The 57671-nt window shown below is 32.2% G+C and carries 67 protein-coding genes and 1 tRNA gene (2 of these 68 running past the window's edge); 53 read left to right on the top strand and 15 right to left on the bottom strand.

Features of this window, described 5'->3' with window-relative positions:
• From radC to ES045_RS13945, 3 genes are all read left to right on the top strand, one after another.
• On the top strand, positions 1-223 hold the final stretch of the coding sequence (gene radC / locus ES045_RS13955) for a RadC family protein (RefSeq protein ID WP_147116893.1). 464 nt of this gene lie to the left of the window's left edge; only the last 223 of its 687 coding nucleotides appear in the window; its start codon lies beyond the left edge, outside the window; it ends in the stop codon at positions 221-223.
• Between the two features lie 77 nt (positions 224-300).
• A complete protein-coding gene (locus ES045_RS13950; RefSeq protein WP_147116892.1) occupies positions 301-1605 on the top strand; it encodes a polysaccharide deacetylase family protein in 1305 nt (434 codons plus the stop codon).
• Position 1606: 1 nt separating this feature from the next.
• Positions 1607-2461 (top strand): hypothetical protein, encoded by an 855-nt coding sequence (locus ES045_RS13945; protein ID WP_147116891.1) that lies wholly within the window; start codon positions 1607-1609, stop codon positions 2459-2461.
• Here the strand turns inward: ES045_RS13945 and ES045_RS13940 are convergent.
• Entirely contained in the window at positions 2431-3696 is a 1266-nt protein-coding gene (locus ES045_RS13940; RefSeq protein ID WP_147116890.1) for a polysaccharide biosynthesis C-terminal domain-containing protein, read from the bottom strand. The genes ES045_RS13945 and ES045_RS13940 overlap by 31 nt on opposite strands.
• A 1-nt stretch (position 3697) precedes the next feature.
• On the bottom strand, positions 3698-4831 hold the full coding sequence (locus ES045_RS13935; protein ID WP_147116889.1) for a glycosyltransferase family 4 protein: 1134 nt from the start codon (positions 4829-4831) through the stop codon (positions 3698-3700).
• Positions 4832-4905: 74 nt separating this feature from the next.
• Between ES045_RS13935 and ES045_RS13930 the strand changes: the two genes are divergently transcribed.
• The 4 genes from ES045_RS13930 to ES045_RS13915 are packed head-to-tail and all read left to right on the top strand — an operon-like array spanning position 4906 to position 8318.
• Positions 4906-5589: a YjjG family noncanonical pyrimidine nucleotidase gene (locus tag ES045_RS13930; RefSeq protein WP_147116888.1), complete on the top strand. Its 684-nt coding sequence runs from the start codon at positions 4906-4908 to the stop codon at positions 5587-5589.
• A gap of 36 nt (positions 5590-5625) precedes the next feature.
• Positions 5626-6165 carry a hypothetical protein gene (locus ES045_RS13925; RefSeq protein ID WP_147116887.1) on the top strand — a complete coding sequence of 180 codons (540 nt, stop codon included), beginning with the start codon at positions 5626-5628 and terminating at the stop codon, positions 6163-6165.
• A 1-nt stretch (position 6166) separates the two neighbouring features.
• A complete protein-coding gene (locus tag ES045_RS13920) occupies positions 6167-7534 on the top strand; it encodes a DUF5723 family protein (protein ID WP_147116886.1) in 1368 nt (455 codons plus the stop codon).
• Between the two features lies 1 nt (position 7535).
• The gene (locus ES045_RS13915) at positions 7536-8318 is read left to right on the top strand and encodes a hypothetical protein (protein ID WP_147116885.1); all 783 of its coding nucleotides are present in this window, start codon (positions 7536-7538) and stop codon (positions 8316-8318) included.
• On the opposite strand, the gene ES045_RS13910 is transcribed toward ES045_RS13915, so the two are convergent.
• A complete protein-coding gene (locus ES045_RS13910; protein ID WP_147116934.1) occupies positions 8315-9586 on the bottom strand; it encodes a replication-associated recombination protein A in 1272 nt (423 codons plus the stop codon). The two genes, ES045_RS13915 and ES045_RS13910, sit on opposite strands and share 4 nt — an antisense overlap.
• Before the next feature lie 76 nt (positions 9587-9662).
• Here ES045_RS13910 and ES045_RS13905 point away from each other — a divergent pair, with 76 nt between their 5' ends.
• Complete coding sequence (locus ES045_RS13905) at positions 9663-10337, top strand: rhomboid family intramembrane serine protease (RefSeq protein ID WP_147116884.1); 675 nt, start codon at positions 9663-9665, stop codon at positions 10335-10337.
• 7 nt (positions 10338-10344) lie between these two features.
• Here the strand turns inward: ES045_RS13905 and rlmB are convergent, their stop codons facing one another.
• From rlmB to ES045_RS16455, 7 genes are all read right to left on the bottom strand, one after another.
• Positions 10345-11109 carry a 23S rRNA (guanosine(2251)-2'-O)-methyltransferase RlmB gene (rlmB, locus tag ES045_RS13900; RefSeq protein ID WP_147116883.1) on the bottom strand — a complete coding sequence of 255 codons (765 nt, stop codon included), beginning with the start codon at positions 11107-11109 and terminating at the stop codon, positions 10345-10347.
• 79 nt (positions 11110-11188) lie between these two features.
• A complete protein-coding gene (locus tag ES045_RS13895) occupies positions 11189-11992 on the bottom strand; it encodes a RagB/SusD family nutrient uptake outer membrane protein (RefSeq protein WP_147116882.1) in 804 nt (267 codons plus the stop codon).
• A 204-nt stretch (positions 11993-12196) separates the two neighbouring features.
• Positions 12197-12718, bottom strand: a complete 522-nt coding sequence (locus tag ES045_RS13890; RefSeq protein ID WP_147116881.1) for a RagB/SusD family nutrient uptake outer membrane protein — start codon at positions 12716-12718, stop codon at positions 12197-12199.
• A 10-nt stretch (positions 12719-12728) separates the two neighbouring features.
• A complete protein-coding gene (locus ES045_RS13885; RefSeq protein ID WP_189663111.1) occupies positions 12729-15890 on the bottom strand; it encodes a SusC/RagA family TonB-linked outer membrane protein in 3162 nt (1053 codons plus the stop codon).
• Positions 15891-16059: 169 nt separating this feature from the next.
• Positions 16060-17475 (bottom strand): SusD/RagB family nutrient-binding outer membrane lipoprotein, encoded by a 1416-nt coding sequence (locus tag ES045_RS13880; protein WP_147116879.1) that lies wholly within the window; start codon positions 17473-17475, stop codon positions 16060-16062.
• Positions 17476-17494: 19 nt separating this feature from the next.
• The gene (locus ES045_RS13875; protein WP_147116878.1) at positions 17495-20704 is read right to left on the bottom strand and encodes a SusC/RagA family TonB-linked outer membrane protein; all 3210 of its coding nucleotides are present in this window, start codon (positions 20702-20704) and stop codon (positions 17495-17497) included.
• 107 nt (positions 20705-20811) lie between these two features.
• Positions 20812-22476, bottom strand: coding sequence for a hypothetical protein (locus ES045_RS16455; protein ID WP_189663110.1), 1665 nt, complete (start codon positions 22474-22476; stop codon positions 20812-20814).
• A 177-nt stretch (positions 22477-22653) separates the two neighbouring features.
• Between ES045_RS16455 and rpsL the strand changes: the two genes are divergently transcribed.
• From rpsL to ES045_RS13685, 37 genes are all read left to right on the top strand, one after another.
• Entirely contained in the window at positions 22654-23028 is a 375-nt protein-coding gene (rpsL, locus tag ES045_RS13865) for a 30S ribosomal protein S12 (RefSeq protein ID WP_018943587.1), read from the top strand.
• A gap of 26 nt (positions 23029-23054) precedes the next feature.
• A complete protein-coding gene (gene rpsG / locus ES045_RS13860) occupies positions 23055-23531 on the top strand; it encodes a 30S ribosomal protein S7 (protein ID WP_100947448.1) in 477 nt (158 codons plus the stop codon).
• Positions 23532-23536: 5 nt separating this feature from the next.
• The gene (fusA, locus tag ES045_RS13855) at positions 23537-25654 is read left to right on the top strand and encodes an elongation factor G (RefSeq protein WP_147116877.1); all 2118 of its coding nucleotides are present in this window, start codon (positions 23537-23539) and stop codon (positions 25652-25654) included.
• A 19-nt stretch (positions 25655-25673) separates the two neighbouring features.
• Positions 25674-25979, top strand: a complete 306-nt coding sequence (rpsJ, locus tag ES045_RS13850) for a 30S ribosomal protein S10 (protein WP_068363283.1) — start codon at positions 25674-25676, stop codon at positions 25977-25979.
• Positions 25980-26266: 287 nt separating this feature from the next.
• The gene (gene rplC, locus ES045_RS13845; RefSeq protein WP_147116876.1) at positions 26267-26884 is read left to right on the top strand and encodes a 50S ribosomal protein L3; all 618 of its coding nucleotides are present in this window, start codon (positions 26267-26269) and stop codon (positions 26882-26884) included.
• Entirely contained in the window at positions 26884-27513 is a 630-nt protein-coding gene (gene rplD / locus ES045_RS13840) for a 50S ribosomal protein L4 (protein ID WP_147116875.1), read from the top strand. Before rplC ends, rplD begins: the two co-directional genes overlap by 1 nt.
• A gap of 9 nt (positions 27514-27522) precedes the next feature.
• Entirely contained in the window at positions 27523-27813 is a 291-nt protein-coding gene (gene rplW / locus ES045_RS13835) for a 50S ribosomal protein L23 (protein ID WP_100947452.1), read from the top strand.
• Positions 27814-27822: 9 nt separating this feature from the next.
• Positions 27823-28647 carry a 50S ribosomal protein L2 gene (rplB, locus tag ES045_RS13830; RefSeq protein WP_147116874.1) on the top strand — a complete coding sequence of 275 codons (825 nt, stop codon included), beginning with the start codon at positions 27823-27825 and terminating at the stop codon, positions 28645-28647.
• A gap of 6 nt (positions 28648-28653) precedes the next feature.
• Positions 28654-28932, top strand: a complete 279-nt coding sequence (gene rpsS / locus ES045_RS13825) for a 30S ribosomal protein S19 (RefSeq protein WP_015482224.1) — start codon at positions 28654-28656, stop codon at positions 28930-28932.
• A 6-nt stretch (positions 28933-28938) separates the two neighbouring features.
• Positions 28939-29352: a 50S ribosomal protein L22 gene (gene rplV / locus ES045_RS13820; protein ID WP_100947454.1), complete on the top strand. Its 414-nt coding sequence runs from the start codon at positions 28939-28941 to the stop codon at positions 29350-29352.
• Between the two features lie 2 nt (positions 29353-29354).
• Positions 29355-30083, top strand: a complete 729-nt coding sequence (rpsC, locus tag ES045_RS13815) for a 30S ribosomal protein S3 (RefSeq protein WP_147116873.1) — start codon at positions 29355-29357, stop codon at positions 30081-30083.
• Between the two features lie 22 nt (positions 30084-30105).
• A complete protein-coding gene (rplP, locus tag ES045_RS13810) occupies positions 30106-30555 on the top strand; it encodes a 50S ribosomal protein L16 (protein ID WP_147116872.1) in 450 nt (149 codons plus the stop codon).
• A 5-nt stretch (positions 30556-30560) separates the two neighbouring features.
• The gene (gene rpmC / locus ES045_RS13805; RefSeq protein WP_100947456.1) at positions 30561-30752 is read left to right on the top strand and encodes a 50S ribosomal protein L29; all 192 of its coding nucleotides are present in this window, start codon (positions 30561-30563) and stop codon (positions 30750-30752) included.
• A 20-nt stretch (positions 30753-30772) separates the two neighbouring features.
• Entirely contained in the window at positions 30773-31030 is a 258-nt protein-coding gene (rpsQ, locus tag ES045_RS13800) for a 30S ribosomal protein S17 (RefSeq protein WP_018943599.1), read from the top strand.
• A gap of 1 nt (position 31031) precedes the next feature.
• The gene (rplN, locus tag ES045_RS13795) at positions 31032-31400 is read left to right on the top strand and encodes a 50S ribosomal protein L14 (RefSeq protein ID WP_004568733.1); all 369 of its coding nucleotides are present in this window, start codon (positions 31032-31034) and stop codon (positions 31398-31400) included.
• A 12-nt stretch (positions 31401-31412) separates the two neighbouring features.
• Positions 31413-31715 (top strand): 50S ribosomal protein L24, encoded by a 303-nt coding sequence (rplX, locus tag ES045_RS13790; RefSeq protein WP_147116871.1) that lies wholly within the window; start codon positions 31413-31415, stop codon positions 31713-31715.
• An 8-nt stretch (positions 31716-31723) separates the two neighbouring features.
• Positions 31724-32275 carry a 50S ribosomal protein L5 gene (rplE, locus tag ES045_RS13785; protein ID WP_147116870.1) on the top strand — a complete coding sequence of 184 codons (552 nt, stop codon included), beginning with the start codon at positions 31724-31726 and terminating at the stop codon, positions 32273-32275.
• A 3-nt stretch (positions 32276-32278) separates the two neighbouring features.
• Entirely contained in the window at positions 32279-32548 is a 270-nt protein-coding gene (gene rpsN, locus ES045_RS13780; protein WP_147116869.1) for a 30S ribosomal protein S14, read from the top strand.
• A gap of 162 nt (positions 32549-32710) precedes the next feature.
• On the top strand, positions 32711-33109 hold the full coding sequence (rpsH, locus tag ES045_RS13775; protein WP_147116868.1) for a 30S ribosomal protein S8: 399 nt from the start codon (positions 32711-32713) through the stop codon (positions 33107-33109).
• A 10-nt stretch (positions 33110-33119) separates the two neighbouring features.
• Positions 33120-33665 (top strand): 50S ribosomal protein L6, encoded by a 546-nt coding sequence (gene rplF / locus ES045_RS13770; protein ID WP_147116867.1) that lies wholly within the window; start codon positions 33120-33122, stop codon positions 33663-33665.
• Between the two features lie 12 nt (positions 33666-33677).
• Complete coding sequence (gene rplR, locus ES045_RS13765) at positions 33678-34028, top strand: 50S ribosomal protein L18 (RefSeq protein ID WP_147116866.1); 351 nt, start codon at positions 33678-33680, stop codon at positions 34026-34028.
• Positions 34029-34031: 3 nt separating this feature from the next.
• Positions 34032-34556 (top strand): 30S ribosomal protein S5, encoded by a 525-nt coding sequence (gene rpsE, locus ES045_RS13760; RefSeq protein WP_147116865.1) that lies wholly within the window; start codon positions 34032-34034, stop codon positions 34554-34556.
• An 11-nt stretch (positions 34557-34567) separates the two neighbouring features.
• Positions 34568-34750 (top strand): 50S ribosomal protein L30, encoded by a 183-nt coding sequence (gene rpmD, locus ES045_RS13755; protein ID WP_100947464.1) that lies wholly within the window; start codon positions 34568-34570, stop codon positions 34748-34750.
• 13 nt (positions 34751-34763) lie between these two features.
• Positions 34764-35213 carry a 50S ribosomal protein L15 gene (gene rplO, locus ES045_RS13750; protein WP_147116864.1) on the top strand — a complete coding sequence of 150 codons (450 nt, stop codon included), beginning with the start codon at positions 34764-34766 and terminating at the stop codon, positions 35211-35213.
• 13 nt (positions 35214-35226) lie between these two features.
• On the top strand, positions 35227-36549 hold the full coding sequence (secY, locus tag ES045_RS13745) for a preprotein translocase subunit SecY (RefSeq protein WP_147116933.1): 1323 nt from the start codon (positions 35227-35229) through the stop codon (positions 36547-36549).
• Between the two features lies 1 nt (position 36550).
• The gene (gene infA / locus ES045_RS13740) at positions 36551-36766 is read left to right on the top strand and encodes a translation initiation factor IF-1 (protein WP_004568721.1); all 216 of its coding nucleotides are present in this window, start codon (positions 36551-36553) and stop codon (positions 36764-36766) included.
• A 16-nt stretch (positions 36767-36782) separates the two neighbouring features.
• A complete protein-coding gene (gene ykgO / locus ES045_RS13735; RefSeq protein WP_004568720.1) occupies positions 36783-36899 on the top strand; it encodes a type B 50S ribosomal protein L36 in 117 nt (38 codons plus the stop codon).
• The gene (gene rpsM / locus ES045_RS13730; RefSeq protein WP_100947467.1) at positions 36899-37264 is read left to right on the top strand and encodes a 30S ribosomal protein S13; all 366 of its coding nucleotides are present in this window, start codon (positions 36899-36901) and stop codon (positions 37262-37264) included. Before ykgO ends, rpsM begins: the two co-directional genes overlap by 1 nt.
• Before the next feature lie 78 nt (positions 37265-37342).
• Positions 37343-37726 (top strand): 30S ribosomal protein S11, encoded by a 384-nt coding sequence (rpsK, locus tag ES045_RS13725; RefSeq protein WP_100947468.1) that lies wholly within the window; start codon positions 37343-37345, stop codon positions 37724-37726.
• Positions 37727-37807: 81 nt separating this feature from the next.
• Entirely contained in the window at positions 37808-38413 is a 606-nt protein-coding gene (gene rpsD / locus ES045_RS13720) for a 30S ribosomal protein S4 (RefSeq protein WP_147116863.1), read from the top strand.
• 93 nt (positions 38414-38506) lie between these two features.
• A complete protein-coding gene (locus ES045_RS13715) occupies positions 38507-39499 on the top strand; it encodes a DNA-directed RNA polymerase subunit alpha (RefSeq protein ID WP_147116862.1) in 993 nt (330 codons plus the stop codon).
• A 60-nt stretch (positions 39500-39559) separates the two neighbouring features.
• Positions 39560-40033, top strand: coding sequence for a 50S ribosomal protein L17 (gene rplQ, locus ES045_RS13710; RefSeq protein WP_147116861.1), 474 nt, complete (start codon positions 39560-39562; stop codon positions 40031-40033).
• A gap of 94 nt (positions 40034-40127) precedes the next feature.
• Entirely contained in the window at positions 40128-41246 is a 1119-nt protein-coding gene (gene carA / locus ES045_RS13705) for a glutamine-hydrolyzing carbamoyl-phosphate synthase small subunit (RefSeq protein ID WP_147116860.1), read from the top strand.
• Positions 41247-41451: 205 nt separating this feature from the next.
• Positions 41452-42738, top strand: a complete 1287-nt coding sequence (gene eno, locus ES045_RS13700) for a phosphopyruvate hydratase (protein ID WP_147116859.1) — start codon at positions 41452-41454, stop codon at positions 42736-42738.
• Between the two features lie 179 nt (positions 42739-42917).
• Positions 42918-44204, top strand: a complete 1287-nt coding sequence (locus ES045_RS13695) for a citrate synthase (RefSeq protein ID WP_147116858.1) — start codon at positions 42918-42920, stop codon at positions 44202-44204.
• A gap of 68 nt (positions 44205-44272) precedes the next feature.
• Positions 44273-45187 (top strand): dimethylarginine dimethylaminohydrolase family protein, encoded by a 915-nt coding sequence (locus ES045_RS13690; RefSeq protein WP_147116857.1) that lies wholly within the window; start codon positions 44273-44275, stop codon positions 45185-45187.
• 34 nt (positions 45188-45221) lie between these two features.
• On the top strand, positions 45222-46133 hold the full coding sequence (locus ES045_RS13685; RefSeq protein WP_147116856.1) for an NAD(P)-dependent oxidoreductase: 912 nt from the start codon (positions 45222-45224) through the stop codon (positions 46131-46133).
• Here the strand turns inward: ES045_RS13685 and ES045_RS13680 are convergent.
• Positions 46120-46920, bottom strand: coding sequence for an aspartate dehydrogenase domain-containing protein (locus tag ES045_RS13680; RefSeq protein ID WP_147116855.1), 801 nt, complete (start codon positions 46918-46920; stop codon positions 46120-46122). The two genes, ES045_RS13685 and ES045_RS13680, sit on opposite strands and share 14 nt — an antisense overlap.
• 166 nt (positions 46921-47086) lie before the next feature.
• Between ES045_RS13680 and ctlX the strand changes: the two genes are divergently transcribed.
• The gene (ctlX, locus tag ES045_RS13675; RefSeq protein ID WP_147116854.1) at positions 47087-48019 is read left to right on the top strand and encodes a citrulline utilization hydrolase CtlX; all 933 of its coding nucleotides are present in this window, start codon (positions 47087-47089) and stop codon (positions 48017-48019) included.
• A gap of 47 nt (positions 48020-48066) precedes the next feature.
• On the top strand, positions 48067-48738 hold the full coding sequence (locus ES045_RS13670; RefSeq protein ID WP_147116853.1) for a PrsW family intramembrane metalloprotease: 672 nt from the start codon (positions 48067-48069) through the stop codon (positions 48736-48738).
• 3 nt (positions 48739-48741) lie between these two features.
• Here the strand turns inward: ES045_RS13670 and pafA are convergent, their stop codons facing one another.
• On the bottom strand, positions 48742-50382 hold the full coding sequence (pafA, locus tag ES045_RS13665; RefSeq protein WP_147116852.1) for an alkaline phosphatase PafA: 1641 nt from the start codon (positions 50380-50382) through the stop codon (positions 48742-48744).
• A gap of 109 nt (positions 50383-50491) precedes the next feature.
• Here pafA and ES045_RS13660 point away from each other — a divergent pair, with 109 nt between their 5' ends.
• The 5 genes from ES045_RS13660 to ES045_RS13640 all read left to right on the top strand — a co-directional run bounded on the left by ES045_RS13660 (position 50492) and on the right by ES045_RS13640 (position 54314).
• Positions 50492-51232, top strand: coding sequence for an MlaE family ABC transporter permease (locus tag ES045_RS13660; protein WP_147116851.1), 741 nt, complete (start codon positions 50492-50494; stop codon positions 51230-51232).
• Between the two features lie 3 nt (positions 51233-51235).
• Positions 51236-52003, top strand: a complete 768-nt coding sequence (locus ES045_RS13655; protein ID WP_147116850.1) for an ABC transporter ATP-binding protein — start codon at positions 51236-51238, stop codon at positions 52001-52003.
• Between the two features lie 60 nt (positions 52004-52063).
• A tRNA-Lys gene (locus ES045_RS13650) sits at positions 52064-52136 on the top strand.
• Positions 52137-52242: 106 nt separating this feature from the next.
• Positions 52243-52779, top strand: coding sequence for a CIA30 family protein (locus ES045_RS13645; RefSeq protein ID WP_223267259.1), 537 nt, complete (start codon positions 52243-52245; stop codon positions 52777-52779).
• Between the two features lie 62 nt (positions 52780-52841).
• On the top strand, positions 52842-54314 hold the full coding sequence (locus ES045_RS13640; protein ID WP_147116848.1) for a DUF389 domain-containing protein: 1473 nt from the start codon (positions 52842-52844) through the stop codon (positions 54312-54314).
• Positions 54315-54389: 75 nt separating this feature from the next.
• Here the strand turns inward: ES045_RS13640 and ES045_RS13635 are convergent, their stop codons facing one another.
• The 3 genes from ES045_RS13635 to ES045_RS13625 all read right to left on the bottom strand — a co-directional run bounded on the left by ES045_RS13635 (position 54390) and on the right by ES045_RS13625 (position 56819).
• Positions 54390-55472, bottom strand: coding sequence for a mannose-1-phosphate guanylyltransferase (locus tag ES045_RS13635; protein WP_147116847.1), 1083 nt, complete (start codon positions 55470-55472; stop codon positions 54390-54392).
• A complete protein-coding gene (locus ES045_RS13630; RefSeq protein WP_147116846.1) occupies positions 55462-56055 on the bottom strand; it encodes a SprT-like domain-containing protein in 594 nt (197 codons plus the stop codon). Before ES045_RS13630 ends, ES045_RS13635 begins: the two co-directional genes overlap by 11 nt.
• An 83-nt stretch (positions 56056-56138) precedes the next feature.
• Positions 56139-56819 (bottom strand): SDR family NAD(P)-dependent oxidoreductase, encoded by a 681-nt coding sequence (locus tag ES045_RS13625; RefSeq protein WP_147116845.1) that lies wholly within the window; start codon positions 56817-56819, stop codon positions 56139-56141.
• 64 nt (positions 56820-56883) lie between these two features.
• On the opposite strand from ES045_RS13625, the gene ES045_RS13620 reads away from it, so the two are divergent.
• Positions 56884-57671 carry the 5' portion of a metal-dependent hydrolase family protein gene (locus ES045_RS13620; RefSeq protein ID WP_147116844.1) on the top strand. Its footprint extends 499 nt past the window's final position, so only the first 788 of its 1287 coding nucleotides appear in the window; its start codon is at positions 56884-56886; its stop codon lies off the right edge, out of view.

The raw sequence follows: 57671 nt of genomic DNA, 5'->3' as shown, positions 1-57671 counted from the left end.
TGTAGATATAAGATTGGTTTTTAAAAGAGCTTTAGAATTAGCGTCAGTTGCAATTATTGTGTGTCACAATCATCCTTCAGGAAAATTAGCACCCAGTAATGCAGACAAACAGTTAACACAAAAAATTAAAGAAGCAGGAACTACTTTAGATATTAAACTCTTAGACCATTTAATTATTACTGAAAAAGCGTATTTTAGCTTTGCAGATGAGGGAATTTTATAGTTGTAATTTGCAGTCTTAGTTTTTATAAAGAAACTAGCTGAAAAGAGACAACTAAAAATGACCAACTAAATGAAATAATGATATTAGTTTACACACATAAAATTACACCAAGAGTTCGTTATATATTTAAACATATTTTAACAAGAACGTTGTTAATTCCTGTTCGTTTTACCACTAAAGTGGAAGAGTTTGTGGCACATAACGGCCCGAAATTAACGTATACGAAAACACCCTTAGGAAACGAGTTTTTTATAAAAAGTAACGATCTATTATTTGAGCAAGGTGTAAATGATTTAGAGACAAATATTCAGAAATGGGAAGAAGTTCCTTGTTTTTTCGGAGCAGGAAGTAAATCTGCCATTCCTTTTGATATTTTTGCAGCAAGTTTCTATTTAATTTCTCGTTATGAAGAATACTTACCACATGTAAAAGATGTTCATGGGCGGTATACACCATCAGAAAGTTTAGCGTTCAAAAGTGGTTTTCTAGAAAAGCCCGTTGTAGATATTTGGGCTTATAAATTATTAGCAAAATTAAAAGAAAAATTCCCAGATTATGAATATAAGAATAGATCTTATAACTATATATCTACCATAGATATAGACAATGCTTTTGCATATAAATATAAAAATTTTATAAGAACGTTTGGTGGTTTTATAAACGATTTGTTTAGGCTAAGGTTATTGGATGTTTGGTACCGATTTGCGGTGGTTTTAAACATTATGAAAGACCCGTTTGATAATTTTCAGAAAATATTAAAGATTAAAAAAACCAAGGATATTAAAACTATTTTCTTCTGTTCGATCGGAGATTATACCACTTTCGATACGAATGTTTCTGCTTCTAAGAGTAAATACAGATTACTTATTAAAGACTTGGTAGACTATGCGAGCGTTGGTTTGCATCCGTCTTATTTTACCATGCAAAATGCAGCGCTTTTAAAGAAAGAAAAAGAACGCCTAGAAAACATTACAAATACACCAATAAAAAGATCTAGACAGCATTACTTGCGCTTTAATTTGCCCGAAACCTATCAACAATTAATAGATTTAGAAATAGAAGAAGACCATTCTATGGGGTATGCAAGTAAAGTGGGGTTTAGAGCAAGTACGTGTACGCCTTTTTATTTTTACGATTTAGATTTTGAAATTCAAACACCATTAAAAGTATTTCCTTTTGCTTTGATGGACACTACTTTAAACGATTACCTAAAAATTACACCCAAACAATCTTTAGGTAAAATTAGAGATTTAAGAAACGAAGTAAAAGCAGTAAATGGCACCTTTATTACGCTGTTTCATAATGAAAGTTTAAGCAATCACATGCGTTGGAGAGGTTGGAGGCGTCTATATGAGTCTATGATTAAAATTGCCATTTCTTAGCATGATAAACTACGTTAAGAGAAAAGATTTAGATGTTTTAAAGTATGATGTTTGTATAGAAAAGGCAATACAGTCTAGAATTTATGCGTGTTCTTGGTATTTAGATATTGTAGCAGACCATTGGGACGTTTTAGTTTTGAACGATTATGAAGCCGTACTACCAATTCCGTTTAACAGAAGTTTTTTCGTAAAATATGTTACACAACCTTATTTTTGTCAGCAATTGGGTGTTTTTTCTAAGGATGTAATTTCAGAAGAACTTCAGAAAGAAATGCTAAATAAAATTCCGTTTAAATTCTTAAAAATTTCTTTAAGTCTAAACGTTGATAATCTTTTAGTATCAGAAAAAACAAGACGAAAAAATTATACATTAAAGCTCTCTAAAGAATTTTCAGCAATACATAAAGGTTTTTCCAAAGGAAGGAAGCATGCTATAAAAGTAGGAGAGAAGGCGGGTTTAAAATTGACTTCTGTTACCATTGATGAACTTATTGAAATTCAAAGTAAAAATTATACATATCAAATACCAAAAAGGACATTAAAGAATTTAGTAAACGTATTTATTCAGAATAAAAAAGGAACCGTTTTAGGTGTTTTTAAAGACGAAGAATTATTAGGTGGAGGTTTTTTTATAAATGATAAGGATAAAGTTATCTATCTGTATGCTGCATTTACAAAAGAAGGAAGAAAACTACAGGCAGCAAGTTTTTTGATTTCAAGTATGATAAAAAAACATGAGAACTCTAATGTTATTTTAGATTTTGAAGGAGGGAATCTGCCCAATATCGGAAAATTTTACAGAAGTTTTGGTGCTGAAGAAGAAGTTTATTCTACCTTTAATAAAGCTTTTCTATAGAGTATTTTAAAACAAATAAAAGATAATATTCCTGTGAACCACATTAAAATTGCAGAGGTTATTGCAGCTCCTTTAATGCCATATTCTGGTATTAAATAATAATTACTAACTACATTTATAAGTAAAGCAATGTTAGCGATGTAGTAATTTACGTTGGCTTTTCCTATAGAAGAGAGTAGATTTCCAAAAAGTCCTCTAAAAATAAAAATTCCAGAGACTCCAATCATTAAAATAAAAAAAGTGGATGTATAGGTTGTGAAGCGATCATCAAGCAAGCTTAAAACAAAACTTCCGAAGAAATAAGAACCTACTATTAGTAAAATACTTATTGTTAGAAACAGTAGCATGTAACTTTTAATGTACTCTTTAATATAAGTGTTATCATATATTTTCTCTGTAAAAGTTACAAAATCTGTTGCAATAAAAACGCGAGGTAAAAAGAGCAAGCTAAACGGAATTAAAGAAACATATCGATAGTTTGTAACCATTTCTGCGTCTTTAATTAAATAGCCAATTAATAAAATATCTACTACAAAAAGCAGTTGTGTTACTACGTTAGATAAACTTGCGAAAAAGCCATATTTCCAAAAAGAATTATCTGTAATATTTAACTTTTTCTTAAGTTTAAAATTAATATTTACTTTATTAATAAATAGGAAAGAAGTTAATAAAGGCGCTAAAAGTAGTGCAATTGCATAGCCAACTTCTTCGAAAAAACAACTTAAAGTAACAACACTAGCCAGTAATATTATGCTTTGTGTAATTTCTGAAAAAGCAAAACCCTTATTGTTGTGACTAAGCCTTAACTGTGCCTTTATAATTTCTAAAATAAATGAAGGAATGATTATAAAAGACAATAAAAATAAATAGATTTTTGTGTTTTCAAATTGAAAGTTGATAAAAAAAGCACTTATAGAAATGAAGGCAATTAATAGCAAAGAAACAAGTAGTCCTTTTTTTAAAACATAGAGAAATAAGCTGTTTTTTTCTTCATTAGTTTTTAATAAAGCTCCATACCTTAAAAAACTTTGATGTAAGCCTAAACCACTTATGGGAATTACAAAAAGAATTATATTATAGGCAAAAAGTACGACGCCTAATTCTTTATTAGGAATTAATTTTAAAGCAAACCAAGCCGCTAAAAAAGAAAACAATCTTGCAAAAATGGTTGCTAACAAAACATAGCTTCCTTTTCTACTTAAAAAATTTGAAATGTATGAAGTTATTAAATTCAAGCTATTTTTTTAATGATTGGTAATAAAGAAAAGAAAATTTAGTTGAAATGACTTCTTTACTAAATTCTTGTTTTACAAAAGTGTGCATTTTTTCTGCGTTTAAGTTGATAAAAGTGTTCTTATAGTTTAAGATTTCGTGAAACAATACATCTTCATTTTTAATAGAAATTACTTTGCAGAAGTCGAATAATTCTAATTGGGCTGCAATACCTGTATTTGTAGCAATTACTGGCGTTCCAGATGCAATTGCTTCTGGAATTACAATACCAAAAGTTTCATAATTACTAAAAGAAATACAAATAGATGCTTCTTGCAAATTAGTTACTAATTTTTCTTGTGTTTGATGTTCTAAAAAAGAAATTTTCCCTTTTTTGATATTCAAGCCTTTTATTAAATCTTTAAACTCAAGACCATCACCTCCTATAAACTTCCATTCAAAATAATCTAATGTATTGTCTAAAAGTTTTGCAACACGCAACATTCCCGAAATGTTTTTGTGGTCATCTTTTAAACTAGAAACGTGCACTAATTTTAAAAATGTATTTTCTTTTTTCTTCGGAATAAATAAATTAGTGTCCACAACATTCGGTACAGTTAAAAAATTTCCTTTAAAACCTATTTTTTTAATGTTATCAGAAAGAATATCACTCACATTACAAATTGCAAAAGCCTTTTTTACAATATATTTAGAAATAAACTTTTGAAAAAAAGGAATTTTAAAGTTAGATGCTTTTAGGTACCCCGTAAAATGTTCTGAAATTATATATGGCTTTTGATATTTTTTAGAAGTTAATTTTGCTAAAATTCCAAAAGGATAAATTTCATTTAGATGAATAACATCAAAGTCGATTACTTTTGTTAAAATTATTTTATAGGCTTTCCAAAATAGATATATTTTTATTACCGGATTTTTTTGAGGTTTTAGATAAGCAATATAAACGTCTATGTAAGCATTTTTTTTAGAGACTATCTCTATGTCTTTTACCGAATTATTATCAGTAGTTATATGAATAACAGAAACTTTATGTTTTAAAGCAACGGCTTCTGCATGTCTTTTAATAAAATCTCCATTTGTTGGTAAAACCCTAGAAGGATACCAACCACAAAGAAATAAAATATGAAGTTTCTTTTTCAAAAAATAATTTTGTTGTTTACAAATATAACAACTTAATATGCTTTTATTTTATTAATAATTTTTACTTTTATCAAATGAAAATACAACACGTTTTTTTTGACTTAGATCATACCTTATGGGATTTTGAAAAGAATTCTGCATTAACTTTTGAGAAAATTTTTATTGAAAATAATATCGATATTAAAATTGATGATTTCCTAAAAGTTTACATACCTCTTAATTTAGAATATTGGAAACTATATAGAGATGAAAAGGTAACCAAAGAGGTGTTAAGATATGAAAGACTAAAAAAGTCTTTTGATGCTGCTAATTATACAGTGTCAGATGACATTATAAATAAATTAGCCATAGAATACATAGAAAACTTGGCCGAATTCAATCATCTTTTTGAGGGGACTTTTGAATTATTAGATTATTTAAAGAGTAAATATACACTTCATATTATTACAAACGGTTTTGATGAAATTCAAAGTAAAAAGATGATAAATTCCAAAATTCATCACTATTTTGATCAAATAATAACGTCAGATTCTGTAGGTGTAAAAAAGCCAAATCCTATGGTTTTTAATTATGCATTAAAAGCAGCCAAAGCCACAAAAGACAATTCTATTATGATAGGTGATAGTTTAGACGCAGATATTAAAGGAGCATTAAACGTGGGTTTAAAGGCTATTCATTGCGTTTTTGATGCATCAAGCGAGACAGATAAAAAGATCACAGCAGTAAAAAACTTATTAGAAATAAAACAATATCTTTAATATAACTTACGTTTTAATTTGAATTAATCTCATTTTATGAATCCCCCTAATAATTTGTGTGTTATTCTATGCGCTTTCTTATTCTTTTCTTGCTCACAATCTTTAGATTTTGATCAGATAGAAGACTATACCTCAGAATCTTCATTTTCGCTATCACTAGCATTTTTTACAATTGATGCAACTAATTTTACTGCCGCTGTAGGAGCTCCAATTATTACAGAAATTTCAGACTTTAAGCTTTTTGAAAACAGTTATATCAAAGAAAACTTAATAAAATTAGATTTTGATATTGAAATTAGAAATGACTTTAATAGAGATTTTACCATGAAAATTTCTCTTTTAGATAAAGATGACACACTCATTTATGAACTTCAGCATTTAAAAGTTGCTGCAAATAAGTTAGATTTTAAGCATAAAGAATTTATAGATATTGCTATTTACCCAAACGTAAAACATTTTTCTAGAGTAGAAATAAAACTAAGTTTAGACGACAAGCTTACACCAGTAGAAGCTACAGATATTGGTGAAATTAACTTTAAATCTGCTGCAATAATTCATTTACAAGCTCCTTTATGATATGAAAAAAGGATTCTTTGTATTTATGTTATTGACTTCTTTAAATTTTTTCTCACAGAACAAGCAGGTTTTATACGATTTTGCTGGGTTGCCACAAACGTTGCTTTTAAATCCTGGTGCAGAAACCAATTATAAACTCCATATTGGTATGCCTTTCTTATCTGGTTTTTCAGCCGAATTGAAAACTACAGGTTTTACCGTTGCAGATATTTTTGCTAAAGATAATAAATTTATTAATGATAAAATTTCAACTGTTTTAAGAAATATAGAAACAAGTGATTATTTAAAAATATATTCTCAAATAGCCATTTTTAATGCTGGTTATCGATTCGACGAAAAAACATATATAAGTATTGGTTTTTATGAAGAGTTAGATGGTATTGGTTACTTACCTAAAGACTTAATTACACTCGCAAATGAAGGTAATACCGCCTATTTAAACAAAAGCTTTCGTGCATCTCAGTTATTATACAAGCTAGATATTTTAGGGGTTATTCATGCAGGAATCACAAGAAAAGTAAATAAAAAGCTAACACTTGGTGGGCGTTTTAAGATTTATTCTTCTGCGTTAAATGTACAATCAACAAATAATACAGGAACTTTTACCACAAATTTAGGAAATGATAATATGTACATTCATCATTTAAATGATATAAATGTAGATTTTAAAACTTCTGGTTTAATTAAAAATGACGAATATATTAATGACCCAAGTGCTTATTTAAAAAACAGTTTTCTAGGTGGGAATTTGGGTTTAGGGGTAGATGTAGGTCTTACATATCATATTAGCCCACAATTACAGTTTTCTGGAAGTTTATTAGATGTTGGTTTCGTGAATCATAAAAAGAACATTCAAAATACTTTAACACAAGGAGATTTTACTTTTGAAGGAGTTGAGTTTGCATATGATGCTACTAATTTAAATTATTGGGAAGAACTAGATACAGCGTTTAAGGAGCAATTATCAACGATAGATCATCAAGAGTCTTATATTTCATGGAGACCAGCAAAAATAAATGCAGCCATAAAATATCGTTTCGGTGAAAAGAGAAGTAAATATTGTTATGATGATACTTATAAAGATTTCTATACAGATGCTATTGGTGCTCAATTATATTCAGTATTTAGGCCATTGAGACAGCAATTTGCGCTTACAGGTTTTTATCAGAAATCTTTTTCACATAAACTACACGCAAAATTAACATATACTATAGACGATTATTCTTATTACAACGTTGGAGTAGGGATTTCTGCACAAATAGGAAAAATTAATTTTTACGGAATCCTTGATAATATCGCAGAAATGTCTGATATTTCGTCTGCAAATAACGTTTCTTTACAATTCGGTTTTAACCTTTTATTTAATTAAAATGAAAAATACACTAATCATCATCTTTTTAATAGCTTCTAACTTTTTGACTTTTGGACAAGAAAAAAAAGCAAGTAATTATAAATTTATAATTGTACCAGAACAGTTTAGTTTTCTAAAAGAGAAAGATCAATACAAAACAAGTTCATTAACAAAATTTTTACTTAAAAAGAATGGTTTTACGGTAATTCTAGACTCAGAAGAGTATCCTGCAGAACTTAAAAGTAATCCTTGTAATGGTTTAAATGCAGTAGTTGTAGATAAATCTTCTATGTTTAAAACGCAATTTGTAATCGAACTAAAAGATTGTTTCAATAAAGTAATTTATACTTCGGAAGAAGGTGTAAGTAGAGAGAAAGTATATAAGAAAAGCTATCAAGAGGCAATTAGAAATGCACATGAAAGCATGATAGATCTCCAATATGAAGCACTTACTAATGAAGCGGTTGTTACAACCAAAATAGATGAAGTTGCAGAAGCACCTTTAGAAACAAAGAATACAGCAACACCAATTGTAGCAACACCTTTTGTATTAAAAGATTCTAAAGCACCTCTAAAGAATGCAGCGGCAATTAAGAACTTGTACGCACAACCTAATGAAAATGGTTTTCAATTGATCAATTTAAAACCAGAAGTTGTTTTTTTAATTTTAAATACAAATATTAAAAATGTTTTTATTTTGAAAAACAAAAATGGGATACTTTATAAAAAAGAGGCTAATTGGGTTGCAGAGTTCTATGAAAACGGACAGTTAATAGAAAAAATATATCAGATTAAGTTTTAATAATCGTACCTGTTTTTCCACCTTTTTTTTAAGATTTCTTTAAATTGATTTTCTCGTTGATTTTCTCCGGGCTTGTATAACTTTGTTCCAGAAATCTCCTTAGGTAGAAACTCTTGGGCTACAAAATTGTTCGGGTAATTATGAGAGTATTGATACTCTTTACCATAATCTAAGTCTTTCATTAACTTGGTTGGTGCATTTCTTAAATGCAGCGGTACCGATAAATCTCCGGTTTGTCTCACCAGGTTTTGAGCTTCACCAATGGCTAAATAAGATGCATTACTTTTTGTTGAATTTGCTAAATAAATAGCACATTGACTTAATATTATTCTAGATTCTGGGTAGCCTATAATAGAAACTGATTGAAAGGTATTATTTGCTAAAATTAAAGCAGTTGGGTTTGCGTTGCCAATATCTTCAGAAGCTAAAATAAGCATGCGTCTTGCTATAAACTTTACATCTTCACCACCTTCAATCATTCTTGCCAACCAATAAACGGCACCATTTGGGTCGCTACCACGAATAGACTTTATAAAAGCTGAAACAATATCATAATGTTGCTCTCCGGTTTTATCATATCTGGCCGTATTTTTCTGAATTTTAGATAAGACCAGTTCGTTTGTAATTGTAATTTCATCATCAACAGAAACTAGCAATTCAAAAATATTTAGTAGTTTTCTTGCGTCACCTCCAGAAACTTGTAACAAAGCTTCTGTTTCTTTTAAATTGATTTTTTTTGTGGAAAGAAATTCATCTTTTTCCATGGCCCTATGCAAAAGCGCCACTAAATCTTCTTTGTCAAAAGAATTCAATATATATACTTGGCAACGAGAAAGTAGCGCAGGTATTACCTCGAAACTAGGGTTTTCTGTGGTGGCACCAATTAATGTGACCCATCCTTTTTCTACAGCGCCTAATAAAGAATCTTGCTGAGATTTGCTAAAGCGATGAATTTCATCAATAAATAAAATAGGATTTTTAGCAGTAAATAAGCCACCACTTTTTTTCGCTTTCTCTATGACTTCTCTTACATCTTTTACACCAGAACTGATAGCGCTTAATGTATAAAAGGGCCTTTTAGAAACGGTTGCTATAATGTTGGCTAACGTAGTTTTACCAATTCCGGGAGGTCCCCAAAGAATCAAAGAAGGGATGATGCCTTGCTTAATTAGTTTTGTTAAAACACCGCTAGGACCAACTAAATGTTGCTGACTAATATAATCTTCTAATGTTTTAGGTCTAATTCTTTCTGCCAAAGGTTCATTCATTTTGCAAAAGTAGCAAAGTTTTATGACAGAAGTAGTCATTTTTTAATTTGGTAGCATATTTGTTATTTTTACAACTATGAAAGATGAAAGTCATTTAAAAATATCGAAATCTATATTTTTCATACCAATACTCTATGTTTTTGGTATTTGGTTTATTTATTGGATTGAAATTTATTTTAATTTCAATTTTAATAAATATGGGGTTTTTCCAAGAGATTTTGTGGGATTAAGAGGGGTTGTATTAACTCATTTTATTCACAGTGATGTGCAACATCTTTTTAGCAATTCTGTTCCGCTATTTGTGTTATTATTAAGTCTATTTTATTTTTATAAAGACATTGCTTATAAAATATTAATTTTTGGAGGCATTTTAACGGGGCTTTTAACTTGGGGCATCGCTAGAGAATCTTATCATATTGGGGCAAGTGGTATTGTATACCTTCTATTTAGTTTTATTTTTTTTAGCGGAATTATAAGAAAACACTACAGATTAGTAGCGCTTTCATTAGTTGTTATATTTCTCTATGGAAGTATGATTTGGTATGTCTTACCGATTAAAGATGGCATGTCTTGGGAAGGGCATGCGTCTGGTTTTTTAATAGGTGTATTGTTTGCTGTTTTTTATAGAAATAAAGGCATCGTTAAAGAAGAACATCAATTTGAAGAAACAGCATTTGATCTTTTATTTGATGAAAATGGAGAATTTGCTCCACCAAAGATAGAGGAGGAGCCAAGAGAAGAAATAAAATAGCGTATTCTTATTTATTAGCAGTCATTCTTTGTCTTACCGTCTCATATAAGAAAGCTCCACAAGCAACAGATACATTTAAAGAAGCTATTTCACCTAGCAGAGGTAATTTCGCTTTATAATCTACCATTTTAAGTATAGAAGGGTTTACGCCTCTATGCTCAGAACCCATAACAATAGCAATTGGCTGGTTTAGGTTTATATCATAGATAGAGTCTTCTGTTTTTTCTGTAGCAGCAACAGTTTTAATTTCTGCAGCTTGCAGTATAAATAAAGCATCTTTTATATGATCTACTTTACAGATAGGTATTTTAAAAGCTGCACCAGCAGAAGTTTTTATTGTTTCTGCATTTACAGGAGCACTTCCGTCTTTTTGAATAATAATACCATTAACACCAGTACATTCTGCAGTTCTTATAATTGCACCAAAGTTTCTAACGTCAGAAAGTTGGTCTAATAATAGAAAAAGTGGAGTGGTACCCTTTTCTAAGGTTTTTTCAATTAAAGTTTCTAAATCTTGAAACTCTACGGGAGATATTTGTGCAACAGCACCTTGATGGTTCCCGTTTTTAGACAAACGATTTAACTTTTCTACAGGCACCATACTTGTAGAAAGTTTCTTTTCTTTGATTAGGTTATTCAATTCAAAAAAAAGATTTCCTCTTAATTCTTTTTGCAGATATACTTTATTAATTGTTGAACCACTTTCAATTGCTTCAATAATTGCTCTTATACCAAAAATATTTGTTGATTCTGTAGTATTATTATTCTCCATTTTGCAAATGTATGCTAAAAAAAGAGCAAAAAAAAACCATCTCTAAAAGAGATGGTTTAATATTTAAATTGTTTGCTATTTATAGTGGATTTTGATCCGCTGTAGTCAAAGCATCATTTAAGTTAATTTCAGAAAATGGAATTTGAAAAGTAAATTGATTGTCTCCTGCAGGAATATCGAAATATCCAGAATTTTGTGGATGCGTAGACCCAGTATAAGTTCTTTGTAATCCTTTGTTAAACCTTTTCATATCTAATAAACCAAATCCTTCTCCCCATAGTTCAATTCTTCTATGTAAATAGATTTCTTCTAAAAGAGCATTACCTGTATTAGTAGATTGTGCATAAGAAGCGTCTCTAGTTGAAATTAAATCAAATAAAGCAACAGCTGCTAAGCCATCTTGACCGTCTCTAGCCAAAGCTTCCGCTTCAATTAAATACATTTCCGGTGTTCTCATGTACGTGTAATCCGCTTCAAAATCTGTATTATCGTAGAATTTGTAGTTGTAAAATTGATCTGGTCTTCCATTTTTGATGAAACCATTATCAGGTCCAAACCAGTCAGCTCTTATATCTGTAGCAGATATTTGATTGTACAACCTTGGATCTATTGTTCTGTGGTGAGACAATTGACCAGGATACCCTAGCGTTGTTCCATAATCTCCTTGATTAGCAGCCGAAAATGATTGCATTTGTGCGAAGAATGAAGCATAATAACTGTTCGTGTCAACATTTAAATCTGCACCAAATAATACTTCAGGGTTTGTAATAAATTGAAAACCGTCTAATATTTGGTTTCCATTTAAAGAACCACCAGCTTGAGCTATACGAGCAGAAGTTACAGCATCATTATATTTACCAGTAAGTAAATAGAATCTAGCCAAATATCCAGAAACTACTTGCTGATTGATAGACGTTTTGTCTGGTCTTGCATATCCACTTAATTCGTCATAAGACTCTGTTAAATCTTTATTAATTTGTGTATATACATCTTCTACTGTTTGACGTCCGAAACCAGCTCCATTAATAATGTCTGCTGTAGGATCAATAATAGGTACACCTTGATCGCTTAAAGCTGGGTTTCCTTTTTAGTATATTTGTATTAAAGACAAATAACTGTAACCTCTTGTAGCTTTAGCACGGGCTAAAACATACTTTAAGTCTTGCGTTAGTGCGTCTGCAGGTAAGTTACCAATTAAACCAATTGTTTGGTTAGAACCTTTTATTATTTCATAATAATAATTCCAAATGGTACTTGTTGCAGTAGCTTCTTGTATTCTACCAGTATAGTTGTAGTTTCTAAAAAACCAACCAGTGTTAGATTCAAGAGTAATCATGTCGTTGGACATAACATCCATCATGATATCGATACCTTTCTGACCAAAATCATTATGGTCTCCACCACTTCCACCTACTCCAAAAGTACGTAAGCTGTTAATGGTACCTACATCGAAAGATGAAGCAATATTTAACAACGCTTCTGGAGACTCAGCTGCTAAATCTGCAACTGTTTCATCGGTTGTTGTATTTGGTCTGTCAGGATCCAAAAAACTATCACTACAGCCAATAAAGAAGACTGCAATTGCTAAACTATAAATTATTTTTTTCATTTTTTAATATTTAAAAATTAATATTTAAACCTAATGTAAAGGTTTTTAATGATGAGTATCTTACAGCACTAGTACCACCAGTTACACTCGCTCTTGGATCAAAACCTTGACGGTCTGAAGTTGCCCATAACCCTAAGTTATTTGCTAAACCATACAATCTTACAGAGTTGATTCCGTATCTAGTACTGATGTCTTTAGGTAATGTATAACCAACAGTAATGTCATTTAAACTAAGGTAAGTAGATTTCTCTAAGAAGAAATCAGATCTACTGTAGTTTGTAGAACCTTCTAAAACTCTTGGTAACGTACCTGTTTGGTTGTCATACCTCCAAGTTTTGTCAAAGTCTTTACTAAAGTTTTGTCCTGTTTTACCACTAAAACCACCTGCATACACATTGTCATATGCATAACCTCCTATTTGATAAGAAAAGTTTACAGAGAAATCGAAGTCTTTATAGATCATACTTGTAGAGAAACCACCATAAACATCAGGAAGTGCTGTTTTGTCTAAATAATACAAACTAGCTAAAGATCTTTTCTCAGTTATTCCGTTAGTAGGAGTAGTACCATCAAACTCTTCTTTAGTAAACCATTGCGTCATACCAGTTGTTGGGTTAACACCTGCAAATTTTTGTGTGTAGTAGTCATAAGCACTACCGCCATCTACCCATCTATAAATTCCATTATCAATAAACTCTCTACCTGGAGCCAATTTGGTAATTTCATTTTTATAGTGTGTTGCATTGATATCAAAAAACCAAGAGAAATCTGTGTTTGTAATAATATCATATCCAATACTTACTTCAACACCTGTATTCTGCATGTCCATTACGTTTTCTGGTACAGAAGGCAAACCAGAAGAAGGAGATAAAGGTCTGTTAAAAATTAAATCAGAAATTTTTCTTTGAAAGTATTCTGCTTCAACTCTAAGTCTACGATCAAACATTGCAGCTTCAAAACCAGCATTCATATTTGTAGAAGTTTCCCACTTGATATCTTTGTTACCTAAAACAGTTTTACTCAAACTAAATTCTAATCCATCAGAAACAACGTCCCATTGATCTAAGAAAGGAGTATAGTTTCTACCACCACCGTCATACGCAACATAATCGTTACCTAATTGACCGTAACTTCCTTTTAATTTTAAGTTATCTAACCAGCTAATATTAGACATAAAGTCTTCTTTACTTATAGCCCATAAACCACCTCCGTAGAAGTTACCCCATCTATTATCTGGGTGAAAAACAGAAGAACCATCTCTTCTAAAACTAGCGTTAACGAAATATTTATTATTGAAATCGTATAAAACTCTAGCAAAATAACCGTCTAATGTGTAGTTGTTACCACCACCACCTAAATTACCTGCACCATCATTTTCCGCAAATAAGTCTAATGATAAATCAGAAGATATAAATTGATCCTTTTTTGAACCACTCATGAACTGACTAGAATTGCTTGAGCTTTCATGACCAAGTAAAACTGCTACATTATGATTGTCTCCAAAAGTCTTGTTCCAGTTAACTAATTGTTGGTTTGTAAATGTTACAGAACGACCATAAGAAGTTGTTATTCTTGCATTCGGAGCAATACCCGAACCAATTAACTTGTTCGTATAATCTGTAGTGTTGTAGTTTCTTAAATCTAAACCAAAACTATATGTAAATTTTAAATCCTTAAAAAGATCAATCTCAGCATATGTTCTGTTATTAAAGTTATCATTAACAACTTCATTTACATTTAATTCTTGAATAGCTAAAGGGTTAGAAAAACCATTAAAAGGTCTTCCTGCAAGAGCATTAGGAGAAATGTTTGCTTCTGCATCATATAGAGGTTTCCCTTGATTATCTCTTTGAATCACTCCTGTATTATGATCTAATGTATAGACAGGGTATATTGGTGCAATATTTCTTACCCAAGCAAAACTACCAGTAATGTTGTTTTCATTTTGACCTGTTTGAGTTCTATTAGCATACGATAGAGAAGACCCTATTTTAATACTTTTATTAACTTGAGTATCTACACTTGTTTTAAGAGTATATCTTTTAAAACCTGTGTTAATGTTGTAACCATCATTATCTTCATTACCAACAGAGAAGAAATAGTTTGTACTATCTGTACCACCAGATACACTTAAGTACTGACTTTTAATTCCACTTGTTTGGTTAAACAAAGCGTCTTCCCAATCAACCGTCCATAAAGGGTTTGATCTTGTCAATCTACCTGTAGATGGATCAACTAAAGTACTATTGTCTCCACCAAACGTATTGTAAATTAGCCCAAGACTTGCCCCAGAAATTAAATTATTTGAAGCAAAAGCACCTGCAGCTGCATCAGACAAACCATTATCTGTAATTTGATTACCTTTTAACATTTTGTGGTAAGTTTCATAGTACTCCCCAGCGTCTTTTATAACAGCATAATCATCAATTGCTCTACTAGAAAAAGTAGTTTTAATATCTAAACTTACGTTTATTTTACCTTTTTTACCTTTTTTTGTAGTTACAATAATAACACCATTTGCACCACGATTTCCATAAAGAGAAGCAGCAGATGCATCTTTTACGAAAGACATAGAAGCGATGTCATTAGGGTTTATTGTTGTTATAGATTCATTAAAAGGAACTCCATCAACTACGTAAAGAGGAGAAGATGATCCGTTTAAAGACCCAATACCTCTAAACCTTACAGTTGGTGCAGCACCAGGTTGTCCTGAATTAGAATAAATTTGAACACCAGCAACTTTACCAGTTAAACCAGTTACAGCATTACCAGAAGCAACTTTTGCAAACTCTTCAGTTTTTATTTCTGTAATAGAACCCGTTAAAGATTCTTTTGTTTGCGAACCATAAGTTGTTACAACTATTTCATTTAATACACTAGCATCTTGTACTAGCGTTGCATTTACTGTATTAGAATTTCCAATCGTTTTTTCAACGATTTTGTACCCTAAATATCTAAATACTAAGACATCACCCATTGCGGTTTTTATCGAGTATTTACCATCGAAATCAGATTCTGTACCAATGTTAGAACCTTTAATTAATATACTAACTCCTGGTAAAACACCAGAGTCATCTGAAACTGTTCCACTAACAGTTTTTTGCTGTGCAAAGGATATTTGCACTACAAACGCTAGAAAAAGCGTTAAAATTCCATTAAACTTTGTCTTCATTGTATAATTATTTGAATTAATTAACTTCAAAAGTCTTAAATAAAACTTAATAAAACAATTTTTTAACATAAAATGTTTCTTTGAAGCTACAAATTATAAGACGAAAAAAAACATCCAACCTTACAAAGGTTGGATGTTAATGTAATATTTAAAGATTTTTATATAATAATTATTTAAAAATCCAAAGAACTGTATCTAAATCATCAGGTCCTTGTGCTGCAATTGCTGCATTGTAGTTTTCTTCATTAATATTTGGTGTACTAGAAGAGTAAGCTTGTCTTTGAGGTATATCTGTACCTTGTAACTGAGTCGCTGGCTTCACAATAGTTGCTGGTCCACCAATTCTTCTCCATTCTGCCCAAGCTTCGTAACCTTGTAAAAATAAAGCTACCCATTTTTGTTCTGCAATAGATTGCATATCAACATAAGGTGCACTTGCAATAAAAGTTGTTGCATCTGCTGCATCAACACCCCATTGCGTCATAGATTCTTGAATACCTGCGTTATAGAAAGCGGCAGCGCTACCCGTCATCCATCCTAACTCAACAGCTTCTGCCATAGAGAATTGAATTTGAGCAGCAGTAAAAAGATATGCTGGTGCTGTTTGGCTGTAAATAATATCTGTAGTAATTAAAGAATAGTTTGCTACTAAATCATTTCCAACGCCATAATCTGCACCTACATACCTATCAGTTCCTACTAAAGGATCTGCATATTTATGTAACCTTGGATCTTGAGGGTCTGTATCAGAACCACTTCCAATCATATAATCAACAATTACGTCAGACATTAACCAATCTGTTCTTCCATCATCAACAAACCGATCTTGCCAAGGGTTGTCATTATTGTCATCTGCTAAAAATGTATATGAAATATTATCTGAAGCAGATTTTATTGCACCACCAATAGCTTGGTTAAATGCTGTTTTTGGAAAATCGCTCATTTCAGTATTTCTTTTAGACATACGCAAAGCCATAATCGCTTTTAATGTATTACCGAATTGCTTCCATCTGTTCATGTCTCCTTCAAAAAGGATGTCTCCACCTGGGTTTCCTTTGTTGTCTATCATACCTAAAGCAGTATCTATTTCTCCAATTAAACCTCTGTAAACAGTTTCTTGAGAATCCAAGGCAGGAAATGTATCATCTAAACCTAACAAAGCTTCCGTATAAGGTATTCTACCCCATCTATCTGTCATGTTATGCAAGTAATATGCTCTTAACAATGTTGCTGCTGCAATTGCATTATTTGAACTAGGAATAGGAGCATCTGTATTTGTAGCTACTACAGCTTGTAAATCTTTTAGAGCTCCAGAATACCAACCGTAATATGACCAGTTTAAATCAACATATTTGCTTTCATCTGGGTATTGACCGTTAGCAGTATATTGTGCATACAATATAGAAGTTGTCTGAGTTAAATGACCCGGTAAACTTTTAAGTGCATTTGCCAATAACCCTGAAGACGATGCTGTTGACGGGTTATTTGGATCTGTGTTTATATTACCAAAATCTACAGTTTCACATGATACTATTAAAAGCATGGTTACTGCAAGTAGTGATAATTTTTGTGTTATTTTTTTCATTTTTTATAAATATTTTTAATTAAAATGTGAATTTAGCATTCATTCCAATTGTACGTGCACTTGGTAACTGTCCATTTTCTATCCAGTTAATTCCTCCACGTCCTTCAGTTTCAGATGGATCTACACCATCAACACCTGTGTAAATTAACCATACATTGTTAGCAAAAACGCCTAAATCTATGCTTTTGAATGGTGTTTTTTCTATTACGCTATTAGGTAATTTATAACCTATACTAACCGTTCTTAATTTTACGTAAGTTGCATCATTTATAAACTCTTCATGCACGTTTCTTAAGTTAGATCTCCATAAGTAATATGGGTTCACTAAGTATTGCACAGGTGCACCACTAGCATCAACTCCAGAAGTTAACTGACCACCAGAATCTGGTGCTGCATTTGCAAAGTTTACTGATGTTACAGAAGAACTACCAGAAGAAGCTCCTGTAAAAGTAACATTGTTTCTTACTGGGTTTCCTAACACATTGTTTCCAACTGTTTCTGTACCTAAACCAGAGAAGTTACCATACCTTCTTGTAACCCCATAAAATTTACCTCCAACTTGGTAATCAAAACCTAATTGTAAGCTAATGTTTTTATACGTCATATAAGATGTTCCACCCCCTGTAAAGTCTGGAAGAATCGAACCTAAATACTGGTTTGTATCATACTCATAACGACCGTTGTCTGCTAATATCTTAGTACCGTTTTCGTCTCTTTTGTATGCATTACCATAAATAGCACCCCATTCTTGACCAACTCTTTTTTGTAATTGTGGTCCCCAGCTGTCTAGTACATTAACATCAACACCATCTGCAATATAATCTACAGTTCTATTTAAGGTTGCCATGTTAAAGCTTAAGTCCCAAGTGAAGTTATCAGATTTAAAAGGTGTAGCACTTAAACCAATTTCTAAACCACTAAATGATTCTTTTCCTTGATTTGAATAAAACCCAGTAATACCTGTAGATCCAGGAACTGTTACAAAAGATGGTAATTCATCATCTTTTCTGTCAAAATAAGTTACATCTAAACCTATTCTGTTTTTTAAGAACTTTAACTCAGTACCAAATTCTACTTCTTTTCTAGTACCTCCTTTTAAATTTTGGTTAACACCTGCGTTTGGTACAGATGAAGTTCCAGTTGATCCATAAGGAGTTCCTGAATTATAAGTTTGTCCTAATAAGTACCTTCCTGGGAAATAAGGAGCTTGTGTGTAACCAGCTCTTAATTTAGCAAAAGACAATAACTCTCTATTGTTAATTAACTGAGAAAGTATAAAAGAACCAGATACACCGTAAGTTGTTACGCTGTTTGCTTCTGGATCTGCTGTAGAACTGTAATCTCTACGTAAAGACGCTTCTAAATAAGCAGTATTCATAAAACCTAAAGAAGCTGTTGTAAACCATGCTTTACCGTCTTGTTCACCAACTGAAGAACTAACACTTGGTCTATCTTTAGAAGTAGCTAAGCTGTAAAAACCAGGAGTAGTTAATCCTCCAACTGCACTAGCATATGTGTTTTTATTTCTAATTTTTGTGAATTCGAAACCTGCAGATGTGTTCAAGTCAAAATCTTTATATTCTGTAGAATAACTAACTCTACCAAAAATTTCTTCTCTATCATCACTAGATGTCCATTCTGTATAATCTTCAACTTCTAATCCTCCCCAACCAACTTTACTGTTAGAGTGGTAGCTGTTATACGTTTTCTTAAAAGCTACATTGGCAACCAAATTGTCTGTAAAACTATAGGTTAAACCTGCTTGACCATAAATAGCATTTTTGTACTGCTCTCTTGTGTTTTCATACAAAATGAAATATGGAGAATTCCAATACGCTGGTTTAGATTTCGTAGGAGAACTAATGTTCCAAGATACAGCTTCACCGTTTCTTTTGTAGTTCTTTAATCTGTCAATGTCAATTTGTCTTTGCCACCATTGATTAAAGTTAGCTCCTAAGTTTCCGTAGTTGTTATCAGGATCATTAAAAGTAAAACGATTTGTATAGTTAATACTCGTGTTAAATTTTAATTTTTCTGTAATATTATACTCAGCGTTAATACTAAAGATATTTGTATTACGTTCTGTGTTTTCTAAGATTAATTCTTGATTAATTTTAGTAATTGCAGTTCTAATAGAGTAATCTTCACCACCTTTTTCGAAAGAAACAGAATTGTTCTGTAACGTTGCTGTTTGGTAGAAATCTCTAATATTGTTAGGATTTGCTTCCCAAGGACGTAAATTACCAAATTCTGGATCGTTAGGAATCCAAGAATCCCAATGTCTTACCATTTGACCTTCTAATCTAGGACCCCAAGATTCATCTGCAGAATATGAAGGAATAGATTGACCGTTGTACGCAGCCCAACTAGCAGGCATTGTAGAAGGATTGTGAGCAAAAGACTCAAAATAACCTACAGCACCTCTACCTCTTTCAGGATTACCACTAGGTTTTCCATCATTCGCATAACCACCACCGTATTCATTTTGGTACTCAGGCATTATGTATGCATTCGCAAAAGAAGATGTATGGCTATACTTTACAATAGCTTCACCACTTTTAGCTTTCTTTGTAGTAATTATGATCGCTCCGTTTTTTCCATCAGGACCATAAAGTGCTGTTGCAGCTAAACCTTTAAGAACAGTTAATGATTCAATATCATCATTGTTAACATCTGTTCTAGAGTTTAATTTTACACCATCTACTACATAAAGTAAATTAGAATTACCTCTTAAACGAATATTTGACGCTTTAAAAGTAGAAGTTGGTTGCCCTGTAAATTGGATACCAGACACTTTACCTGCAATAGCAGTAGATAAATCTGTTTCCTTAGTTTTGTTTAAAACATCACCATCAACAGATTGTTGTGCATAACCTAAAGCCTTCGCTTCACGTTTAATACCTAATGCTGTAATAACGATTTCATTTAATACACTAGCATCTTGTACCATTTTTACATTGATAGCGCTAGAAGTACCAACCTTTTTTTCTACAGTTTTGTATCCTACGTAGCTATAACTAAGGATGTCCCCCGGTTTTGCGCTAATAGAATATTTACCATTAAAATCAGTTTGAGTACCTGTACTTGTCCCCTTGATCAAAATACTAACTCCAGGTAAAGGCCCTGAAGCTTCAGATATTGTTCCGGAGACTGTTTTCTCTTGTGCAAAGGTTATTTGCACAACAAACGCCAGTAATAGCGTTAAAATTCCTTTAAACTTTGTTTTCATTATTTATTTGATTTGAATTAATTACGCCAAATATCTAAATATTTTGTTAAAAAAACAACAGAATTGTTAAAAAATGTTAAAGTTATACGTTTAATGTGCGTTAATTGTTAAAAGAAGTTAATCCAGTTAACGAAGAATTGTGTGCTGTTAAGGTTAATCTTGGCGATATCACTAATTCCATTTGTTAACGAAATATTAATTTGAGCATTCTTTGTGTTAAATAAATAGCCAAAACCAAGTCCTAGTAATTTTTGAGTATTATTGCTTGCAGATGTTAGCGCTATGTCTGTAATTGAATATATGTAAGAATCTTTAGAAGTAAGATATCTATATTCAATATTTTGTAAAATATAATCTTCAACAAAAATACTTTGCTCGTTAAAACCTCTGATAGAATTTTTTCCGCCAATTCTAAATAATTCGTTTTTAAGATAATTTTCAGAATTTAATATTCCTGTATTGTTTTTTAAGTAAATACTGCTTCTTTCATTTAATGTTAATAGATAGGAAATGGTCGTTTCTAATTTAATTTGATGAATAGTAATATCATTGCTTTTTCTTTTACCGAAGGAAGGAGTTAGATTTAAGGAAAAAGCATCATTTTTAAAAATATCGTTTTTAAGGATTTGATAATGATACCCAAAACCTAAGAATGAACTATTATACGTTTTAATAGCAGTTGCTGTTTCTGATATTAAATTCTCTGAATTTTCAGAAGTATAAGATAAAAAGAAAGCAGCATTGTTTTTTATTTGGTATGCTAAGTTAGAATTGAACTTTGTATTTAAAAAAGTAGAATCTTGTTTATATATAGAAAAGCTTAATTCAGGAGTTAATTTTGAATTAAATATATAAGGAGTTTTTGATGAGACAGAAAATTCTTGTCTCTCGCTTCCAAAACTATTCCATAGAAGATGTAAACTTTCACCAGTGTTTAATATGTTTTTCAGTTGTAAGTTGAGGTAACCGTTAAATTGTAGCTTACCATTTTCTTGAGAAGAGAAATTTATAAGTCCATCAAAGCTACTTCCATTGTTTTTTTTAAGATACATATATACATATGTAGAGTCTTTTGTGAATAAAGTTTCTGGAGGTTTTATTTCAGCTGCAAAATCTAAAGATTGCGACAACTTAGAAATCTCTTTTAGTTTCTTTTTATTGTAAATTGTTTTAATGTTAATATTAAAGAAATTTTTGATAAATGAATTCGGGAAATTAGCATACCCTTTTATGATAACTTTGCTAATCTTTCTTTCTTTTGTGGAAGTGAAAAAAAGATCAGTATAAAGAGTTTTATTTATAATCTTAAAATTTTGCAATTTAATTTTAGAGAATGAAACTCCTTTATTTTCAAATTCTGCAGAAATTTCAGTTAAAAGATGCTGCAATCCGCTTATCGGTATTTTTAATTTTTTTTGATGAAATTTATATTTGCGAGAAATTACTGCAGGTAAGTTGTTGTGTTTTAAGATTACCGAATCTAGCTTTTTATTTAAATCAAAATAGGCCGTATATTTTTTTTCATTTAATAAAAGGCTGTCAATAGAAGATAGGAAGTAACCATTTGATTTAATAAGATTATGAACTCTATGTAATTCATTAAATATTGAAACAGTATCTGTATGTTGTTTTTTGAAGTTGATTTTTGATAAAAATGAATTTTTAAGATTTTGTTTTGAAGATAATTCTAGGGTAAAATCTTGGGAAAACATTCCCGAAGAAAAACCTAAGATAAATAGTAAGAAGAGTAAACGTGGTCTTTTTTTATTCAAAATTATATCTATTTTGAAGGTCAAATGTATCTAAAATTGCTTAAAATTTAAAAATAAATTGCTTTTTTTAAAAAATAACTCGCTGATATCTGAATAATTAGAAATTATTTGTACATTTGCGCACTCTTAGAAAAGAGACAATGAGTAATTATAAACGAAAAACAGCAATTATTTAGTATGCCTACTATTCAACAATTAGTTCGTAAAGGAAGAACCAAAATAACTAAGAAGAGTAAATCGGCTGCTTTGTCGTCTTGTCCTCAAAGGCGTGGAGTTTGTACACGTGTTTATACTACAACACCAAAGAAACCTAATTCAGCAATGCGTAAAGTTGCAAGAGTTAGATTGACAAATGGTAATGAGATAAACGCATACATTCCAGGTGAAGGACATAACTTGCAAGAGCACTCGATAGTATTAGTTAGAGGTGGAAGGGTAAAAGATTTGCCAGGAGTTAAGTATCACGTAGTACGTGGTGCATTAGATACTGCGGGAGTAGAGGGTAGAACCCAACGTAGATCTAAGTATGGAGCAAAACGCCCAAAAAAGTAAATTAGTAACTTTTTTAATGTAAAGACATGAGAAAAAGAGCAGCAAAAAAAAGAGTCTTATTACCAGATCCGAAATTTAACGATCAGTTAGTAACACGTTTTGTAAACAACTTAATGTGGGCCGGTAAGAAGTCAGTAGCTTTTAAAGTATTTTATGATGCGTTAGACATCGTAGAAGAAAGAAAAGGTGAAGAAGAAAAATCAGCTTTAGAAATTTGGAAAGATGGTTTGTCAAATGTAATGCCTCACGTAGAAGTAAGATCTCGTCGTGTTGGTGGTGCAACGTTTCAAATCCCAATGCAAATTAGACCAGACCGTAAGGTTTCTATGGCTATTAAATGGATGATTTTGTACACTCGTAAAAGAAACGAGAAAACAATGGCACAGCGTCTAGCTGCTGAAATTTTAGCTGCGGCTAAAGAAGAAGGTGCTGCTGTTAAAAAACGTACAGATACTCACAAAATGGCAGAAGCTAACAAAGCATTCTCTCACTTTAGATTTTAATAGAAATGGCTAGAGATTTAAGATTAACAAGAAATATTGGTATTGCAGCTCATATTGATGCTGGTAAAACCACAACAACAGAACGTATATTGTTTTACACAGGTGTTTCCCACAAGTTAGGGGAAGTACATGATGGAGCAGCTACTATGGACTGGATGGAACAAGAGCAGGAAAGAGGTATTACAATTACTTCTGCTGCAACTACTTGTGAATGGGATTTTCCAAAAGAAAATGCTGAGCCTACACCAGAAACACAATCATATCACTTTAATATTATTGATACTCCTGGTCACGTAGATTTTACTGTTGAAGTAAACAGATCTTTGCGTGTATTAGATGGATTGGTTTTCTTATTTTCAGCAGTTGATGGTGTTGAGCCACAATCTGAAACTAACTGGAGATTAGCTGATAACTATAAAGTACCTAGAATTGGTTTCGTTAATAAAATGGACCGTCAAGGATCTGACTTTTTAGGGGTTTGTCAACAAGTAAAAGATATGTTAAAATCTAATGCGGTGCCAATCGTTTTGAACATTGGTGACGAAGAGGATTTTAAAGGTATTATAGATTTGGTTAAAAACCGTGCTATTGTATGGCATGATGACAGTTTTGGTGCAACTTTTGATGTTATTGAGATACCAGAAGACCTAAAGGCTGAAGCAAAAAAATATCGTGGCCTTCTTATTGAAGAAGTTGCTGCATATGATGAAAATTTGCTAGAAAAGTATATGGAAGATGAAGATTCAATTACAGAAGACGAAGTGCATGCTGCACTTAGAGCTGCTGTAATGGATATGGCTATCATTCCTATGGTATGTGGTTCATCATTTAAAAATAAAGGTGTTCAGTTTCTTTTAGATGCTGTTTGTCGTTATTTACCTTCTCCTATGGATAAAGAAGGCATTGTTGGAATAAATCCAGATACAGAAGAAAAAGAATTACGTAAGCCAAGTGTAGATGAGCCGTTTGCTGCATTAGCTTTTAAAATTGCTACAGATCCTTTTGTAGGTCGTTTAGCATTTTTTAGAGCATATTCAGGACGTTTAGATGCAGGGTCTTATGTTTTAAATAACCGTTCAGGTAAAAAAGAACGTATTTCTCGTATTTATCAAATGCATGCGAATAAACAAAATGCAATTGACTATATCGAAGCTGGTGATATTGGTGCTGCTGTTGGATTTAAATCTATCAAAACAGGAGATACTTTGTCAGCTGAGAAATTTCCTATTGTTTTAGAATCTATGGATTTTCCTGATCCAGTAATTGGTATTGCTGTTGAGCCTAAAACAAAAGCCGATGTTGATAAGTTAGGTATCGGTTTAGGTAAATTAGCAGAAGAGGATCCAACTTTTACAGTTCGTTCAGACGAAGCTTCAGGTCAGACTATTATTTCTGGAATGGGGGAATTACATTTAGATGTAATTGTAGATCGTTTAAGACGTGAGTTTAAAGTAGAAGTAAACCAAGGTCAACCTCAAGTAGAATATAAAGAGGCTATTACAGCTGAAGCAGATCATAGAGAAATTTATAAGAAACAATCTGGTGGTCGTGGTAAGTTTGCTGATATTGTTTTTACTATAGGGCCAGCTGATGAAGGTGTTCAAGGTTTACAGTTCGCATCTGTTATTAAGGGTGGAAATGTGCCTAGAGAATTTGTTCCTTCTGTTGAGAAAGGATTCAAAGAAGCTATGAAAAATGGACCTTTAGCAGGTTATGAAATGGATTCTATGAAAGTTACTTTAAGAGATGGATCTTTCCACGCAGTGGATTCTGATGCATTATCTTTTGAATTAGCTGCAAGAATGGGATATAAAGCTTCTGCAAAGTCTGCAAAGGCAAAAATCATGGAGCCATTAATGAAGTTAGAGGTGTTAACTCCTGAGGAAAACATGGGAGATATCGTTGGAGATTTAAACAGAAGAAGAGGTCAAGTTAACGATATGAGTGATCGTAACGGAGCTAAAGTTGTAAAAGCATTAGTACCATTATCAGAAATGTTTGGTTATGTTACTGCTTTAAGAACGATGTCTTCTGGTAGAGCAACATCTACTATGGAATTTTCACACTATGCAGAAACTCCTTCAAATATATCTGAAGAAGTAATCGCAAAATCTAAAGGTTAATCTACTTAATAATTACAAGATGAGTCAAAAAATTAGAATTAAATTAAAGTCTTACGATTACAATTTAGTAGATAAATCTGCTGAAAAAATTGTAAAGACTGTAAAGAGTACTGGTGCTGTTGTAAACGGGCCAATACCTTTACCAACACATAAGAAGATTTTTACAGTATTACGTTCACCACACGTAAACAAAAAATCTAGAGAGCAATTTCAATTAGCTGCTTACAAAAGGTTATTAGACATTTATAGTTCTTCTTCGAAAACTATTGATGCTTTAATGAAACTTGAGTTACCAAGTGGTGTTGAAGTTGAGATTAAAGTTTAAGTAAAATATTAACTTTCGGTTTAATTTTGTTAAACCGAAAGTTTTTTATACTTTTGCAACCCGAATTAGAGTAGGGTAATGCTTTTTTGGGTGTTAAAACCAAAAAAAGTAACATGTCCTGAGCGTTTCGCAAGGGAAAAACGGAAAAACAAAATCAGCGTTGAATTTGTTTTGCGCTGTTTTTTTTGGAAGAAAGTTCAAGGAAATAAATGAAACGATAGTTTCGAACAAATAATTATTAATAGAGACGCGCTGGATAATATTCTATCGTCTAAAATTTTAACTAAATGTCTGGGTTAATAGGAAGAAAGATTGGGATGACCAGCTTATTTGATGAAAACGGGAAGAATATTCCTTGTACAGTAATCGAAGCGGGTCCTTGCGTTGTTACCCAAGTCAGAACCGAAGAGGTTGACGGCTACAATGCGTTACAGCTTGGTTTCGATGACAAAAAAGCAAAGAGTTCTAACAAAGCGTTAGATGGTCACTTTAAAAAGGCTGGCTCTACTGCTAAGAAAAAAGTCGTTGAATTTCAAGGGTTTGAAGGTGAGTATAAATTAGGAGATTCTATATCTGTAGAGCACTTTGAAGAAGGTGAATTTGTAGATGTATCTGGTGTTTCTAAAGGTAAAGGTTTTCAGGGTGTTGTAAAACGTCATGGATTTGCTGGTGTTGGTCAAGCAACGCACGGTCAACATAACCGTTTAAGAGCTCCTGGGTCAATTGGTGCTGCATCTTATCCTGCAAGAGTATTCAAAGGAATGCGTATGGCAGGTAGAATGGGTGGAGATAAAGTGAAAGTACAAAACTTAAGAGTATTAAAAGTAGTTGCTGAAAAGAACTTACTTGTTGTTAAAGGAGCAGTTCCTGGACACAAAAATGCTTTTGTAACTATTCAGAAATAATGAAAGTAGCAGTTTTAGATATTACAGGAAAAGATACAGGTAGAAAGGTTGAGCTTTCTAAAGATGTATTCGGTATAGAGCCTAATGATCACGCTATTTATTTAGATGTAAAGCAATACTTGGCAAATCAACGTCAAGGAACGCATAAAGCTAAAGAAAGAGCTGAAATTAGTGGTTCAACAAGAAAGATAAAAAAACAAAAAGGAACTGGTACTGCAAGAGCAGGTTCTATCAAGTCTGGTGTTTTTAGAGGTGGAGGACGTATGTTCGGACCAAGACCAAGAGATTATTCTTTTAAATTGAATAAAAGTTTAAAGCGTTTAGCTCGTAAATCAGCTTTAAGCATTCAAGCAAATGATAAAAATGTAATAGTTATTGAAGATTTCAGTTTTGAAACTCCAAAAACTAAAAACTTCTTAGACGTTTTAAAAGCGTTAGAGTTGGATACAAAAAAGTCATTGTTTGTGTTAGGTAATGAAAATGCAAATGTGTATTTATCATCACGTAACTTAAAAAAATCTAAAGTTATTAAAGCTTCAGAATTATATACTTATGGTGTTTTAAATACTAATAAGCTTGTGATTACAGAAGGATCTTTAGAAGATATAAACACAAATTTAAGCAAATAGGGAATCAAAATGAGTATTTTAATAAAACCTATTATTACGGAAAAAGCTACAAACGATAGTGAATTATTTAATCGTTATGCATTTGTAGTAGATAAGAAAGCTAATAAATTAGAAATTAAAGGTGCTGTTGAGGCAGCATACGGAGTTTCTATTTTAAGTGTGAAAACTTTAAACTACCCAATTCAAAGAAATACAAAGTTTACTAAGAAAGGTTTAGTAACTGGTATTAAGAGTGGGTACAAAAAAGCAATCGTACAGATAGCAGAGGGAGAAAGTATTGATTTTTATAACAATCTTTAAAAGACAAAAATGTCAGTTAGAAAATTAAAACCAATAACACCAGGTCAGCGTTTTAGAGTTGTAAATGGGTTCGACACCATAACAACTGATAAGCCGGAGAAAAGTTTACTTGCTCCGAAAAAACGATCTGGAGGTCGAAACAATCAGGGAAGAATGACTACACGTAATATAGGTGGAGGTCATAAACAAAAATATCGTATTATCGATTTCAAAAGAGATAAGCAAGGTATTCCTGCAACAGTAAAGACTATAGAGTACGATCCAAATCGTACAGCGTTTATCGCTTTACTTAGTTATGCTGATGGTGAAAAACGTTATGTGATTGCACAAAACGGTTTAAAAGTAGGGCAAGTAATTGTTTCTGGAGGAGGCGTAAAGCCAGAAATTGGAAACGCAATGCTTTTAAGTGAAATTCCTTTAGGAACTACAATTTCTTGTATTGAATTACGTCCAGGTCAAGGTGCTGTTATGGCGCGTTCAGCTGGTTCTTTCGCTCAATTATTAGCGAAAGAAAGCAAGTATGCGACTGTAAAGTTACCTTCTGGTGAGACAAGATACATCTTGTTAACATGTATGGCTACAATTGGAGTTGTATCTAACTCAGATCATCAATTACTTGTTTCAGGTAAAGCTGGTAGATCTAGATGGTTAGGTAGAAGACCAAGAGTTAATGCAGTAAGAATGAATCCTGTAGATCACCCAATGGGTGGTGGTGAAGGACGTGCTTCTGGAGGTCATCCAAGATCTAGAAATGGTATTCCTGCAAAAGGATTTAAGACTAGGTCTAAAACCAAAGCTAGTAATAAGTATATTTTAGAACGTAGAAAGAAATAATAAGTTATGGCAAGATCATTAAAAAAAGGACCTTACGTTCACTATAAATTAGAGAAAAAAGTGTTAGCTAATGTAGAGGCTGGTAATAAAACAGTAATTAAGACTTGGTCTAGAGCAAGTATGATTACTCCAGATTTCGTTGGTCAAACAATTGCTGTTCACAATGGACGTCAGTTTGTACCAGTATATGTTACAGAAAACATGGTAGGGCATAAATTAGGCGAATTTTCACCAACACGTTCTTTTAGAGGACATGCAGGTGCAAAAAATAAAGGTAAAAAATAGTAGGCTATGGGAGTTCGTAAAAAAAATATGGCAGATCAGTTAAAGGAAGCTAGAAAGCATCGCGCTTTCGCTAAGCTTACTAACTGTCCTACGTCACCAAGGAAAATGCGTTTAGTAGCGGATCAAGTAAGAGGAGTTGAAGTTGAAAAAGCTTTACAAATCTTAAAATTCAGTCCTAAAGAAGCATCTATAAACTTAGAAAAATTGTTACTGTCTGCAATTGCAAACTGGCAAGCTAAGAATGAAGATGCAGCTATAGAAGAAGCTGGGTTATTTGTGAAAACTATTTGCGTAGATAGCGCAGGAATGTTAAAAAGATTAAGACCAGCTCCACAAGGGCGTGCTCATAGAATTCGTAAGCGTTCTAATCACGTTACTTTAGAGTTAGGTGCTAAAAATTTAAGTAATCAAGCAAAGTAGAAATGGGACAAAAAACAAATCCAATTGGAAATCGTTTAGGAATCATCAGAGGTTGGGAATCTAACTGGTACGGTGGTAATGACTATGGAGATAAGATTGCCGAAGATTTTAAAATCAGAGAGTATATTCATGCTAGATTATCTAAAGCAAGTGTTTCTAGAGTAATTATAGAGCGTACTTTAAAACTTGTAACCGTTACTATCACTACTGCAAGACCAGGTATTATTATCGGGAAAGGTGGTCAGGAAGTAGACAAGTTAAAAGAAGAGCTTAAAAAAATTACAGGTAAAGAAGTTCAAATTAATATTTTTGAAATCAAACGTCCAGAATTGGATTCTAGATTGGTAGCAACTAGTGTTGCTCGTCAAATTGAAAATAGAATTTCTTACAAGAGAGCTATTAAAATGGCTATACAAGCTACAATGCGTATGAACGCTGAAGGGATTAAAATTCAAATTTCAGGTCGTTTAAACGGAGCAGAAATGGCGCGTTCAGAACATTTTAAAGAAGGTAGAATTCCTCTTTCTACTTTTAGAGCAGATATCGATTATTCACTTGTTGAGGCTCATACTACTTATGGAAGATTAGGTATAAAAGTATGGATCATGAAAGGTGAGGTATATGGTAAAAGAGAATTATCACCATTAGTTGGTTTGTCTAAAAAACAATCTGGTGGTAATAAAGGTGGTGGAGATAGAGGGAAAAGACCGCAACCTCGTAGAAGAAAATAATTTTTAAAATTAGAAATTAAAAATGTTACAGCCAAAAAGAGTAAAATACCGTAAGGTACAGAAGGCGAAAGGAAATATGACTGGTATTTCTGGTAGAGGAAATCAACTTTCTAATGGAATGTTTGGTATCAAATCTATCGACCAGAATTTATTGACTTCACGTCAAATTGAAGCAGCTCGTATCGCGGCAACTCGTCATATGAAAAGAGAAGGTCAGTTATGGATTAAGATATTTCCAGACAAGCCTATCACTAAGAAACCTTTAGAGGTTCGTATGGGTAAGGGTAAAGGAGCTCCAGATCATTTTGTTGCAGTTATTAAACCGGGTAGAATTTTGTTTGAAATTGGTGGTGTATCAATGGATGTAGCAAAAGAAGCTTTACGTTTAGCAGCACAAAAACTTCCTGTAAGAACGAAGTTTATAGTAGCAAGAGATTTTGATATAGATGTATTAACGCATAATTCAAAATAGATAGAATGAAACAATCAGAAGTAAAAGAATTATCTATAGCAGATCTTAATGAGAAGCTTGGAGCGTTGCAAAAGAATTATACTGATCTTAAAATGGCTCACGCAATAACTCCTTTGGAGAATCCATTGCAATTGAGAGGTTTAAGAAGAACTGTAGCAAGAATTGCAACAGAATTAACAAAAAGAGAATTACAATAATTCTATAGTCAGTTTTAAAGATGGAAAAAAGAAATCTTAGAAAAGAGAGAATTGGTGTTGTTTCTAGTAACAAAATGGAGAAATCTATTGTAGTTGCTGAAACTAAAAGAGTAAAGCACCCAATGTACGGAAAGTTCGTATTAAAGACTAAGAAGTACGTTGCACACGACGAAAAGAATGATTGCAACGAAGGAGATACTGTTAGAATCATGGAAACAAGACCTATGAGTAAATCTAAGCGTTGGAGATTAGTAGAAATCCTAGAAAGAGCTAAATAATATGTTACAGACAGAATCAAGATTAAAAGTAGCAGATAATACTGGAGCCAAAGAGGTTTTAGTGATTAGAGTTTTAGGAGGAACAAGAAAACGTTACGCAAGTATTGGAGACAAGATTGTTGTATCTGTTAAATCTGCAACTCCTAACGGAACTGTAAAAAAAGGTCAAGTATCTAGAGCAGTTGTTGTAAGAACTAAAAAAGAAGTAAGACGTAAAGACGGATCTTATATCAGATTTGATGATAATGCTTGTGTACTTTTAAATCCTACAGAGGAGATGAGAGGAACACGTGTATTTGGTCCTGTTGCCCGTGAACTTCGTGAGAAACAATTCATGAAAATAGTATCATTAGCACCTGAAGTGCTTTAACATTATAATAAAATGAAGAAGTTTAAAATTAAGTCAGGAGACACTGTAAAAGTAATTGCTGGAGACCATAAAGGATCTGAAGGTAAAGTATTACAAATCATTAAGGATAAAGACAGAGTATTAGTAGAAGGTGTAAACTTAGTTTCTAAGCACACTAAACCTAGTGCACAAAGTCCTCAAGGTGGTATTGTAAAGAAGGAAGCTTCGCTTCATATATCTAACGTAATGTTAGTAGAAGAAGGTGTAGCTGTAAGAGTAGGTTATCAGGTTGATGGAGATACTAAAACTAGAATCTCTAAAAAAACTAAAAAATAAGAATAATCATGAGTTACGTACCAAGATTAAAATCAGAATACAAAGAAAGAGTTGTGAAGGCTCTTACTGAAGAATTCAGTTACAAGAATGTAATGCAAGTGCCTAAATTAGAGAAGATTGTTGTTTCTAAGGGTGTTGGTGCTGCGATTGCAGATAAGAAATTAATAGATTATGCTTTAGAAGAGTTGACAAAAATCACTGGTCAGAAAGCGATATCTACAATGTCTAAGAAGGATGTTGCCTCATTTAAATTACGTAAGGGTATGCCAATTGGTGTAAAAGTTACGTTAAGAGGTGATAAAATGTATGAGTTTTTAGATAGATTAGTTACAGCTTCTTTACCACGTGTAAGAGACTTTAACGGTATAAAAGCTAACGGATTTGATGGTAGAGGTAATTACAATTTAGGAATTACTGAACAGATCATCTACCCAGAGATTAATATTGACCAAGTGAAAAAAATTAACGGTATGGATATTACATTTGTAACATCTGCAGGTACTGATAAGGAAGCGAAGTCATTATTAGGAGAATTAGGTTTACCATTCAAAAAAAATTAAGAAATGGCTAAAGAATCAATGAAGGCGCGTGAGCGCAAAAGAGAACGTACTGTTGCAAAATATGCTGAAAAAAGAAAAGCTTTAAAAGAAGCTGGAGATTATGAAGCATTGCAGAAGCTACCAAGAAATGCATCACCAGTAAGATTACACAACAGATGTAAATTAACTGGACGTCCAAAAGGATATATGAGACAATTTGGTTTATCGCGTGTTACGTTTAGAGAAATGGCAAATCAAGGGTTAATACCAGGAGTAAAAAAAGCTTCTTGGTAGAAATCTAAAATAAAGCTAATAATTAAAAATAGAATGTGTACATTTGCACGCTCTATTTTTTTTGAGTATAAGAATTTTAACTGATTAAAGGTTCAATTATCACAGAGAAATCTGTAGCATAAATAGAGGTGTTTGAAAACCGTAATCGCAATATAAATAAATATGTATACAGATCCAATCGCGGATTTTCTTACTAGAGTAAGAAATGCAATCGCTGCAGGACACAGAGTAGTGGAAATTCCAGCTTCAAATTTGAAGAAGGAAATGACTAAGATTTTGTTTGATCAAGGATTTATTTTAAGCTACCAGTTCAATGACGATAAAGTTCAAGGGACAATTAAGATAGCTCTAAAATATGAAAGAGAAACAAAGGAGTCAGTAATTAGAAAAATTCAACGAATTAGTACACCTGGTTTGCGTAAATACGTTGGCTCTACAGAGATGCCAAGAGTATTAAACGGACTAGGAATTGCTATTGTTTCTACATCGAAAGGTGTAATGACAAACAAGAAAGCACGTCAAGAGAACGTTGGAGGAGAAGTTTTATGTTATGTTTATTAAATTTTAGGAAATGAGTAGAATAGGAAAAAATCCCGTTAGCATTTCACAAGGTGTAGATGTAAACATAAAAGACAATGTTGTAATAGTCAAAGGTAAATTAGGAGAGTTAACTCAAACAATTTCTGATGGTATTACAGTGAAAATTGAAGATGGTATTATTACTTTAGATAGAGTTTCTGAAAGTAAAGACCATAAAGCACAACATGGTTTAATGAGAGCTTTAATCGCGAATATGATTGAAGGTGTGAGTAAGGGTTGGACTAAGGATTTAGAATTGGTAGGTGTTGGTTATAGAGCATCAAATCAAGGACAAAAACTAGATTTGGCTTTAGGTTTCTCTCATAATATTGTTTTAGAAATAGCTCCAGAAGTAAAAATTGAAACAGTATCTGAGAAAGGGAAAAACCCGATCATTAAATTATCTTCATTTGACAAACAATTAGTTGGTCAAATTGCTGCAAAGATTCGTTCTTTCAGAGCACCAGAGCCTTATAAAGGAAAAGGTGTGAAGTTTGTTGGTGAATTATTAAGAAGAAAAGCAGGTAAATCTGCATAATAATATAGCAATATGGCATTATCAAAGCTACAAAGAAGAGCTAGAATTAAAAGAAGAATCAGAAAGATTATTTCTGGGACTGCTACGAAACCAAGGTTATCGGTTTATAGAAGTAATAAAGAAATTTACGCTCAAATAGTTGACGATGTAAACGGAGTAACATTAGCTTCTGTTTCATCTAGAGATAAAGATATAAAAGCAAATTCTAAAATTGAAGCAGCTACTGCAGTTGGTAAAGCAATCGCAGAAAAAGCTACAAAAGCAGGATTAGAGAAAGTTGCTTTCGATAGAAATGGTTATTTATACCATGGTAGAGTTAAAGTATTAGCAGAGGCTGCAAGAGAAGCTGGTTTAAAATTTTAAGAAATTATGCAAGGTTATAAAAACGTAGAAAGAGTTAAACCAAGTGGGTTAGAGCTTGTCGATAAATTAGTTGGAGTACAGCGTGTTACTAAAGTTACAAAAGGTGGTAGAGCATTTGGTTTCTCTGCAATTGTTGTTGTAGGTGATGGTAATGGTGTTGTTGGACATGGATTAGGTAAATCTAAAGATGTTGCTTCTGCAATTGCTAAAGCAATTGAAGACGCAAAGAAAAATTTAGTAAGAATACCTATTTTAGAAGGAACTTTACCTCATGAACAAAAAGGTAAGTTTGGTGGAGCAAAAATTTTCATCAAACCAGCTTCTGCCGGTACGGGAGTTATTGCTGGAGGTGCTGTTCGTATAGTATTAGAGTCTGTTGGAATACATGATGTATTATCTAAATCTCAAGGTTCTTCTAATCCTCATAATGCAGTGAAAGCTACTTTTAATGCATTGTTACAGTTACGTAGTGCAACTGCAGTAGCGAAGCAAAGAGGTATTTCTTTAGAAAAAGTATTTAACGGATAAATCTAAGAACGATGACAAGAATTAAAGTTACACAAGTAAAAAGTCAAATCGGGCGTCTTCAGAGTCAAAAGAGAACTTTAGAGGCATTAGGTTTACGTAAAATGAACCAAACTGTAGAGCACGAGGCAACTCCTTCTATAGTAGGTATGGTAAATACAATTAAACACTTAGTTTCTTTCGAAGAAATTAAATAAGATTTATAAAAAAATGAGTTTACATAATTTAACACCAGCAGAAGGTTCCATTAAAAAAGGGAAAAGAATTGCAAGAGGTGAAGGATCTGGAAAAGGTGGTACCGCTACAAGAGGTCACAATGGACAGAAATCTCGTTCTGGTTATTCTAAAAAGATTGGATTTGAAGGAGGGCAAATGCCACTTCAAAGGCGTGTGCCTAAGTTTGGTTTCACAAACATAAACCGTAAGGAATATCAAGGAATCAACTTAGATAAACTACAATCTTTAGTAGATAGTGGAAAAATAACAGATACAGTTAGCTTAGACATCTTAATAGCTAATAGATTAGCAGGTAAGAATGACCTAGTTAAAATATTAGGTAACGGGGAATTAAAAGCTAAATTAAATATAACTGTACATAAATTTACAGCATCAGCGAAAGCAGCTATTGAAGCAGCAGGAGGTGAAGTTGTTGCTTTATAAGAACACGTAAATGATGAATTTTATTAATACGCTAAAAGACATTTTCAAAATTGAAGAATTAAAGAACAAAATTCTTCTTACTATCGGTTTAATTGCTGTATATCGTTTTATGGCATCAGTTCCATTACCTGGAATTGATCCATTACAGTTGTCAGCTTTAAAAGAAAGTACTTCTGGAGGTCTTTTAGGATTATTGAATGCATTTACAGGTGGGGCATTTGCTAGGGCGTCAGTAATGGCACTTGGTATAATGCCATACATTTCTGCATCTATTGTAGTTCAGTTAATGGGAATTGCGGTTCCTTATTTACAGAAATTACAAAAAGATGGAGAAAGTGGTAGAAAGAAAATTACACAAATAACAAGATGGTTAACAATAGCAATTACTTTAGTGCAAGCACCAACGTATATCACAGCTATTAAAACTCAATTTAATTTACCACCTGAAGCTTTTTTAGTAGATGGTATCACTTTTTGGATTTCTTCAATCATCATTTTAACTGCGGGAACAATTTTTGCAATGTGGTTAGGTGAGCGTATTACAGATAAAGGAGTTGGTAACGGTATATCTTTATTAATTACTGTTGGTATTATAGCTAATTTTCCAGCAGCATTCTTGCAAGAATTTGTTTCTAAAACAGAAAATGCAGGTGCAGGTGGATTAATGATGGTATTAATTGAAGTTGTCGTTTGGTTTGTTGTAATTTTATTAACTGTTCTGTTAGTTACTGCTGTTCGTAAGATTGCAGTACAATATGCAAGAAGAACAGTTGCAGGAAACATACAAAATGTTGCAGGATCTAGAGATTACATTCCTTTGAAATTGAATGCAGCAGGTGTTATGCCAATTATCTTCGCACAAGCAATAATGTTTTTACCTTTAGCTTTGGGGCAAAGATTTCCTGCCTTGGTAGGTTTGACAGATCCTAATGGTTGGCAGTATAATGTTATATTTGCTTTGTTAATTATCATTTTTAGTTATTTCTATACAGCAATTACGATTCCTACGAATAAAATGGCTGAAGATTTGAAAAGAAGTGGTGGTTTTATACCAGGAATTAGACCAGGTAAAGATACTGCAGACAGATTAGATAGTGTTTTATCTAGAATTACGTTCCCAGGTTCGTTATTTTTAGCAGCATTATCAATTTTACCAGCAATTGTAGTTCAGTTCGGAGTGCAACAAGGTTGGGCAATGTTTTACGGAGGTACATCATTAATCATTATGGTAGGTGTAGCAATTGATACAATGCAACAAATAAATTCGTACTTATTAAACAATCATTATGACGGTTTAATGAAGGCGGGGAACAGCAATAGAAAATCGAATAAATAATATGGCTAAACAATCAGCAATTCAACAAGACGGAACTATTACAGAAGCATTATCCAATGCTATGTTTCGTGTGGAATTAGAAAATGGACATATTGTAACGGCTCACATTTCTGGTAAGATGCGCATGCATTATATTAAATTACTACCTGGAGACAAGGTAAAATTAGAAATGAGTCCATACGATTTATCAAAAGCAAGAATTACTTACAGATACTAAAAACAAAACAAAACAGATGAAAGTTAGAGCATCAGTTAAAAAGAGAAGTGCCGACTGCAAAATAGTTCGCAGGAAAGGTAGATTATACGTAATTAATAAACAAAATCCTAGATTTAAACAAAGACAAGGGTAATGGCAAGAATAGCAGGTATTGATATTCCAAAGAATAAAAGAGGGGTTATTGCTTTAACTTACATCTTTGGTATTGGAAGCAGCAGAGCTAAAAAAGTTTTAGCAGAAGCAAAAGTAGACGAGAGTATTAAAGTTCAAGATTGGACGGATGATCAGATCGCTGCAATTAGAGAACAAGTTGGATCTTTTACAATTGAAGGAGAATTACGTTCAGAAGTTCAGGTTAACATCAAACGTTTGATGGATATCGGTTGTCAAAGAGGAATTCGTCATAGACTTGGCCTTCCTTTAAGAGGACAAAGAACCAAGAACAACTCTCGTACAAGAAAAGGTAAGAGAAAAACTGTAGCTAACAAGAAAAAATAAGTTAGATAAGTAATCAAGATCTAATGATAGTTCAAGGACTATCTAATTAGAAAACTAAATTACTAAAACTGAATAATTATGGCAAAAGCAAGTTCAAAAAAACGTAAAGTAATAATAGAAGCTGTTGGAGAGGCGCATGTAACTGCATCTTTTAACAATATCATTATTTCTTTAACAAATAAAAAGGGTGATGTAATTTCATGGTCATCTGCAGGTAAAATGGGTTTTAGAGGTTCAAAAAAGAATACTCCTTATGCAGCCCAATTAGCAGCAGAAGATTGTGCAAACGTTGCGAAAGAAGCAGGATTACGTAAAGTAAAAGTTTATGTAAAAGGACCAGGAAATGGTAGAGAATCTGCTATTAGATCCATTCACAATGCAGGTATCGAAGTAACAGAAATTATTGATGTTACACCAATTCCTCATAATGGATGTCGTCCACCGAAGAGAAGAAGAGTATAATTAATTATTTTAACTTGATGGGAATCAGATTATCGAAGGAGTAAGCCTTAATTCATAATCCCCGTCTATAACACAAAAGAAATGGCAAGATATACAGGACCAAAAACTAAAATTGCTCGTAAATTTGGCGAAGCAATCTTTGGAGAAGACAAAAACTTCGAAAAAAGAAATTACCCTCCAGGACAGCATGGAAATGCAAGAAGAAGAGGAAAGAAATCTGAATATGCTACTCAATTAATGGAGAAGCAAAAAGCGAAATATACTTATGGCATATTAGAGCGTCAGTTTAGAAACTTATTTAAGGATGCATCATCTTCTCAAGGGATTACTGGTGAAATCTTATTGCAATTATGTGAATGTCGTTTAGATAATGTTGTTTACAGAATGGGAGTTTCTAAATCTAGAAGTGGAGCACGTCAATTAGTTTCTCACAGACATATTACTGTTAATGGGGAATTAGTAAACGTACCATCTTTTAGATTAAAAGAAGGAGATGTTGTTTCTGTAAGAGAGAAATCTAAATCTTTACAAGCTATTGAAGATGCATTAGCATCTACTAACAATGTGTTTGAATGGTTAACTTGGAACTCTGATAAAAAAGAAGGAACTTTCGTAAAAGTACCTGCTAGGTTACAAATTCCAGAAAACATCAAAGAACAATTAATCGTAGAATTATATTCTAAGTAATAAATTAATCACATTGAGATTCAGCCAAAGGGTTTATAAGTATTTCTTCATACTTATAAACCGCGCAACTGAATTACAATTAAAACGAAGAAAATGGCAATTTTAAATTTTCAGAAGCCTGATAAAGTGATAATGATTGAGTCTACTGATTTTTCAGGTAGATTTGAATTCAGACCTTTAGAGCCAGGTTTTGGTTTAACTATAGGAAATGCTTTAAGAAGAGTACTTTTATCTTCTTTAGAAGGGTTTGCAATTACTTCTTTAAGACTAGATGGTGTAGAACATGAGTTCTCAACTGTTTCTGGTGTTGTAGAAGATGTTACAGAAATTATTTTAAACTTAAAACAAGTTCGTTTTAAGAAACAAATAGAAGATACTGATAGAGAAACTGTTTCTATCTCAGTGTCTGGTCAAGAGCAGTTTACTGCTGGAGACTTGCAGAAGTTTATCTCTGGTTTTCAAGTATTGAATCCGGATTTAGTAATCTGTAATATGGAGAAATCTGTGAAATTAAATGCAGAAATTACGATAGAAAAAGGGAGAGGGTTTGTACCTGCAGAAGAGAATAAAAAAGCTTCAGCACCAATAGGAACAATCTTTACAGATTCTATTTATACGCCAATTAAGAATGTAAAGTATACAATCGAAAATTTTCGTGTAGAACAAAAAACGGATTATGAAAAATTAGTTTTCGATATTGATACTGATGGATCAATCAATCCTAAAGATGCATTAACTGAAGCTGCAAAAATTTTAATTCACCACTTTATGTTATTCTCTGATGAGCGTATCACTTTAGAGGCAGATGAAATTGCACAAACAGAAACGTATGATGAAGAATCATTACATATGCGTCAGTTATTAAAAACTAGATTAATCGATATGGATTTATCTGTAAGAGCTTTAAATTGTTTAAAGGCCGCAGAAGTTGATACCTTAGGAGATTTAGTTTCTTTTAACAAAAGTGATTTAATGAAATTTAGAAACTTTGGTAAAAAGTCATTAACAGAATTAGAAGAACTAGTTATTGTTAAAGGTTTAAGCTTCGGAATGGATTTAAGCAAATACAAATTAGATAGAGATTAACCTTTCATATTTTGCTCCTCAAAAAGAGTTGATGCAAGATGAAAAAATAAAACAAACGTAATGAGACACGGAAAAAAACACAATCATTTAGGAAGAACAACGTCGCACAGAAAAGCGATGTTAGCTAATATGACTTGTTCTTTAATAGAGCACAAGCGTATTAACACTACAGTGGCAAAAGCAAAGGCTTTAAGAGTATTTGCAGAACCATTAATTACAAAGTCTAAGAGTGATACTACTCACAACAGACGTGTTGTATTTTCTTATTTACGTGATAAATTTGCTGTAACAGAATTATTTAAAGAAATTTCTGTAAAAGTAGCAGACAGACCAGGAGGTTACCTTCGTATAATCAAATTAGGAAACCGTCAAGGAGATAATGCTCCTATGGCAATGGTAGAATTAGTTGATTATAACGAAATCTATAACCCTAATGGTAAAAAAGCAAAGAAAACTACAAGAAGAGGAAGAAGCAAGAAAGCTGATTCTGATCAAGTAGAAGGAACTGCAACAGAAGAAAAATCTGAAGAATAAAAAATGAAAATTTTTTAACTTATATAAAAGGGATAAACGTTTACGTTTATCCCTTTTTTTATATTTTTACATCAACAAACACAATTATATAGCAATGAAATATCAAACTAGAAAAAAAGCATTAGTTTTATTAGCTGACGGAACTATCTTTTATGGAAAATCTGTGGGTATTGAAGGAACTTCAACAGGAGAAATTTGTTTCAATACAGGTATGACAGGTTATCAAGAAATTTTTACTGACCCTTCTTATTTTGGTCAGATTATGGTAACAGCAAACGCTCATATTGGAAATTATGGTGTAAATAATGATGAAGTTGAATCTGATGGGATTAAAATATCTGGTTTAATTTGTAGAAATTTTAGTTTTACACATTCTAGGGTAGATTCTGATGGAAATTTAAAAGACTGGTTTGAAGAACATAACATCGTAGCTATTTCTGATGTAGATACTAGAGCACTAGTGGCATATATTAGAGATAATGGATCCATGAATGCGATAATTTCTACTGAGACTGATAATATTGAAGAATTAAAAAAACAGTTATCTAAAGTTCCTTCAATGGAAGGTTTAGAGTTAGCGTCTAAAGTATCTACCAAAGAGCCTTATTTTGTAGGTGATGAGAATGCATCCATAAAAATAGCAGCTTTAGATATTGGAATTAAAAAGAACATATTAAGAAATTTAGTTAAAAGAGATGCTTATGTTAAAGTGTTTCCTTACAATTCTAAATTTGAAGAATTAGCAGCTTTTAATCCTGATGGCTATTTTATCTCAAACGGACCCGGAGACCCTGAACCGCTAATTGATGCGCAGGAACTTGCAAAGGAAATTATAAAAAGTGAAGTGCCTTTGTTTGGTATTTGTTTAGGACACCAAGTAATTGCTTTAGCAAACGGAATTTCTACATACAAAATGCACAATGGTCATAGAGGAATTAATCATCCTGTTAAAAATTTATTAACTGGTAAAGGTGAAATTACGTCACAGAATCATGGTTTTGCTATTAATAAAGAAGAAACTGAAAACAATGAGAATATCGAAATTACACATGTTCATTTAAATGATCATACTGTTGCCGGTATAAGATTAAAAAATAAAGCTGTTTTCTCTGTTCAATATCACCCAGAAGCGAGTCCTGGACCTCATGATTCAGAATACCTATTTGATCAATTTATTGAAAATATAAAAGAATCTAAAAAAGTTCTGTCGTAACTGAATTGGTATTCATCAAAAAAACACAGATTTAATAAAGGTTATTATTTGCCCACTCATTTTACGAGTGGGTTTTTTGTTTTCATAGTATAATTTTGCAATCGTTTTCGTAATTTGTTTGATACATACTATCAAATGCTTCATACATTTCGTAATTTAGCGTTAGTAAGTTTAAGATTTAAAAACTAATTTAAAATTATATAAAATGAGCATTATTATTAGCGTTCACGCACGTCAGATTTTTGATTCAAGAGGAAACCCAACAGTTGAAGTAGATGTAACTACAGAAAATGGAATTATGGGTAGAGCAGCAGTTCCTTCAGGAGCTTCTACAGGAGAACATGAAGCCGTAGAATTACGTGACGGTGGTAAAGCTTACATGGGAAAAGGTGTTTTAAAAGCAGTTGATAATGTAAACAAAATTATAGCTCAAGAACTTTTAGGAGTTTCTGTTTTCGAACAAAACACAATAGATAAATTAATGATAGATTTAGATGGTACGCCAAATAAATCTAAATTAGGTGCAAATGCAATTTTAGGTGTTTCATTAGCAGCAGCAAAAGCAGCGGCAAATGAATTAGGAATGCCTTTATATAGATATGTAGGTGGAGTTTCTGCGAATACGTTACCACTTCCAATGATGAATATTATTAATGGAGGTTCTCATTCAGATGCACCGATTGCTTTTCAAGAATTTATGGTAATGCCAGTAAAAGCGGAAACGTTTTCACAAGCAATGCAAATGGGGTCTGAGATTTTTCATAATTTAAAGAAAGTTTTACATGATAGAAATTTGTCTACAGCTGTAGGTGATGAAGGAGGTTTCGCACCAACTTTAGAAGGCACAGAAGATGCGTTAGATACCATCGCTTTAGCTGTTAAAAATGCTGGGTATTCTTTTGGTGACGAAATTATGGTTGCCTTAGATTGTGCTGCTGCAGAATTCTATGTAAACGGAAAATATGATTACTCTAAGTTTGAAGGAGAAACTGGTAAAATAAGATCAAGTAAAGAACAAGCTGATTATTTAGCTGAATTAGCAGCAAATTATCCTATTATTTCTATTGAAGATGGTATGGATGAAAATGATTGGGATGGTTGGAAATATTTAACTGAAAAAATTGGAGACAAAGTTCAATTAGTAGGGGATGATTTATTTGTTACTAATGTAGAACGTTTAGGTAGAGGAATTGAAAACGGTATTGCAAATTCAATTTTAATAAAAGTAAATCAGATTGGTACTTTAACAGAAACTATTGCTGCTGTTAATATGGCTAAAAATGCCGGTTATACTTCTGTAATGTCTCATAGATCTGGTGAAACAGAAGACAATACAATAGCAGATTTAGCGGTTGCTTTAAACTGTGGCCAAATTAAAACGGGTTCTGCATCTCGTTCTGATAGAATGGCGAAATACAATCAATTATTAAGAATTGAAGAAGAATTAGGTGATGTTGCTTATTTTCCTAAAGAAAAAGCGTTTAACATCTAGTTAACAAAGCATTAAAGACTCAAAGCCTTACAAGTAAAATTGTGAGGCTTTTTTTTGTGATTTATTGTAATAAGTTAATATTATTTTAAAATGTTAAAAATCTATACGAAGTCATTTAAATTTTATTCAAAAATTGGTATCTTCGTGGGAATAAGAAAAACACAATAAAACCATTATAAATGTCAGATATAGCAAAATTACAAATAGGAGAAGATTCGTACGAATTTCCTCTTGTAAAAGGAACAGAAAATGAAGTTGCAATAGATATTAAATCTTTGCGTGGAGCTACAAAAGGGGTTATTACAATAGATCCTGGATTTAAAAATACGGGTTCTTGTGAAAGTGCTATTACTTTTTTAGATGGTGAAAAAGGTATATTAAGATACAGAGGGTACTCTATTGAAGAATTGGCAGAAAAAGCAGATTTTTTAGAAGTTGCTTATGCATTAATATTCGGAGATTTACCAACCCAAGAAGAGTTAGATAAATTTAAAAAAGATATTTGTGCACAATCTTTAGTAGATGAAGATATTAGAAAAATAGTAGATGCATTTCCAAAGTCTGCGCATCCGATGGGTGTAATTTCATCACTAACATCAGCATTAACTGCATTTAATCCTTCTACTGTAAATGTAGAATCTGAAGAAGAAATGTACAATGCAATTGTTAAAATTATGGGAAAATTCCCTGTATTAGTAGCATGGACAATGCGAAAAAAGCAAGGGCTTCCTTTAGACTATGGAGATTGTAGCTTAGGTTATGTAGAAAACACTTACAAAATGATGTTTAAACAGCCTAATCAAGACTATGTTACAAATAAAATTGTTGTAGACGCTTTAGACAAACTATTAATTTTACATGCAGATCATGAACAAAACTGTTCTACATCAACGGTAAGAATTGCAGGTTCTTCTCACGCAGGTTTATTTGCTTCATTATCAGCAGGAATTTCTGCATTATGGGGGCCACTTCATGGTGGCGCAAATCAAGCAGTTTTAGAAATGCTTGAAGCGATCAAAGAAGATGGAGGAGATACTAAAAAGTACATGGCAAAAGCAAAAGACAAAAATGATCCTTTTAGATTAATGGGCTTCGGACATAGAGTTTACAAAAACTTCGACCCGAGAGCGAAAATTATTAAAAAGGCTGCAGACGAAGTTTTAAATGATCTAGGTGTTGATGATCCTATTTTAGAAATCGCAAAAGCTCTAGAGCAGGAAGCTTTAAATGATCCTTATTTTGTAGAAAGAAAACTTTATCCAAATGTAGATTTTTATTCAGGAATTATATACAGAGCAATGGGTATTCCTGTAGAAATGTTTACTGTAATGTTCGCCTTAGGACGTTTACCTGGTTGGATAGCACAGTGGAAAGAAATGAGATTAAACAAAGAACCAATAGGTAGACCACGTCAGATTTATACTGGTGAAAACTTAAGACCATTCAAGTCAATTGAAAAAAGATAATTTAAATTATTACATTTACATAAATAAAAAGCTTCATATTATATGAAGCTTTTTTTATAATTTTAGATATGTTAAAACTTAATATTAAAAACGAAACTTCTAGGCTAAAAGCAGTTGTTTTAGGAATTGCAAAAAGTAACGGCCCGATACCGAAGGTAGAAGACTGTTATGATCCCAAAAGTGTACAACATGTTTTAGCAGGGACATATCCTAAAGAAGAAGACATGATTATTGAAATGGAAGCTGTTCTTGCCATTTTTGAAAAATATAATGTAGAAGTTTTTAGACCTGAAATTATAGAAGATTACAATCAGATTTTTTCTAGAGATATTGCTTTTGTTATTGACGATAAGTTAATTAAAGCAAATATCTTACCAGACAGAGATCAAGAAATAGAAGCAATAAACCATGTTCTTTCTAAAATTGATCAAGAAAATATTATAAAATTACCAGAAGAATGCCACGTAGAAGGTGGAGATGTTATGCCTTGGAATGATTATATTTTTGTTGGAACTTATTCTGGGGAAGATTACTCAGAACATATAACGGCGCGCACAAATATAGATGCTGTAATAGCGTTACAAGAACTTTTTCCGAATAAAACGGTAAAGTCTTTTGAATTAAGAAAAGACAACACAGATCCTAAAGAAAATGCATTGCATTTAGACTGTTGTTTTCAGCCAATAGGAAAAAATAAAGCCATACTTCATAGAAATGGTTTTTTAGTAGCAAAAGAATATGAGTGGTTGTTAAATTTATTTGGAAAAGAAAATGTTTTTGAAATTGATAAAGAAGAAATGTTTAATATGAATAGCAACATTTTTTCTATATCTGAAGATGTAATTATATCAGAAAAAAACTTTACACGTTTAAATACTTGGTTGCGTAAAAATGGTTTTACTGTAGAAGAAGTAGCGTATAGAGAAATAGCCAAACAAGAAGGTTTGTTACGTTGTTCTACAATGCCCTTGATAAGAGATTAGATTTTAGTTTTTAAAAAAAAGATAAATTTGTAGTATGTTTAAAAAACTTGTTGGAATAGAACCATTAGAATTAATTTCTTCAGCTAATAAAAAATTAGAAACTTTTGCAGAAACAGTAATCTTACATGAAGATACACCAAATACTATTGCAGAAATTGTAGCACGTATTGGAGATGCAGATGGGGTTTTAGTAAGTCATAGAACAATTTTAGGTAGAGAAGTGTTAGAACAATGCCCAAACATAAAATACATTGGTATGTGTTGCTCTTTATATACACCCGAAAGCGCAAATGTAGATATTCTTTACGCCAACTCTAGAGATATAACGGTATTGGGTGTTCGTGACTATGGAGATGAAGGTGTGGTAGAATATGTAATTAGCGAATTGGTGCGTTGTTTACATGGTTTTGGTAATAAATCAAATGGAGCAGTAAGAAAACCTTGGAGCGAAATTCCTCGTGAAATTACAGGTATTAAAGCAGGTATTGTAGGTCTAGGTAAATCTGGTGGAATGGTAGCTGATGCTTTGCGCTTTTTTGGAGCAGAAATCAGTTATTTTGCACGTAGCGAAAAAGAAGAAGCCAAAGCCAAAGGGTATCAATTTTTACCTTTAAAGCAATTATTGTCAGAAAATGAAGTTGTTATTACATGTTTAAATAAGAATACAATATTATTACATTCAGATGAATTTAAACATCTCGGAAATAATAAAATTTTAATGAATACAGGCTTATCTCCTGCTTGGGATGCTGAGCCTTTTGAGGAGTGGTTAAATGGAAACAACCTTGTTTATTGCGATACACTTGGTGCATTAGGCAGTAACCATTTTCTAGCATATCCAAATGTTAATTGTTTCCAGGTTTCTACTGGAAGAACACAGCAAGCTTTTAAGCGTTTGAGTGAAAAAGTATTGGAAAACTTAGCAACTTATGCTAAAACACAATAGGAGAAACAATATTTCTTAACGTATTTACAACACTCCAACCCGCAATTTGTGCAGTTTTACTATAAATTTCTATAACTCCGTGAACTTGTTTACTTGTTATTTCAATTCGGTGATTATCTCCAACAAAATTAGGACTGGAGTTGATGCTAACTGTTGTGTTTTTTGGTCCTACTGAAGCTAGCGAAGCTGCAACAGCAACATTAACTTTTGTAGGGAAAAGCGCAATAGCTTCCTTGGCATTACCATGAAAAACTGTTTGTTTTTCAGTCTGTAAGCTATCTGAATATACTGTCGAATTTTTTAAAGAATTTGGGCCTTTTTCAGTGGTAAAAGCAACGTCACTTTCTTCCATTAAAGAAACCGTTCTTAAAACATCAAAACCACCAATTGCACCAGAAGCTAAATGTACTCTAACATTATTTTCTAGAGCAGTTTTTTCTACCTTTTTATAAAATTCTTCATCTGCAAGAGCTCCAATTGATAAGGTAACAATAGACGATCCGTTTTTTAAGGCAGGCAAAGCCCATTCTTTAAATGCCGCAGGAGATGCAGTTTCTACAATGTAATCTGGCTTCAGTAATAACAAATCTTCAAATGTATTGCAGGGTTTACAAGCGTAACCTGCTTCAGAGTTATTTATTTTATTAGAAATTTCTTCAGCTTTATCAAAAGTTCTCGAGTAGCTGCCAATTAATTGATAGTTTGGCAAAAAGTTTTTTAACAAAGCATCTACAATAATGTGAGCTAATTTACCGCAACCTGCAATGGCTAATGTATGTGTTTTCATAGTAGCTAACATAAGTTTTTTTTTGTAATCTAAAAAATAGTTTACACCATATTTAAGAGGGATTACTAAGTATTTATAGTCTTTTAAATAGTAAAAAAATATATACATTCAAGTTGATTATTATCACCATAAAAAAGGCTAATTTTGTGGCTTATATATTTACAAAATGCAACAAACTACAAATACAATCTTAATGATTCGTCCTATTAACTTTAGGATGAATGAACAAACAGCTGTTAATAATTATTTTCAAGAAGAAATCGATTTAAAAAATGCTGAAATCAATAAAAAAGCACAAGAAGAGTTTGATGCTTACGTTTTTAAATTAAGAAGTTTTGGAGTAGAAGTTGTCGTTATTTCAGATACGGATACATTCGATACGCCAGATTCTATTTTTCCAAATAATTGGATTTCTTTTCATTCTGATGGCACCGTTGGTTTATACCCAATGTTTGCAGAAAACAGACGTTTAGAACGAAGAGATGATATTCTAAATGAATTAGAAAAAAACGGATTTATTATAGAAAATATAGTAGATTATACTTCTGCAGAACATGAAGATTTATTTTTAGAAGCTACAGGAAGTATTATTTTAGATAGAGTAAATAGAAAAGCATATTGTGCTTTGTCTGCCAGAGCAGATGAAGATTTATTTATTGAGTTTTGTGAAGATTTTGAATATACACCAGTCGTTTTTGTAGCAAACCAAACTATAGCAGGAGAAAGAGCAGTTATTTATCATACAAATGTTATGATGTGTGTTGCAGAAACTTTTGCCGTAATTTGCTTAGACTCTATTGATGATAAATCTGAGAGAAAGAATGTGCTAAAACACTTAAAAGAAGATAGCAAACAAGTAATTGATATTACAGAAGCACAAATGCATAGTTTTGCCGGAAATATGCTGCAAGTTCGTGGTGCAAATGGCGAGCTATTTCTAGTAATGAGTAAAACAGCTCATGATTCTTTAACACAAAGTCAAATTGCCAAAATAAACAATCATTGTAAAATTATTTCTAGTTCTTTAGACACCATAGAAACTTGTGGAGGCGGAAGTGCACGTTGTATGATGGCGGAAGTATTTCTACCTAAAAACTAAACGGAACATTTAGCAAAGTCAAAATGTCTTTTTGATATCTTTACAAAATGAGTTTATTACTATTAGCTATTGCACCTATCACAATTGTTATTCTTTATATTTATTTCAAAGATAAATACGAAAAAGAACCAATAGGTATTCTAACTAAAAGCTTCTTGTTGGGAGCAACTGTAAGCATTATTCTAACGTTTGTTCTAGGTTACATTGCTTCCGTTTTTATTCCTTTAACAGATGTAAAAAATATTTTTCAGCAATTTGTAAAAGCTTTTATTGTTGTTGCTTTGGTTGAAGAATTTTCGAAATATGTTGTTGTAAAATTCTATGCTCAAAAAAATAAAGAGTTTAATGAGCCTTTTGACGGTATTGTCTACGCTGTAATGGTTTCTATGGGCTTTGCAGCTCTAGAAAATATTTTATACACCTATCAATACGGAGCAGCAACAGGAATTACCAGAGCATTTACAGCAGTTCCTGCACATGCTACGTTTGCCATTTTAATGGGGTATTTTATGGGAAGAGCTAAGTTTTCTAAACATAAAGTGAAACTAAATTTAGTAGGTCTTTTGCTGGCAATCCTTTTTCATGGAGCTTATGATTTTTTCTTATTTATAAACTTTATACCCGGAATGTGGATTGGCGCAATTATTTCTTTAACACTAGGAATTGTACTTTCTAAAAAAGCCGTTAAAAAACATCAAAATAGGTCTATATTTAAATAGTTCTTATTTATCTAAAACTTCTTCTATTACTTTTCCAGAAGTACCGTTTGGAGCTTCAATATTTAATAAATTAGAAATTGTTGGTGCAATATCTGTAATATCATATTTCTTTGAAGAGCGTCCTTTTTTAATTCCGTTTCCATAGAATATAATAGGTACATGAGTATCATAAGAATAGCCAGAACCGTGACTTGTGCCTTTTCTACCGCTAGTTAACGTTGCAGGATTAGGAATCATTAAAACATCACCAGAAAACTTTTGATTATAGCCATTTTGAAGAGAACTCATAATTCCGTCTGTAAAATGAGTTGTTTGCAATGTTCTTGCGGTAACAGCTTTATATATTTCATCAAAATTGATAACTTCATCAGCTAATTTTTGAGCGACCACATTTAAATCTAACCCTAAAGATTCAATTTTTGCCTTATCTAAAAATATCTGATAATTAGAAACATTTTCTATCAACTCTTTAGAGTTAAAATATTTTTGAGTGATTTCTAATATAAAGTCTCTAAATTCTTTAGTGCTCATGTAATGTGCAGGAATTTTTAAAGACTGTAAGTAAGAAGGAACATGCACAGCTGCATGATCTGCAGTTAAAAATAATGTGTAGTTTCCTTTGCCAACTTCAGTATCTAAAAAATTAAAAAAATCTTCTAAATCTTTGTCTAAACGTAAATAAGTGTCCTCGGTTTCAACAGCCGCAACACCATATCTATGACCTATATAATCTGTAGAAGAAAAACTTACGGCTAAAAAATCTGTAAACTTTGTTTTTCCTAATTGTTCACCTTTAATAACTGCTTTTGCAAAATCTACTGTATAGGTATTTCCTGCAGGAACTGTTTTTATCAAGCTAAAATTACCATTTTGTCCTCTCAGTTTTTTTAAATCTTTCGGGAAAACAGGTTTTTCTTGTCCTTTTAAATTATTTTCAAAAATATTATTGTCACTTCTACTTTGTGTATATGTCTTTATATCGTGTAAAGTTTCCCAGGTAGTATTTAAATAGGCATCAGCTTTATTATTATTGTTAAACTCGGTTACCCAACTAGGTAATTCTTCCATATAAAAAGAACTTGTAATCCATTTATTTTCATTTCCACCATCATACCAATAAGCAGCATTTGCAGTGTGACCAACAGGCAAAATTGCAGACCTATCTTTAATAGAAATTCCTATGGTTTTTCCTTGCATATTTTGTGCTAAATGCAGTTGATCTGTAACCGTTGTTGTGTACAATCTTTTTGGAGATTTTTCTCCAACACTACCTTTATTGCCTATTGTTTTGTAATTTGTGTCATCTACACAATAAATACTCTCTTTTAAATATTTATCATACCAATTATTAGAAATAATACCATGATTGCTGGGTGTTGTTCCTGTATAAATAGAAGTGTGACCAACGGCAGTATAGGTTGGGATGTAATTGTAGTGAGCATTTTCTAATGAAAAGCCGTTTTTTAAAATTCGATTAAAGCCACCTGCACCATATCTGTCTGCATAGCGAGTTAAATAATCGTACCTCATTTGATCTATCACAATACCAACTACTAATTTTGGTTTTTTGTTTACTGGCTTAGGATTATTGCAGTTAGAAAATAATATAATTGAAGATAAAAGGAAGAAAGTTGCTTTTTTCATTATTAAAAATCATTTAATTTTGATCAAAAGTAATTATTTTTTATTTTGATTTGTGATAATTAACATTCAATTAATGATATTTTAATACTTTAGCTTAAAATTTGGTTGAATGATGTATTTAGAACATGTAGGTAAGTATTTTATGATGTTGGGGCGTGTTTTTAGAAAACCACAAAAATTTCGTGTTTTTTATCAAGCTTTAATGAAAGAAATTGAAGATTTGGGTATAAAGTCTCTTGGTATTATTATGTTTATTTCTTTTTTTATTGGAGGGGTAATTGCACTGCAAACAGCACTGAATTTAGATAGCCCATTTATACCAGATTCCTTAATAGGTTTTGCTGCAAAAAGATCTATTATACTAGAATTTGCACCCACTTTTTGCTGTATAATTCTTGCGGGTAAAGTTGGTTCATATATTACCTCTAGTATTGGTACAATGCGTGTAACAGAGCAAATAGATGCTTTAGAAGTTATGGGAATAAACGCTCTTAACTTTTTAGTTTTACCAAAAATTTTAGCAGCTTTATTATTTTATCCGTTTTTAATTACTTTGGCAATGGTCTTAGGAATTTTTGGAGGTTGGGTTGCTGGTGTGCTTTCTGGTTTATTTACGGGTGCAGATTATATTACAGGAATACAAACAGATTTTAAGCCATTTTTAATTGTGTATGCACTTATAAAAACACTTATTTTTTCTTTTTTAATAGCTACTGTGCCTTCTTACCATGGTTATTATGTGAAAGGAGGGTCTATTGCTGTTGGTAGAGCGAGTACACAAGCGGTTGTCTGGACCACAATTTTAATTGTAATTGCTAATTATTTTCTAACTCAAATGTTGTTAACTTAATATATGATAGAGGTTAAAAATTTACACAAAGGTTTTAATGGAGTAGAAGTTTTAAAAGGAATTTCTACTACTTTTTTACCAGGAAAAACCAATCTAATTATTGGTCAAAGTGGTTCTGGGAAAACGGTTTTCTTAAAATCTTTAATAGGTCTGCATGTGCCAGAGGAAGGTACTGTTTCTTTTGATGGAAGAATAAATACAGCGTTTTCCCAAGAAGAGAAAATGCAATGGAGACAAGAAATTGGTATGGTTTTTCAAGGAAGTGCTTTGTTTGACTCCCAAACAGTAGAAGAAAATATAATGTTTCCTTTAAAGATGTTTACAGAAAAGTCGCAAGCGGAAATGTTAGATCGAGTAAACACTGTTTTAAAACGAGTTAATTTAGAAAACTCAAATAAAAAATTGCCCGCAGAGTTATCTGGTGGTATGCAGAAAAGAGTTGCCATTGCAAGAGCAATTGTAATGAACCCTAAATATTTGTTTTGTGATGAGCCAAATTCTGGGTTAGATCCTCAAACAGCTATTGTAATAGACAACTTAATTCAAGAAATTACAGAAGAATATAAAATTACAACCGTAGTTAATACACATGATATGAATTCTGTAATAGAAATTGGAGAAAAAATTATTTTTTTAAATAAAGGCGTAAAAGCATGGGAAGGGACCAGTGAAGATATATTTTCTACTGATAACGAAGCAGTTGTAAGTTTTGTGTATTCCTCTAATTTATTGAAGAAAGTGAGGGAAGTTTATTTGAATGAAAAAAAATAAAAAAATATTTGGTTGGTTGTAAATAAAGTGTATATTTGCAGCCGCTAAGAGATAGATATTGACCTGGTAGCTCAGTTGGTAGAGCATCTCCCTTTTAAGGAGAGGGTCCTGGGTTCGAGCCCCAGCCCGGTCACAGAAAATTAAACTCCACACATTGTGTGGAGTTTTTTTTATTTAACACAATTTCTGCAATTTAATAGATTTTAATAAATATTTTTGTTCTATAATTTCTTAAAATTATGAATAAATTTTATTTTATACTTATTTCAATCCTTTTTATGAGCAATTCAAACCAAGTAATTTTCGACTTTAAATCTAATTCAGATATTTCTAACTGGAGCGTACTAGACGATGTTGTGATGGGAGGAAGGTCTAATGGGAATTTCAAAATAAATGAAAATGGTTATGGAGAGTTTTACGGAAACGTATCTTTAGAAAACAATGGTGGCTTTTCATCATTAAGACATCGTTTTTCTTCCATTGAAATAAAAGATTTTAAAGAAGTTGTTTTAAGGGTAAAAGGGGGAGCTAAAAAATATCAATTTAGAATTAAAGATACGCTAAGTAACCAGTACTCTTTTGTTGCTAACTTTGAAACAAACGGAGAATGGCAAATAATTAAAATTAGTCTTTCTGAAATGTACCCTGCATTTAGAGGTAGAAAGTTAGAAATAGGTAATTTTTCATCAGAAAACATAGCAGAAATTGCATTTTTAATAGGAAACAAGACTGCCGAAAACTTTAAATTAGAGATAGATAAAATCTACCTTCAGTAGTTTATAAATACGATTTCAAATTAGTTTTTGTTGTACCTTTCCACAGTTCAAATAAACAGGTAATGGAAGAAGATATTAAAAAAAACATAACACCTAATTCTGCAGAAGAATCCGGACAGAATGTAAAAGATGATGCAAGAGGTTTATTAGATAGTGTTAAAAAATTTTTAATAGAACTTTTCGATTTTAGAGATGATACAGATCATGAAGCTACTATAGAGGCTATTAAAGCAGATATTCCTTTTAAAGGCGCAACTGCTTGGATTTTGCTTTTCGCGGTTTTTGTGGCATCTATAGGATTAAATGCAAATTCAACGGCTGTTGTAATTGGAGCCATGTTAATATCTCCTTTAATGGGGCCAATTCTAGGCTTAGGAATGTCTTTCGCTTTAAATGATATAGACACATTCAAGAAGTCTTTAATCAACTTAGGAACCATGATTGGGCTAAGTTTATTTGCATCATTCTTATTCTTTTATTTCTTTCCTTTGAGTGAGGATAACTCAGAATTATTAGGACGCGTTAGTCCAGACATACGAGATGTTTTAATTGCCTTTTTTGGTGGTTTAGCGTTAATGGTGGCAAGAACTAAGAAAGGCACCATTGCGTCTGTTATTTTTGGTGTTGCTATTGCCACCGCATTAATGCCGCCTCTTTGTACTGCAGGGTATGGTTTGGCTAAAGGAAATTTTTCTTACTTTTTTGGAGCAATGTACTTGTTTACAATTAATACTATTTTTATCGCGTTGGCAACATTTCTAGTTTTAAAACTGTTAAACTTTCCAATGCATAAATATGCAAATGCTGCCAAGAGAAAAAGATACTCTACAATTGCTACGGTGGTGGGTATAGCAGTTATGATTCCTGCTATTTTTACTTTTATTACCGTATTTAATGAAAACCAGGTTGATACAGAAATAACAATATTTATTAAAAATGAAATCAGTTCTAACCCTTCTTATCTTTTAATGGAAAGTCCGTATGATAAAGAATCTAAGACTTTAGAATTAAAATTCTTTAACGAGGTTAGTGAAGCTGAAGAAAATTCATTAAAAAATAGAATGTTAACAGATCCTAGGTATCAGCATTTAAAAGAAGTGTCTTTAAAGGTGAGAGACAGTGATACTAAAAGTTTCGATCTAATAACAACTGCCTATAAAGAAAAGCGTGAGGAATTACAAGAAAGTAAAAATATTGTAGCTGGTTTGCAAAAACAAATAGCGGGTTTACAGGAAACCATCTCGAGTTTAAATTATAGAATAGAGCAAGACGCTTTAAATAAAAATGAAAAGGCGGTTGCATTTAGTAGAATTGCTAAAGATGCAAAAATTAGATATGTAGATATTGAAGAAATTGGTTATGCAAGTGTGCTATTTTCTAAAGATTTTATTAAGATTGATACCATTCCTGTTGCAACCATAAAATGGAATATAAAATTACCAGATAGTATTATCTCACCAAAGGAAAGAGAATTAAGAAACTGGCTTCAAAAAGAAATGGCGCTAGATACGTTGTTTATTAAAAGAGAAAAATAAATAAAAAACCCTTTTTGATTTTAAAAATCTGAAAGGGTTCAATTTATATGATAAGGTGATAAAAGAAGGAGTTATTTAAACAAAATCTTTACCAAATTCTTCTCGAACATCTGCCGTTATTTGCTTAATATCTTGTTCCGCTTCTCTAGGACAGATTAGAAGAACATCCTCTTTTTCAACAATAATAAAATTACTTAAGCCTTGTACTATAACCTTCTTGCCAGATTGTGTTCTAATCATGTTGCCATGAGCATCTCTAAATATTGTTTGAGCCCCTACAACGGCATTTTGGGCATCGTCTTTTTCTAATTTGCTGTGTAAAGATCCCCAAGTTCCTAAATCGTTCCAGCCAAAATCTACGGGTAAAACGTGTACGTTTTTTGCTTTTTCCATGATACCAAAATCAATGGAAATATTTTGACATTTAGAATAATTATTTTTGATAAAATCGTTTTCAAAATCTGAATTATACACATTGTTTTCATCATCTAAAACAGCAACCATTTCTGGTAAAGTATTTTTAAAAGCCTTAATAATACTTTTTGCAGACCAAATAAAGATGCCTGCGTTCCAAAGATAATCGCCACTTTCTAGAAATTTTTCAGCAGTTTCTAAATTCGGCTTTTCAGTAAAATTCTTTACTTTTTTTATTTCTGAAGCATCTTTTTTAAATTTGATATAACCATACCCTGTATTTGGTGCGTCTGGTTGAATCCCTAGCGTCATCAAAATATCTGCTTTAGAACAAGCGTTAAAAGAAGTTTGTATATTTTTAGTAAACTCTGCTTCATTATCAATCCAATGATCTGAAGGAGCAACGAGTATTACAGCATCAGGATTTTGATTGTATATTTTTAAAGCTGCATATAAAATACAAGGTGCTGTATTTCTCATGGCAGGTTCTAGTAATAATTGGTTCTTTTTTACTTTTGGCAGATGCTCTAAAACCAATTTTTCATAACGCTCATTCGTTGCAATCAAAATATTTTTTGAAGGAATTAAATCATTAATTCTTTCATAAGTTCTCTGAATTAAACTTTGGCCAACACCTAAAATGTCATGAAATTGTTTTGGATATGTTGACGTGCTCATTGGCCAAAAACGAGAACCAACACCACCAGCCATAATAACTGCGTAATAATTTTTATTATCTGTCATAACTTTGTACTTCTACGTTTTGATTAAAGAGATAGACTTTTTTATTTGCCATATTTGTACACTCATAGCGTGTTCTTCTCTTGTTCCCTCTTTTATAAATAACATCTTTAAAGATAAAAAAACTTTCAAAAGGAATTGTAAAGATAAATTTCTTTCCTGTTTCTGCTAGATTTCCTTTTAGAGCTAATGATAAGTTAACATCAGCATCTGTACTTGCTTTAGGGTTTTTTAAATAATGTGCCAAGTAAGGCAGTATTTCTTTCGGATAAATGTTCGGGTTCAAAAAAGGCAACATTAAATGTTGAAATACTGCTTTCCACTCTTTCCCATGTGGCTGCACAAGCCCGAATTTTTGATGCGTAACATGATGTGCAATTTCATGAACTAAAGTTAATAAAAACTGATGTTTGTTCAGGTTGTTATTGACGGTGATTTGAAACTTACCATTTGGTAAGCTTCTAAAATCGCCATGTTTTGTAGCCCGTTGTTCTACAATCTTTAGCGTAAAGTTGTGTTCATTTATAAGAAACTCCAAAAAAGGAATCGCTTTTTGTGGTATGTAATTTTGATAATCTTCTGTCAATTTTTAATTTTGATTACTGATTACTGATTACTGATTACTGATTACTGATTACTGATTACTGATTACTGATTACTGATTACTGATTACGGAGTTGAAGAAGAAACTTGCAACACTTTTCCGTTGTAGAACTTATTACCTGTTAAAGCAAAATTATATAAATAATCTGCCATTTCTGTAGCAGAAAGTGGTGCTAGGTATCCAGGAAATGCTTCCTCTAACATTTCTGTTTGTACAGCTCCGAGCGCCAAAACATTAAAAGCAATTTGTTGCTCTTTATATTCTTCCGCTAGTAATTCTGAGAGTGTAATTACAGCACCTTTTGCAGATGAATAAGCTGCTAAACCAGGAAATTTCATGCTTCCTTGAATTCCGCCCATAGAACTGATAGTAACTACATGACTTCCTTTTTGCAAAAACGGAATCATTAATTTTGTGATTTCTGCAACCGCAAAAACATTTACTTTATAAACTTCTAAAAAATCATCCGAAGATAGCTCTGTAAAAGGTTTGTTGATTAGTTTTCCTGCATTATTTATTAAAACATCCACTTTTTTCCAAGTATTTTTAATAAAATCTGTAACTTTATTAAGATCTTCAGAATTAGAAATATCAACAGATAAAACAGTGATGTTTTTATGATTTAGGGCTAATAATGGTTTTGAATTTCTAGAAAGAGCTAAAACTTGATGTCCGTTTTCTGCAAATTGTTTAGCAAGCTCAAATCCAATTCCTCTACTTGTTCCTGTAATTACTACGTTTTTCATTCTTTTCATTTAAAGGAAGCAAATTAAGTATTTTTTCATACATTTAAAGACAAAATAGATACAAATGAAGAAAATATTTTTGCTTTTTATAACCGTATTTTTTATGCAGAATTTTATGGCGCAAACTACTTATATTTTATGCGGAAAATTATTAGACACCAAATCAGGAGAAATAGCAACTAAAAAAACCATTATTGTAAAAGAAAATAAAATTTACAAAGTGATGGATGGGTATGTCTCGCCTAAAAGTGTAACAGCAATAACTATAGATTTAAAAGATAAGGTTGTAATGGCTGGTTTAATTGATTTTCATGTGCATATAGAACAAGAGTTTGATAGAAATACAAGGCTAAATAGTTATGTTTTGAACGAAGCAGATGTTGCTTTTAATTCGGTTGGTTTTGCTAAAACGACACTTTTAAACGGATTTACAACGGTAAGAGATTTAGGAGGAAGTGGTGTTAATATATCCATTAGAAATGCAATTAACGCAGGTAAAATTCCTGGACCAAGAGTTTTTACAGCTGGTAAATCTTTGGCAACAACTGGGGGTCATGCAGATCCTACAAACGGAAGTAGTAGGAAATTAATTGGCAACCCAGGGCCAAAAGAAGGTGTTGTGAACTCTGTTGATGATGCAAAAAAAGCAGTAAGACAACGCTATAAAAATGGCGCAGATTGCATAAAAATAACGGCAACTGGTGGTGTTTTAAGTGTTGCGAAGTCAGGTGATAATCCGCAATTTACAATTGAAGAAATAAAAGCAATTTGTAAAACAGCAAACGATTACGGAATGTATGTTGCTGCGCATGCTCATGGAGATGAAGGAATGAGAAGAGCAATTATTGGTGG

The sequence above is a fragment of the Polaribacter sp. IC073 genome (assembly GCF_007997075.1).
Classification (GTDB): Bacteria; Bacteroidota; Bacteroidia; order Flavobacteriales; family Flavobacteriaceae; genus Polaribacter.
This window is presented reverse-complemented; position numbering and strand designations above follow the sequence as displayed.

Coding starts and splice junctions, on each gene's coding strand:
- carA (WP_147116860.1), top strand. CDS start 40,128: ATGAAATATCAAACTAGAAAAAAAGCATTAGTTTTATTAGCTGACGGA.
- rplC (WP_147116876.1), top strand. CDS start 26,267: ATGTCTGGGTTAATAGGAAGAAAGATTGGGATGACCAGCTTATTTGAT.
- rlmB (WP_147116883.1), bottom strand. CDS start 11,109: ATGGAGAATAATAATACTACAGAATCAACAAATATTTTTGGTATAAGA.
- rpmD (WP_100947464.1), top strand. CDS start 34,568: ATGACAAGAATTAAAGTTACACAAGTAAAAAGTCAAATCGGGCGTCTT.
- rpsC (WP_147116873.1), top strand. CDS start 29,355: ATGGGACAAAAAACAAATCCAATTGGAAATCGTTTAGGAATCATCAGA.
- rplE (WP_147116870.1), top strand. CDS start 31,724: ATGAGTTACGTACCAAGATTAAAATCAGAATACAAAGAAAGAGTTGTG.
- rplR (WP_147116866.1), top strand. CDS start 33,678: ATGGCATTATCAAAGCTACAAAGAAGAGCTAGAATTAAAAGAAGAATC.
- rpsD (WP_147116863.1), top strand. CDS start 37,808: ATGGCAAGATATACAGGACCAAAAACTAAAATTGCTCGTAAATTTGGC.
- ES045_RS13910 (WP_147116934.1), bottom strand. CDS start 9,586: ATGAATGAACCTTTGGCAGAAAGAATTAGACCTAAAACATTAGAAGAT.
- ES045_RS13685 (WP_147116856.1), top strand. CDS start 45,222: ATGTTTAAAAAACTTGTTGGAATAGAACCATTAGAATTAATTTCTTCA.
- ES045_RS13875 (WP_147116878.1), bottom strand. CDS start 20,704: ATGAAAACAAAGTTTAAAGGAATTTTAACGCTATTACTGGCGTTTGTT.
- rplP (WP_147116872.1), top strand. CDS start 30,106: ATGTTACAGCCAAAAAGAGTAAAATACCGTAAGGTACAGAAGGCGAAA.
- rpsK (WP_100947468.1), top strand. CDS start 37,343: ATGGCAAAAGCAAGTTCAAAAAAACGTAAAGTAATAATAGAAGCTGTT.
- rpsL (WP_018943587.1), top strand. CDS start 22,654: ATGCCTACTATTCAACAATTAGTTCGTAAAGGAAGAACCAAAATAACT.
- ES045_RS13880 (WP_147116879.1), bottom strand. CDS start 17,475: ATGAAAAAAATAACACAAAAATTATCACTACTTGCAGTAACCATGCTT.
- ES045_RS13925 (WP_147116887.1), top strand. CDS start 5,626: ATGAATCCCCCTAATAATTTGTGTGTTATTCTATGCGCTTTCTTATTC.
- rpsS (WP_015482224.1), top strand. CDS start 28,654: ATGGCAAGATCATTAAAAAAAGGACCTTACGTTCACTATAAATTAGAG.
- eno (WP_147116859.1), top strand. CDS start 41,452: ATGAGCATTATTATTAGCGTTCACGCACGTCAGATTTTTGATTCAAGA.
- ES045_RS13640 (WP_147116848.1), top strand. CDS start 52,842: ATGGAAGAAGATATTAAAAAAAACATAACACCTAATTCTGCAGAAGAA.
- ES045_RS13950 (WP_147116892.1), top strand. CDS start 301: ATGATATTAGTTTACACACATAAAATTACACCAAGAGTTCGTTATATA.
- ES045_RS13695 (WP_147116858.1), top strand. CDS start 42,918: ATGTCAGATATAGCAAAATTACAAATAGGAGAAGATTCGTACGAATTT.
- rplX (WP_147116871.1), top strand. CDS start 31,413: ATGAAGAAGTTTAAAATTAAGTCAGGAGACACTGTAAAAGTAATTGCT.
- rplD (WP_147116875.1), top strand. CDS start 26,884: ATGAAAGTAGCAGTTTTAGATATTACAGGAAAAGATACAGGTAGAAAG.
- rpsN (WP_147116869.1), top strand. CDS start 32,279: ATGGCTAAAGAATCAATGAAGGCGCGTGAGCGCAAAAGAGAACGTACT.
- rpsM (WP_100947467.1), top strand. CDS start 36,899: ATGGCAAGAATAGCAGGTATTGATATTCCAAAGAATAAAAGAGGGGTT.
- ES045_RS13680 (WP_147116855.1), bottom strand. CDS start 46,920: ATGAAAACACATACATTAGCCATTGCAGGTTGCGGTAAATTAGCTCAC.
- ES045_RS13890 (WP_147116881.1), bottom strand. CDS start 12,718: ATGAAAAAAATAATTTATAGTTTAGCAATTGCAGTCTTCTTTATTGGC.
- ES045_RS13660 (WP_147116851.1), top strand. CDS start 50,492: ATGATGTATTTAGAACATGTAGGTAAGTATTTTATGATGTTGGGGCGT.
- ES045_RS13885 (WP_189663111.1), bottom strand. CDS start 15,890: ATGAAGACAAAGTTTAATGGAATTTTAACGCTTTTTCTAGCGTTTGTA.
- ES045_RS13635 (WP_147116847.1), bottom strand. CDS start 55,472: ATGACAGATAATAAAAATTATTACGCAGTTATTATGGCTGGTGGTGTT.
- rplF (WP_147116867.1), top strand. CDS start 33,120: ATGAGTAGAATAGGAAAAAATCCCGTTAGCATTTCACAAGGTGTAGAT.
- ES045_RS13920 (WP_147116886.1), top strand. CDS start 6,167: ATGAAAAAAGGATTCTTTGTATTTATGTTATTGACTTCTTTAAATTTT.
- ES045_RS13625 (WP_147116845.1), bottom strand. CDS start 56,819: ATGAAAAACGTAGTAATTACAGGAACAAGTAGAGGAATTGGATTTGAG.
- rpsH (WP_147116868.1), top strand. CDS start 32,711: ATGTATACAGATCCAATCGCGGATTTTCTTACTAGAGTAAGAAATGCA.
- ES045_RS13655 (WP_147116850.1), top strand. CDS start 51,236: ATGATAGAGGTTAAAAATTTACACAAAGGTTTTAATGGAGTAGAAGTT.
- rplQ (WP_147116861.1), top strand. CDS start 39,560: ATGAGACACGGAAAAAAACACAATCATTTAGGAAGAACAACGTCGCAC.
- pafA (WP_147116852.1), bottom strand. CDS start 50,382: ATGAAAAAAGCAACTTTCTTCCTTTTATCTTCAATTATATTATTTTCT.
- secY (WP_147116933.1), top strand. CDS start 35,227: ATGAATTTTATTAATACGCTAAAAGACATTTTCAAAATTGAAGAATTA.
- rpmC (WP_100947456.1), top strand. CDS start 30,561: ATGAAACAATCAGAAGTAAAAGAATTATCTATAGCAGATCTTAATGAG.
- rpsQ (WP_018943599.1), top strand. CDS start 30,773: ATGGAAAAAAGAAATCTTAGAAAAGAGAGAATTGGTGTTGTTTCTAGT.
- infA (WP_004568721.1), top strand. CDS start 36,551: ATGGCTAAACAATCAGCAATTCAACAAGACGGAACTATTACAGAAGCA.
- rplW (WP_100947452.1), top strand. CDS start 27,523: ATGAGTATTTTAATAAAACCTATTATTACGGAAAAAGCTACAAACGAT.
- rplB (WP_147116874.1), top strand. CDS start 27,823: ATGTCAGTTAGAAAATTAAAACCAATAACACCAGGTCAGCGTTTTAGA.
- ES045_RS13945 (WP_147116891.1), top strand. CDS start 1,607: ATGATAAACTACGTTAAGAGAAAAGATTTAGATGTTTTAAAGTATGAT.
- rpsG (WP_100947448.1), top strand. CDS start 23,055: ATGAGAAAAAGAGCAGCAAAAAAAAGAGTCTTATTACCAGATCCGAAA.
- rplV (WP_100947454.1), top strand. CDS start 28,939: ATGGGAGTTCGTAAAAAAAATATGGCAGATCAGTTAAAGGAAGCTAGA.
- ES045_RS13915 (WP_147116885.1), top strand. CDS start 7,536: ATGAAAAATACACTAATCATCATCTTTTTAATAGCTTCTAACTTTTTG.
- fusA (WP_147116877.1), top strand. CDS start 23,537: ATGGCTAGAGATTTAAGATTAACAAGAAATATTGGTATTGCAGCTCAT.
- ES045_RS13690 (WP_147116857.1), top strand. CDS start 44,273: ATGTTAAAACTTAATATTAAAAACGAAACTTCTAGGCTAAAAGCAGTT.
- ctlX (WP_147116854.1), top strand. CDS start 47,087: ATGCAACAAACTACAAATACAATCTTAATGATTCGTCCTATTAACTTT.
- ES045_RS13645 (WP_223267259.1), top strand. CDS start 52,243: ATGAATAAATTTTATTTTATACTTATTTCAATCCTTTTTATGAGCAAT.
- rplN (WP_004568733.1), top strand. CDS start 31,032: ATGTTACAGACAGAATCAAGATTAAAAGTAGCAGATAATACTGGAGCC.
- rpsJ (WP_068363283.1), top strand. CDS start 25,674: ATGAGTCAAAAAATTAGAATTAAATTAAAGTCTTACGATTACAATTTA.
- rplO (WP_147116864.1), top strand. CDS start 34,764: ATGAGTTTACATAATTTAACACCAGCAGAAGGTTCCATTAAAAAAGGG.
- ykgO (WP_004568720.1), top strand. CDS start 36,783: ATGAAAGTTAGAGCATCAGTTAAAAAGAGAAGTGCCGACTGCAAAATA.
- ES045_RS13715 (WP_147116862.1), top strand. CDS start 38,507: ATGGCAATTTTAAATTTTCAGAAGCCTGATAAAGTGATAATGATTGAG.
- ES045_RS13905 (WP_147116884.1), top strand. CDS start 9,663: ATGAAAGATGAAAGTCATTTAAAAATATCGAAATCTATATTTTTCATA.
- ES045_RS13930 (WP_147116888.1), top strand. CDS start 4,906: ATGAAAATACAACACGTTTTTTTTGACTTAGATCATACCTTATGGGAT.
- ES045_RS13670 (WP_147116853.1), top strand. CDS start 48,067: ATGAGTTTATTACTATTAGCTATTGCACCTATCACAATTGTTATTCTT.